56 protein-coding genes and 1 pseudogene (2 of these 57 running past the window's edge) are annotated in these 56,496 nt (G+C 66.2%); 26 read left to right on the forward strand and 31 right to left on the reverse strand.

Annotated elements, in window-relative coordinates:
• The 8 genes from AC1RP5_RS18005 to AC1RP5_RS18040 all read left to right on the forward strand — a co-directional run.
• Positions 1-893 carry the final stretch of an ABC transporter ATP-binding protein gene (locus AC1RP5_RS18005; protein ID WP_493112753.1) on the forward strand. 2,689 nt of this gene lie to the left of the window's left edge, so 893 of the gene's 3,582 nt are visible here — the last part of the coding sequence; the start codon falls outside the window, past its left edge; it ends in the stop codon at positions 891-893.
• A gap of 4 nt (positions 894-897) precedes the next feature.
• Positions 898-2,220, forward strand: a complete 1,323-nt coding sequence (locus tag AC1RP5_RS18010; protein ID WP_493112754.1) for an LLM class flavin-dependent oxidoreductase — start codon at positions 898-900, stop codon at positions 2,218-2,220.
• Positions 2,221-2,335: 115 nt separating this feature from the next.
• Entirely contained in the window at positions 2,336-3,208 is an 873-nt protein-coding gene (locus AC1RP5_RS18015; protein ID WP_493112756.1) for a tripartite tricarboxylate transporter substrate-binding protein, read from the forward strand.
• A gap of 18 nt (positions 3,209-3,226) precedes the next feature.
• A complete protein-coding gene (locus tag AC1RP5_RS18020; RefSeq protein WP_493112758.1) occupies positions 3,227-3,610 on the forward strand; it encodes a VOC family protein in 384 nt (127 codons plus the stop codon).
• Positions 3,611-3,647: 37 nt separating this feature from the next.
• A complete protein-coding gene (locus AC1RP5_RS18025) occupies positions 3,648-4,631 on the forward strand; it encodes a Bug family tripartite tricarboxylate transporter substrate binding protein (RefSeq protein ID WP_493112760.1) in 984 nt (327 codons plus the stop codon).
• A 67-nt stretch (positions 4,632-4,698) separates the two neighbouring features.
• Positions 4,699-5,403: a glutaredoxin family protein gene (locus AC1RP5_RS18030; RefSeq protein ID WP_493113390.1), complete on the forward strand. Its 705-nt coding sequence runs from the start codon at positions 4,699-4,701 to the stop codon at positions 5,401-5,403.
• A gap of 72 nt (positions 5,404-5,475) precedes the next feature.
• The gene (locus tag AC1RP5_RS18035) at positions 5,476-5,808 is read left to right on the forward strand and encodes a hypothetical protein (RefSeq protein ID WP_493112762.1); all 333 of its coding nucleotides are present in this window, start codon (positions 5,476-5,478) and stop codon (positions 5,806-5,808) included.
• Positions 5,809-5,857: 49 nt separating this feature from the next.
• Positions 5,858-6,127, forward strand: coding sequence for a hypothetical protein (locus tag AC1RP5_RS18040; protein WP_493112763.1), 270 nt, complete (start codon positions 5,858-5,860; stop codon positions 6,125-6,127).
• On the opposite strand, the gene AC1RP5_RS18045 is transcribed toward AC1RP5_RS18040, so the two are convergent.
• Positions 6,088-7,287 carry an AI-2E family transporter gene (locus tag AC1RP5_RS18045; RefSeq protein WP_493112764.1) on the reverse strand — a complete coding sequence of 400 codons (1,200 nt, stop codon included), beginning with the start codon at positions 7,285-7,287 and terminating at the stop codon, positions 6,088-6,090. The genes AC1RP5_RS18040 and AC1RP5_RS18045 overlap by 40 nt on opposite strands.
• 141 nt (positions 7,288-7,428) lie before the next feature.
• Here AC1RP5_RS18045 and AC1RP5_RS18050 point away from each other — a divergent pair, with 141 nt between their 5' ends.
• From AC1RP5_RS18050 to AC1RP5_RS18070, 5 genes are all read left to right on the forward strand, one after another.
• Positions 7,429-8,592 carry an OmpA family protein gene (locus AC1RP5_RS18050; protein ID WP_493112765.1) on the forward strand — a complete coding sequence of 388 codons (1,164 nt, stop codon included), beginning with the start codon at positions 7,429-7,431 and terminating at the stop codon, positions 8,590-8,592.
• 68 nt (positions 8,593-8,660) lie between these two features.
• Positions 8,661-9,713 carry a phosphotransferase gene (locus AC1RP5_RS18055; protein ID WP_493112767.1) on the forward strand — a complete coding sequence of 351 codons (1,053 nt, stop codon included), beginning with the start codon at positions 8,661-8,663 and terminating at the stop codon, positions 9,711-9,713.
• Between the two features lie 25 nt (positions 9,714-9,738).
• Positions 9,739-10,734, forward strand: a complete 996-nt coding sequence (locus tag AC1RP5_RS18060; protein ID WP_493112769.1) for a tripartite tricarboxylate transporter substrate-binding protein — start codon at positions 9,739-9,741, stop codon at positions 10,732-10,734.
• An 18-nt stretch (positions 10,735-10,752) separates the two neighbouring features.
• A complete protein-coding gene (locus AC1RP5_RS18065; protein WP_493112771.1) occupies positions 10,753-11,493 on the forward strand; it encodes an alpha/beta fold hydrolase in 741 nt (246 codons plus the stop codon).
• A complete protein-coding gene (locus AC1RP5_RS18070) occupies positions 11,490-11,852 on the forward strand; it encodes a DUF4189 domain-containing protein (protein ID WP_493112773.1) in 363 nt (120 codons plus the stop codon). Before AC1RP5_RS18065 ends, AC1RP5_RS18070 begins: the two co-directional genes overlap by 4 nt.
• Before the next feature lie 2 nt (positions 11,853-11,854).
• Here AC1RP5_RS18070 and AC1RP5_RS18075 read toward each other — a convergent pair whose 3' ends face one another.
• The 3 genes from AC1RP5_RS18075 to AC1RP5_RS18085 all read right to left on the reverse strand — a co-directional run bounded on the left by AC1RP5_RS18075 (position 11,855) and on the right by AC1RP5_RS18085 (position 13,197).
• A complete protein-coding gene (locus AC1RP5_RS18075) occupies positions 11,855-12,232 on the reverse strand; it encodes a hypothetical protein (protein WP_493112775.1) in 378 nt (125 codons plus the stop codon).
• 92 nt (positions 12,233-12,324) lie between these two features.
• The gene (locus tag AC1RP5_RS18080) at positions 12,325-12,714 is read right to left on the reverse strand and encodes a hypothetical protein (RefSeq protein ID WP_493112777.1); all 390 of its coding nucleotides are present in this window, start codon (positions 12,712-12,714) and stop codon (positions 12,325-12,327) included.
• A 108-nt stretch (positions 12,715-12,822) separates the two neighbouring features.
• Positions 12,823-13,197: a DUF7793 family protein gene (locus AC1RP5_RS18085; RefSeq protein ID WP_493112779.1), complete on the reverse strand. Its 375-nt coding sequence runs from the start codon at positions 13,195-13,197 to the stop codon at positions 12,823-12,825.
• Positions 13,198-13,294: 97 nt separating this feature from the next.
• Here AC1RP5_RS18085 and AC1RP5_RS18090 point away from each other — a divergent pair, with 97 nt between their 5' ends.
• Complete coding sequence (locus AC1RP5_RS18090; RefSeq protein WP_493112781.1) at positions 13,295-14,104, forward strand: hypothetical protein; 810 nt, start codon at positions 13,295-13,297, stop codon at positions 14,102-14,104.
• A 13-nt stretch (positions 14,105-14,117) separates the two neighbouring features.
• Here the strand turns inward: AC1RP5_RS18090 and ybaK are convergent, their stop codons facing one another.
• From ybaK to AC1RP5_RS18110, 4 genes are read right to left on the reverse strand one after another with little or no spacing between them, the layout of a single operon-like run.
• On the reverse strand, positions 14,118-14,591 hold the full coding sequence (ybaK, locus tag AC1RP5_RS18095; protein WP_493112782.1) for a Cys-tRNA(Pro) deacylase: 474 nt from the start codon (positions 14,589-14,591) through the stop codon (positions 14,118-14,120).
• Positions 14,592-14,633: 42 nt separating this feature from the next.
• Positions 14,634-15,860 (reverse strand): hydantoinase/carbamoylase family amidase, encoded by a 1,227-nt coding sequence (locus AC1RP5_RS18100; RefSeq protein ID WP_493112784.1) that lies wholly within the window; start codon positions 15,858-15,860, stop codon positions 14,634-14,636.
• Positions 15,861-15,869: 9 nt separating this feature from the next.
• Entirely contained in the window at positions 15,870-17,138 is a 1,269-nt protein-coding gene (locus AC1RP5_RS18105) for an amidase (RefSeq protein WP_493112786.1), read from the reverse strand.
• A complete protein-coding gene (locus AC1RP5_RS18110; RefSeq protein ID WP_493112788.1) occupies positions 17,135-18,442 on the reverse strand; it encodes an amidase in 1,308 nt (435 codons plus the stop codon). The genes AC1RP5_RS18105 and AC1RP5_RS18110 overlap by 4 nt, the downstream gene beginning before the upstream one ends.
• A 67-nt stretch (positions 18,443-18,509) precedes the next feature.
• On the opposite strand from AC1RP5_RS18110, the gene AC1RP5_RS18115 reads away from it, so the two are divergent.
• Entirely contained in the window at positions 18,510-20,114 is a 1,605-nt protein-coding gene (locus AC1RP5_RS18115; RefSeq protein ID WP_493112790.1) for an ABC transporter substrate-binding protein, read from the forward strand.
• Here the strand turns inward: AC1RP5_RS18115 and AC1RP5_RS18120 are convergent.
• Together AC1RP5_RS18120 and AC1RP5_RS18125 are read right to left on the reverse strand one after the other, a co-directional pair.
• Positions 20,111-21,004, reverse strand: coding sequence for a DMT family transporter (locus AC1RP5_RS18120; protein WP_493112792.1), 894 nt, complete (start codon positions 21,002-21,004; stop codon positions 20,111-20,113). The genes AC1RP5_RS18115 and AC1RP5_RS18120 overlap by 4 nt on opposite strands.
• On the reverse strand, positions 21,001-23,310 hold the full coding sequence (locus AC1RP5_RS18125) for a xanthine dehydrogenase family protein molybdopterin-binding subunit (RefSeq protein WP_493112794.1): 2,310 nt from the start codon (positions 23,308-23,310) through the stop codon (positions 21,001-21,003). The genes AC1RP5_RS18120 and AC1RP5_RS18125 overlap by 4 nt, the downstream gene beginning before the upstream one ends.
• A gap of 112 nt (positions 23,311-23,422) precedes the next feature.
• On the opposite strand from AC1RP5_RS18125, the gene AC1RP5_RS18130 reads away from it, so the two are divergent.
• Positions 23,423-24,151: a glutathione S-transferase N-terminal domain-containing protein gene (locus tag AC1RP5_RS18130; protein ID WP_493112795.1), complete on the forward strand. Its 729-nt coding sequence runs from the start codon at positions 23,423-23,425 to the stop codon at positions 24,149-24,151.
• Here AC1RP5_RS18130 and AC1RP5_RS18135 read toward each other — a convergent pair whose 3' ends face one another.
• Entirely contained in the window at positions 24,152-25,573 is a 1,422-nt protein-coding gene (locus tag AC1RP5_RS18135) for an MFS transporter (protein WP_493112796.1), read from the reverse strand.
• Between the two features lie 51 nt (positions 25,574-25,624).
• Complete coding sequence (locus AC1RP5_RS18140; protein WP_493112798.1) at positions 25,625-26,485, reverse strand: MurR/RpiR family transcriptional regulator; 861 nt, start codon at positions 26,483-26,485, stop codon at positions 25,625-25,627.
• Positions 26,486-26,585: 100 nt separating this feature from the next.
• On the opposite strand from AC1RP5_RS18140, the gene AC1RP5_RS18145 reads away from it, so the two are divergent.
• The 7 genes from AC1RP5_RS18145 (at position 26,586) to AC1RP5_RS18175 (ending at position 33,197) form a co-directional block, all read left to right on the forward strand.
• Entirely contained in the window at positions 26,586-27,881 is a 1,296-nt protein-coding gene (locus tag AC1RP5_RS18145) for an ABC transporter substrate-binding protein (RefSeq protein ID WP_493112801.1), read from the forward strand.
• A gap of 25 nt (positions 27,882-27,906) precedes the next feature.
• Positions 27,907-28,833 (forward strand): branched-chain amino acid ABC transporter permease, encoded by a 927-nt coding sequence (locus AC1RP5_RS18150; protein ID WP_493112803.1) that lies wholly within the window; start codon positions 27,907-27,909, stop codon positions 28,831-28,833.
• Entirely contained in the window at positions 28,833-29,804 is a 972-nt protein-coding gene (locus AC1RP5_RS18155) for a branched-chain amino acid ABC transporter permease (RefSeq protein WP_493112805.1), read from the forward strand. Before AC1RP5_RS18150 ends, AC1RP5_RS18155 begins: the two co-directional genes overlap by 1 nt.
• 2 nt (positions 29,805-29,806) lie before the next feature.
• A complete protein-coding gene (locus AC1RP5_RS18160) occupies positions 29,807-30,550 on the forward strand; it encodes an ABC transporter ATP-binding protein (RefSeq protein ID WP_493112807.1) in 744 nt (247 codons plus the stop codon).
• Entirely contained in the window at positions 30,550-31,251 is a 702-nt protein-coding gene (locus AC1RP5_RS18165) for an ABC transporter ATP-binding protein (RefSeq protein ID WP_493112809.1), read from the forward strand. Before AC1RP5_RS18160 ends, AC1RP5_RS18165 begins: the two co-directional genes overlap by 1 nt.
• A complete protein-coding gene (locus tag AC1RP5_RS18170) occupies positions 31,248-31,865 on the forward strand; it encodes an ATP-binding cassette domain-containing protein (RefSeq protein ID WP_493112811.1) in 618 nt (205 codons plus the stop codon). Before AC1RP5_RS18165 ends, AC1RP5_RS18170 begins: the two co-directional genes overlap by 4 nt.
• Before the next feature lie 69 nt (positions 31,866-31,934).
• Entirely contained in the window at positions 31,935-33,197 is a 1,263-nt protein-coding gene (locus AC1RP5_RS18175) for an MFS transporter (protein WP_493112812.1), read from the forward strand.
• A gap of 10 nt (positions 33,198-33,207) precedes the next feature.
• Here AC1RP5_RS18175 and bla read toward each other — a convergent pair.
• Positions 33,208-34,058 (reverse strand): annotated as a pseudogene (bla, locus tag AC1RP5_RS18180) (class A beta-lactamase).
• 151 nt (positions 34,059-34,209) lie between these two features.
• Between bla and AC1RP5_RS18185 the strand changes: the two are divergent.
• A complete protein-coding gene (locus AC1RP5_RS18185) occupies positions 34,210-34,695 on the forward strand; it encodes a hypothetical protein (RefSeq protein ID WP_493112814.1) in 486 nt (161 codons plus the stop codon).
• A gap of 24 nt (positions 34,696-34,719) precedes the next feature.
• Positions 34,720-35,694: an SDR family oxidoreductase gene (locus tag AC1RP5_RS18190; protein WP_493112815.1), complete on the forward strand. Its 975-nt coding sequence runs from the start codon at positions 34,720-34,722 to the stop codon at positions 35,692-35,694.
• 15 nt (positions 35,695-35,709) lie between these two features.
• Here the strand turns inward: AC1RP5_RS18190 and AC1RP5_RS18195 are convergent, their stop codons facing one another.
• The 4 genes from AC1RP5_RS18195 to AC1RP5_RS18210 form a co-directional block, all read right to left on the reverse strand.
• Positions 35,710-36,855, reverse strand: a complete 1,146-nt coding sequence (locus AC1RP5_RS18195; protein ID WP_493112817.1) for a hypothetical protein — start codon at positions 36,853-36,855, stop codon at positions 35,710-35,712.
• Between the two features lie 495 nt (positions 36,856-37,350).
• Complete coding sequence (locus tag AC1RP5_RS18200; RefSeq protein ID WP_296332022.1) at positions 37,351-37,551, reverse strand: cold-shock protein; 201 nt, start codon at positions 37,549-37,551, stop codon at positions 37,351-37,353.
• Positions 37,552-37,698: 147 nt separating this feature from the next.
• A complete protein-coding gene (locus AC1RP5_RS18205; RefSeq protein WP_493112819.1) occupies positions 37,699-39,921 on the reverse strand; it encodes a hypothetical protein in 2,223 nt (740 codons plus the stop codon).
• A 17-nt stretch (positions 39,922-39,938) separates the two neighbouring features.
• Positions 39,939-40,202 carry a hypothetical protein gene (locus tag AC1RP5_RS18210; protein ID WP_493112821.1) on the reverse strand — a complete coding sequence of 88 codons (264 nt, stop codon included), beginning with the start codon at positions 40,200-40,202 and terminating at the stop codon, positions 39,939-39,941.
• Between the two features lie 182 nt (positions 40,203-40,384).
• Between AC1RP5_RS18210 and AC1RP5_RS18215 the strand changes: the two genes are divergently transcribed.
• Complete coding sequence (locus tag AC1RP5_RS18215) at positions 40,385-41,860, forward strand: aldehyde dehydrogenase (protein WP_493112823.1); 1,476 nt, start codon at positions 40,385-40,387, stop codon at positions 41,858-41,860.
• 60 nt (positions 41,861-41,920) lie between these two features.
• On the opposite strand, the gene AC1RP5_RS18220 is transcribed toward AC1RP5_RS18215, so the two are convergent.
• The 14 genes from AC1RP5_RS18220 to AC1RP5_RS18285 form a co-directional block, all read right to left on the reverse strand.
• On the reverse strand, positions 41,921-43,579 hold the full coding sequence (locus AC1RP5_RS18220; RefSeq protein ID WP_493112825.1) for an OFA family MFS transporter: 1,659 nt from the start codon (positions 43,577-43,579) through the stop codon (positions 41,921-41,923).
• 38 nt (positions 43,580-43,617) lie between these two features.
• Positions 43,618-43,848: a formate dehydrogenase subunit delta gene (locus AC1RP5_RS18225; protein WP_493112828.1), complete on the reverse strand. Its 231-nt coding sequence runs from the start codon at positions 43,846-43,848 to the stop codon at positions 43,618-43,620.
• Positions 43,849-43,853: 5 nt separating this feature from the next.
• A complete protein-coding gene (gene fdhF / locus AC1RP5_RS18230) occupies positions 43,854-46,700 on the reverse strand; it encodes a formate dehydrogenase subunit alpha (protein WP_493112829.1) in 2,847 nt (948 codons plus the stop codon).
• Between the two features lie 10 nt (positions 46,701-46,710).
• A complete protein-coding gene (locus tag AC1RP5_RS18235) occupies positions 46,711-48,252 on the reverse strand; it encodes a formate dehydrogenase beta subunit (RefSeq protein ID WP_493112831.1) in 1,542 nt (513 codons plus the stop codon).
• On the reverse strand, positions 48,249-48,716 hold the full coding sequence (locus tag AC1RP5_RS18240) for a formate dehydrogenase subunit gamma (RefSeq protein WP_493112832.1): 468 nt from the start codon (positions 48,714-48,716) through the stop codon (positions 48,249-48,251). Before AC1RP5_RS18240 ends, AC1RP5_RS18235 begins: the two co-directional genes overlap by 4 nt.
• A 158-nt stretch (positions 48,717-48,874) precedes the next feature.
• Positions 48,875-49,765: a LysR family transcriptional regulator gene (locus AC1RP5_RS18245; protein WP_493112834.1), complete on the reverse strand. Its 891-nt coding sequence runs from the start codon at positions 49,763-49,765 to the stop codon at positions 48,875-48,877.
• 52 nt (positions 49,766-49,817) lie between these two features.
• Complete coding sequence (locus tag AC1RP5_RS18250; protein WP_493112836.1) at positions 49,818-50,720, reverse strand: phytanoyl-CoA dioxygenase family protein; 903 nt, start codon at positions 50,718-50,720, stop codon at positions 49,818-49,820.
• Between the two features lie 36 nt (positions 50,721-50,756).
• Entirely contained in the window at positions 50,757-51,962 is a 1,206-nt protein-coding gene (locus AC1RP5_RS18255) for a hypothetical protein (protein ID WP_493112838.1), read from the reverse strand.
• Positions 51,959-52,579: a tetratricopeptide repeat protein gene (locus tag AC1RP5_RS18260; protein ID WP_493112840.1), complete on the reverse strand. Its 621-nt coding sequence runs from the start codon at positions 52,577-52,579 to the stop codon at positions 51,959-51,961. Before AC1RP5_RS18260 ends, AC1RP5_RS18255 begins: the two co-directional genes overlap by 4 nt.
• Positions 52,576-53,502 (reverse strand): VWA domain-containing protein, encoded by a 927-nt coding sequence (locus tag AC1RP5_RS18265; RefSeq protein ID WP_493112842.1) that lies wholly within the window; start codon positions 53,500-53,502, stop codon positions 52,576-52,578. Before AC1RP5_RS18265 ends, AC1RP5_RS18260 begins: the two co-directional genes overlap by 4 nt.
• A complete protein-coding gene (locus AC1RP5_RS18270; RefSeq protein WP_493112844.1) occupies positions 53,499-54,491 on the reverse strand; it encodes a VWA domain-containing protein in 993 nt (330 codons plus the stop codon). The genes AC1RP5_RS18265 and AC1RP5_RS18270 overlap by 4 nt, the downstream gene beginning before the upstream one ends.
• The gene (locus AC1RP5_RS18275) at positions 54,488-54,931 is read right to left on the reverse strand and encodes a DUF4381 domain-containing protein (protein WP_493112846.1); all 444 of its coding nucleotides are present in this window, start codon (positions 54,929-54,931) and stop codon (positions 54,488-54,490) included. Before AC1RP5_RS18275 ends, AC1RP5_RS18270 begins: the two co-directional genes overlap by 4 nt.
• Positions 54,932-54,940: 9 nt before the next feature.
• On the reverse strand, positions 54,941-55,873 hold the full coding sequence (locus tag AC1RP5_RS18280) for a DUF58 domain-containing protein (RefSeq protein ID WP_493112848.1): 933 nt from the start codon (positions 55,871-55,873) through the stop codon (positions 54,941-54,943).
• A gap of 28 nt (positions 55,874-55,901) precedes the next feature.
• Positions 55,902-56,496: the 3' portion of an AAA family ATPase gene (locus AC1RP5_RS18285; RefSeq protein ID WP_493112850.1), read on the reverse strand. Its footprint extends 380 nt past the window's final position; the window shows 595 of its 975 coding nt (coding positions 381-975); the start codon falls outside the window, past its right edge; the stop codon is at positions 55,902-55,904.

The raw sequence follows: 56,496 nt of genomic DNA on the forward strand, positions 1-56,496 counted from the left end.
CGGCCTTCCTGCCGGTCTCGGAGATCGCGCAGATCGGCCGCCAGCTCGCCGACACGCTGGGTGCGACGCGGCGCGTCTATGCCCTCGCCAACGAGCCGATCCCGGTGCGCGACGGAAAGGGCGTCCCGGCGGCGCGCGGCGCGGCGGCGCTCGCCCTCGAACAGGTTAACTTCACCTATCCTGGCCAGACGCGCCGTGCCCTGTCTGACGTCAGCTTCGCCATCCCTGCCGGCAAGACGGTGGCGTTGGTGGGCACGTCGGGCGCCGGTAAGACCACGACGGCGCAGCTCCTGATGCGCTTCTGGGATCCCGACACCGGCCGCATCACGCTGAACGGCGCGGACCTGCGCGACTACAAGCTCGACGAACTGCGCAGTCTCGTGGCGCTCGTGGCGCAGGACACCTACCTGTTCAACGACACGCTGCGGGCCAACATCCTGATCGCGCGCCCCGAGGCGAGCGAGGCCGAGCTGCTGGCCGCCATCGAGCATGCCTCGCTGGGAGAGCTGGTCGCGGCGCTGCCACAGGGCCTCGACTCGCCCGTCGGCGAGCGCGGCACCAGCCTGAGCGGCGGCCAGCGCCAGAGGGTCGCCATCGCGCGCGCCTTCCTGAAGGACGCGCCCATCCTGATCCTCGACGAGGCGACCTCGCATCTCGATGCGGTGAACGAGCAGGCGGTGCGCCGTGCACTCGATGTGCTGAAGGCCGATCGCACGACCATCGTAATCGCGCACCGCCTGTCGACCGTGCGCGACGCCGACCTGATCGTGGTGCTCGACGAGGGCCGCGTTGCGGAAAGTGGAACGCATGCTTCGCTGGTTTCGCGCGGCGGCCTCTATGCGCGACTCGTGTCGCGCCAGCTTGCGTCGGTCTACGCGCCGGCTGCACAGTGAGGGGATGAAGCGACAGCTCCACCTCAATCTTTTCATCCAGAGTCGGGGCCATCACGAAGCCTCGTGGCGGCACCCCGACTCCTCGCCCCTCGCGCTGACCGACATCGAGTATTTCCGTGATCTCGCGCGTCGTGCCGAGGCCGGTCTTTTCGATTCCATCTTCCTCGCCGACACGCTGGCGCTGGGCGACACCGCGGCGCATGCCGCCAGCACTTGGCTCGAACCGATCACGGCGCTCGCCGCCATCTCCGGATCGACCAGCCGCATCGGCCTGATCGCGACGGCCTCGACCACCTACACCGAGCCCTTCAATCTCGCCCGCCAGTTCGGTTCGCTCGACCACATCACCGGCGGACGCGTCGGCTGGAACATCGTCACGTCCTGGCTTGCGGCGGCAGCGCGCAACTTCAACGGAACGAGCCTGGTCAGTCACGACGAGCGCTACGAACGCGGCGAGGAGTTCGTGCAGGTCGCGAAGGCGCTGTGGGACAGCTGGGCCGACGATGCCGTGCTCGACGATCGCGCGAGCGGCCACTATGCGCGCGCCGATCGCATCAGGCCGATCAACCATGAGGGCAAGTACTATCGGGTCGCCGGCCCGCTCAACATGCCGCGCGGACCGCAGGGACGACCGGTGTTCGTCCAGGCGGGCTCGTCCGAAACCGGCCGCCGCTTCGCCGCGCGTCATGCCGAAGCGGTGTTCACCGCGCAGATGGAAAAGAGCACAGCGCAGGAATTCTATGCCGACCTTAAGAAGCTGGCGGCAGCCGAAGGCCGCCCCTCCGAGCATGTCCTGATCCTGCCCGGCCTCAGTCCGGTCATCGCCTCGACCGAAGCCGAAGCCAAGCGTCTCGCGAAGGACCTCAACGAGCTCACCGATCCCGAAGTCGGGCGCAAGCGCCTGAGCGGACGATTCGGCGGCTATGACTTCTCGCACCTGCCGCTCGACAGGCCACTGACGGCGGAGGACTTCCCCGATCCCGGCACGGTCCAGGCAGCGCGCAGCCGCACCGAAGTGATCGTCGGACTGGTCCGTCGCGAAAAGTTTACCCTGCGCCAACTGCTCGCCTATCTCGCCGGCGCCCGCGGCCACTACACCACCGCCGGCACGCCCGAGCAGATCGCCGATCTGATCGAGGACTGGTTCAACGACGGCGCCGCCGATGGTTTCAACCTGATGCCGCCTTTGCTGCCGTCGATGCTCGACGTGTTCGCGGGCGAGGTCGTGCCGATCCTTCAGAAGCGTGGACTTTTCCGCACCGCCTATGAAGGCTCTACGCTGCGTGATCATTTCGGCTTGCCGCGGCCGGAGACTGCGTCATCCTGATGAGGTGAGCGCCACCCGGTCTCTCCTCCGACGATCTCTCCTCGCTGCGACGATCGCGGCGCCGGTCGTTGCGCGCGCTCAGAACTCACTTCCCGATCGGTCGCTGCGCATCGTCGTGGGCTTCGCAGCCGGCGGCGGTTCGGATGTCATGGCGCGCGCCATCGCCGCCACGCTTGAACAGCGCACGGGCCGCCGCGTCGCGATCGAGAACCGGCCCGGCGGCACCGGCGCCGCCGCGGGCGAGGCACTCAAGAATTCACCGGCTGACGGCACGATGGTCGCGTTCATGCCGACCTCGTCGATGGTCGCCAAGCTCCTCCTCTCGTCCTATCCGTTCGACCCGCTGACCGATCTCGCGCCGGTCACGACCGCCGGCAATTTCATCCAGGCGCTGGCCGTCTCGCCGCGCATCGACGTATCCACGATCGCGGAGTACGTGGCCTGGCTCAAATCCGAGGAGCCGGGCCGCCGGCGCATCGGGGCAACGGCGACAGACGTATCGATGACTTTCTATTCGAAACTGCTGAGCCGCGAACTCGGCGTGCCGCTCGAAGGCGTGCCTTACCGCGGGACGACCGCGCTGGTGAACGACCTTGCCGACGGCAAGGTGCCGGCGGGTGTCGGCGCGTTGACCTCGCTGCTGGTGGCAAGCCGCGGCGGACGTGTCCGACTGCTGGGCGTGTCCGGCGCGAAGCGCGCGACGGTCGCGCCGGACGTGCCGACGGCCGCCGAGGCCGGTTACCCCGCGCTGCACATGGAAGAGTGGTACGGATTTTTTGCCCGTGCCGGCACACCGGCGCCGCTGGTCGAGGCCTGGAACCGCGAGCTCGTCGCCGCGCTCAATTCAGGCGAGCTGGCTACCCAGCTCGCGCAGTACGGCCTCGAGGTACAGACCTCCACGCCCGCCGAGTGCGGCACGCGGCTGGAAACCCACCTCAAGAAGTGGCAAGGCACGATCGAGCAGCTCGGCCTCAAGCCCAGCAACTGACGTTTTCGGGGGAAGACGATGTTCAGCCACGTGACGATCGGCAGCAACGATGTGGGCAAGGCCAAGCCCTTCTACGACGCGCTGCTGCAGCCGCTCGGCCTGGTGCGCCACATGGACTACCCCAACGCCGTCGGCTACGGCCCGGCCGGCGGGCGGCCACAGCTCTGGATCCTCAATCCACTCGACAAGCAGTCGGCCTCGGTCGGCAACGGCATCACCATCGGCCTCGAGGCCCCCGATCGCAGTGCCGTCGATGCCGCCCACAAGGCAGCCCTGGCGGCCGGCGGCAAGGACGAAGGCGCACCGGGCATTCGTGCGCACTACCATCCCAACTATTACGGCGCATATCTGCGCGATCTCGACGGCAACAAGATCTGCGTGGTCTGCCACCGCAAGTCCTAACCGATCCAAACGCCGTCAAACCGCGTAGAGAAAGCGTATGCCCCTTCTTTCCCGCCGCGCCCTGCTGGCGTCCGCCGGCTCAGCGCTCCTGTCGCTGCCGGCCGCCGCACAAACCAGGCTTCCCGACAAGGCGATCCGCATCTGGGTGGGCTTCGCCGCGGGTGGCGGTTCCGACGTCGTGGCGCGTGCCATTGCACCGACCATTCAGCAGCGCCTCGGGCGACCGGTCTCGGTCGAGAACCGGCCCGGTGCGGCTGGCGCCGCGATGGGAGATGCACTGAAAAAGGCCGCGCCCGACGGCACGACCATCGGGCTGCTGCCGTCCACGACGTTGATTGGCCGGCTCACCTCGCCCTCGACCTTCCCGTTCGATCCCCTGCACGATCTCGCGTCGCTGGGCATCGTCGGGACTTTCGAGACGGCCTTCGTCGTGTCGCCGTCGATCGGCGTGCGGACGATGGCCGAGTACGTGCAATGGGTGAAGGACGGGCCACCTGAAAGACGCCGGTTCGGCACCGCCGCCCCCGACACTTTCTCGCAATACTTCGCGCAGTTGCTGGGACGACAGTACGACCTTGCGCTCGATCCCGTCCCCTTCCGCGGCACCGGACCTCTTTCATCGGATCTCGGCCAGGGGCGAATCCCGGCCGGCTGCGGTGGCCTCGCATCCTTTGTGCACCAGCATCGCGGTAATAAGCTCCGGATTCTCGCGACGTCCGGACCTGTCCGCAATCCGGTACTGCCGGACGTGCCGACCGTCGTGGAGCTGGGCTTTCCGAAGCTGCAGCTGATCGACTGGTATGCCTTCTTCGCGCCGGCTGGCCTGCCGCCACCGCTGATCGCCGCCTGGAATCGGGATTTGCGGATTGCCGTTGAAATGCCCGAAGCACGGGATCAGCTCACCCAGTACGGCGTGATTGTCGGCGTCACCAAGCCCGACGAATGCGCGGTGCGTCTTGCCGCAGACTTCGATCGTTGGCGAACGCTGCTTGACATGCTGGGCATCCGGGCTGCCAATTGAGCGACTTCAGGAGAACATCATGACAGAGCCACTGAAAGTCTTCTGGCAGCCTGGTTGAACCAGCTGCCTGAGACTCAAAGAGTTTCTATCGGTCCGTGGGATCGACTTCGTCTCCGTAAATGTTCTTGAAGATCCGGCCGGCCTGGCCGAGCTGCAGGCGCTGGGCGCTCGCTCGGTGCCGGTCCTGTCGCGCGGCAAGAAATTCATCTTCGGCCAGAGCACGCGCGAGATCGTGGCCTTCCTCGGCCTGCAGGAAAAATCCGGACCTGAGCTCTCGCCCGCCGAACTCTACGCGCGCCTCGACAAGTTCATGACCGCGGCCATCGGCCTTCTGCCGCTGATGCCGAACGACAAGCTCCATGTCCACGTGCCGGGACGGCCGCGCAGTTATCGCGCCCTCTCCTTCCATCTCTTCCGGGTGGTCACCGCCTTCCTCGACGCCGAGCAGGGCACGACGTTGATCCAGGCGTTCTTCCGCGAGGAGCCGGCGCCGGACGCCGACATGGCGTCGGTCGCGGCCTATGGCGCGGCCGTGCAGAAGCGCTTCCGCGACTGGTGGGCGCACGGCGATACCGGCGCGACCCGCATGCTCTCGACCTACTATGGCGCCCAGAGCCTGCATGAACTCCTGGAACGGACGACCTGGCATTCCGGCCAGCATGTCCGGCAGTGGATGATGCTGCTGGAACGCGAGGGCGTGGCGCACGACCGGCCGCTCCGCGAGGCCGATTTTGCACGGCTTCCCATGCCCCAGAACGTCTGGGACGGCTGACTCGCAACTTCCGGGCGGTCAGGGCGTTTGGTCTGCAGACACACTGTTTTGCATCTGTCCGGAGGACCAAACATGCGCGCTGCCAGCCACGCCAACGGCAAGGATCTCGCCAAGGAGATCAGCCTTCTCAAGGCCCAGCTCGAGGAACTCACGGAATCGATGAGTGGCACCGGCCATTCGATGGTCGCCCGCGGCGAGGAAGCCGTCGAAGAGACGCTGAAGTCGGCTCGCGAGCTGATCGCCAAGTACGGCGACACGGCCAAGGCCATCGCCCAGGATACGATCAGCCTCAAGAACAAGGCGGCCGATACGCTTGTCGAGCATACCGAGGCGCGGCCGTTGACCACGCTCGCCGCCGTGGTCGGTATCGGCTTCCTCGCAGGTTGGCTTTGTCGTCGGCAGTAGCCGGCCGAAGACAAAGACCGCTCGGCCTGCAAAGGAAGCGAAACCCTCGATGATCGGCCCCCTGCTCCGGGTCGCGGCAAGTGCAGCCGCGGCCCGTTCTCTGCGTAGTGCTGCCAACGACGCGATGAACCGTGCCCTGCTGACGATGGGCGCGGCGCTTTCGGTTGCCGTTGGTGCCGTTTTCCTGACGGCGGCCGCTTGGTCCCTTATCGAAAAGCAGCTCGATGCCGCGAGCGCCTCGGCGATTGTCGGCATCTTCTGGGCCGTCTTGGGCCTCGGCTATTTCGTATTCGCAGCCACGCGGCGTCGCCGCACCTGAAGCGGCGTCACTGAAGCGAGCGGTGGCTTCACGGCCAACCGTTCGCTGACCGGCCGATCCTCCGACAATAGAACTTCCAGCCAGCGCAGCGACGGCAGATGCGCGGCCACCGTGCTGATCAGGATCAACAGCGGCACGGCCACGATTGCGCCCACCGCGCCCCACATCCAGCCGAGGAAAGCGACGCCCGCGAAGACCGCCACGGTATTGAGCGCGCAGCGACGGCTGACGAATGTCGGCGTGATGAGCTGCGACTCGACGAAATGGATGGCTGCGAGAGTCGCCGGCGCCGCCAGCATGTGCAGCCAATCGTCGTAAGTGAGCAACGCCACGAAGGCGACCAGGCCGATGGCGACCGGTGGGCCGACGAACGGCACGAACGATGCCAGTCCCATCAGGATGCCCCACAGGACCGGATTCGGGAAGCCCAGCAGGACGAGCACGATCGTCGAGGCGAGCGCCACCAGTGAATAGATGACAGCAAGCGCGAACAGATAACTGCCGACCCTCTCGTTGATGTCGCGCATGACCCTCGCCATGCGCACCCGCGTGTTGAAGTTGAGGGGCACTCGCAGGATCTGGCGCTTATGGTCGTTGCGATGCGCCAGCAGCATGAAGGCGAGCACCGCGGCGTAGCCGATCTGCAGCAGCAGGGCGGGTGTCGTACTGACCACCTCGGCGATCAGCGACTTGTCGCGCACCACGATCTTCTCCGGCGGCTTCTGCTCGGTGGTCGTCTGCACCGGTTGCGCCTGCGTCGCCTGCTCGACCCGATCGGTGACCTGCTTCACGACAGCTAACGACTTGCGCAATCCCTCGAGCTTGCGCTCGAGCGTATAGGTCAGATACGGCGCCTGCTCCGCCCAACTCGTGAGAGCCGGTGCCGCCACCACCAGCAGGCCAGCGACCACCAGGGCGAGCAACGAGACAGACGCACCCGCGGCCGCCGTCGGCGGCAGATGCAGGCGTTCGAGCTTCTTGGCGACCGGCGTCAGGATGAGAGCGAGGACGACGGCGGCCGCGGTGGGAATGAGGAAGTCGCGGGCAAGGTAGGCGATGACGCCGACGGCGCAGATCGCAAGGACGACCAGCGGACGCCGTATCGCCGATCCTCCACGCAAATGAACGGTCGGCACCCGCAGAACTGATCTTTCCGCCACTCGTGATCCTCGGCTGATCTGTGGCAACGCAACTCCCTTGCTCCAGTTGCCCGCATACGTTGCAAATATTGCGCTTGACCGGCCTCGAACCTACACGGGCCAGTCGCGTTCCCATCGACAAATGACGATGAGGTGAACGTCGTGCGCCGCACCTTCGGGTTCATGGGATTGATGGCCGCCCTTCTCCTGCCGGGCATCGCTGCCCATGCCCAGGTCCCCGAACGGATCGGCATGTTTGGCCATATCGACGGACGCTGGATGTGGCTGGGCGGCGAGCGGATCGAAACCGCCCAGATCAGCGAGCAGCGCGTCACCAACGGTCCGGGCGGCCAGGCGCTGATCGGCTACAAGCTTTCTGCCGAATGGGATGTGGCGCTGGCCGGCGACGTCCAGGGCATGCTCACCCAGATCACGCAGTTGCGCGGCGGCACGTTGTCCACCGACGCCAACCGCCAGCATTTCGACGCCGAGGTCGGCTACAGCGGAGAGTGGTGGCGCATCAACGGCGGCCTGCGCGGCCTGCGCTTCACGCAATATGCCTCGCTCAACATTCCCGGCGTCAATTCAAACGCGCAGCGGCTGATCATGGGAATCGGCCCGAAGGTCGGCTTCGGCGCGCGCGGCGCGCTCTCGGATTCCTGGGCGATCATCGGCGGCTTCGACGCGGCCCTGCTCTACGGCATGATCGAAGACACCGGCAATGGCCTGCCGATCTCGAGCGGCAACTACGCGCGGCTGGTGCCCCAGGCCGGCGCCGAGATCGGTTTGAGCTGGCGCTCGGCCGACACGCCTTCCTTCGCACTCACGGTGGGTGCGCGCGTCGCCGCCTCGTTCAACACCACCATCGTGGCCAACGGCGCCCTGACGGGAACGCTGGTCGAATACGGTCCCTTCCTGCGGCTGGCCTACAATTTCTCCGGACCGGCGCGCGTGAAGCCCGCGCCAGTGCCCGCTACAGCCGAAGGCGCGACGGCGGCGGCACAGAACCTCACCGTGTTCTTCGACTTCGACCGCGCCGACATCTCGCCGGTCGCCGCCGGTGTCATCCGCCAGGCCGCGATCGATGCGCGGCGCGGCCATCCGGCCAACATCCAGGTGACCAGCCACGCCGACCGGACGGGCAACGACCTCTACAACGGTGCGCTGTCGCTGCGCCGCGCCAATGCGGTGAAAGACGAGCTGCTGCGACAGGGTCTCGACGCCACGCAGATCTCGATGATCGGCCGGGACGAGGGCAAGCCGCTGGTGCCGACGGCGGACGGCGTGCAGGAGGCACAAAACCGGCGGGTGCAGATCACTTTCTGATTTCCATTCCTCCCTGCGGCCCGGACCGTTTGCGAAGCAGGAGGCGCGCACCCTAGGCTCGCGGTTGCATGCCGACCTACGCTGACACCGTCCCCGTGATGGAGCGCCACCGTTTCGACGTGGCCTCCCTCGACCGTTATTTCCGCAAGCGCCTCACAGGCTATCGTGGCGGACTTGAAGTCCGGCAGTTCGATTCGGGCCATTCCAACCCGACATTCTTTGTTGCCGCCGACATGGACGATGGCCGCCGCGACTTCGTGCTGCGCAAGAAGCCGCCGGGCCAGCTCGTGGCCTCGGCCCACCAGGTCGATCGCGAATTCCGCGTGATCTCGGCGCTCAGCCAGACCGACGTGCCCGTCGCGCCGGCGCGACTGCTGTGCGACGACGACGCCGTCATCGGCCAGATGTTCTACGTGATGGAAGCGGTGCCGGGCCGCATCCTGGTGAACCCGGCGATGCCCAACCAGACGCCGGCCGAGCGCACGGCAATCTTCGACTCGATGAACGAGGTGCTGGCCCGACTGCACAAGGTCGATCCCGTGAAGGTCGGGCTCGGCGACTATGGCCGCAGCGGCCAGTACATCGCCCGCCAGATCTCGCGCTGGAGCCGGCAATATGCCGAGCTCAAGACCGAGGACATTCCGGCGATGGACAGGCTCTCGTCCTGGCTGCCGGAAAACATTCCCGACGATGGCGATCCGACCACCATCGTCCATGGCGACTATCGCCTCGGCAACCTGATCGTCCATCCGACCGAGCCGCGGGTCGTGGCGGTGCTCGACTGGGAGCTGTCGACCCTCGGCCATCCGCTCTGTGACGTCGCCTACAATTGCCTGGGCTATCACCTGAAGGAGCCGCCGCACGGCTTCGCCACGGTCGACTTCGCAGCCCTCGGCCTGCCGACGGAAAATGACTACGTCGCCGCCTACTGTCGGCGCACCGGTCGCACGTCCATTCCCAACTGGAACTACTACCTCGCCTTCTCGCTGTTCCGTCTCGCCGCCATTGCCCAGGGCGTCTACCGCCGTGGCCTGCAGGGCAATTCGTCCAACCCCGAGTCAATCAAGATGAGCAAGTCCGCGCGTGAACGGGCCGAGCTCGCATGGAGTCTGGTGTCCTAACAAAAACGACAAGGAGGAAACAAAAATGACAATGAAGAAGATCGGCCGGCGCACATCGATCCTGATGACCGGCGCAGTGCTCAGCACGCCGCTCATCCCGAGCGTCCGGGCCCAGCAGACCGGCCTGCCCGACAAGCCACTCAAGATCCTGGTCGGCTTCCCGGCCGGCGGCGGCACCGATGTGATGGCCCGCCTGATTGCCGAGCCGCTGAAGCAGCGCACCGGCCGCAACGTCATCATCGACAACAAGGCCGGCGCTTCGGGCACCATCGCCGTCGGCGACCTGAAGAACGCCCCCACCGATGGCACGACCGTCGCCTATGTGCCCTCCGCCACCATCGTGCAGCGACTCACGATGCCGTCCGTGCCATTCGACCCGATGGTCGACATCGCACCGATCACCATGGCCGGCACGGTTCAGACCGCCTTCTGCGTGTCGCCGACCATCGGCGTCAACGACCTCAAGGAATATGTCGAGTGGCTGAAGAAGAACCCGACGCGCGCCTCGTTCGGCACGACAGCGCTGGGCTCCTTCACGCATTTCTTCGGCGTCATGGCCGGCAAGGCCGTCGGCATCCCACTGGAGCCGGTGCCCTATCGCGGCGCGGCGCCCCTGGTTGCCGATCTACAAGGCGGCCATATCGCGGCCGGCTGCGGCGGCATCACCGACTTCCTGGAGCATCATCGCGCCGGCAAGGTGAAGGTCATCTTCACCTCGGGCGTGAAGCCCACCACCTCGGCGCCCGAAATCCCGACCATCAGCCAGCTCGGCTACCCGCAGCTTTCGATTCTGGGCTGGTACGTCTTCTTCGCCCCGCCGAAGACGCCGTCGCCACTGATCGACGCCTGGGGCAAGGAGCTGAAGGCGGTGCTGGAGATCCCCGAGATCCAGAAGAAGCTGGTCGAACTCGGCCTCGACGTCGAGACCTCGACGCCGCAGCAGTTCAGCGACCGCATGGCCAAGGACCTCGCGCACTGGAAGACGATCATCGATACGATCGGCTATAAACCGCAGGGTTGATCCAACGGAGACGAGTGCATGCCAATCCTGAAACGCCCCGACGCCGAGATCCATTACGAGGTCCACGGCACGGGCTTCCCGCTCCTGCTCTACGCAGCCGGCGGCCTGCGCTCGTCGATCGAATTCTGGGGACCCGGCGCCGACGGCGCGCCGCGTCCCTGGATGGACCCGCGCACGGCGCTGGCCGACAAGTTCACCGTCATCTCCATGGACCAGCGCAATGCCGGCAAGTCGGTCGCCGACGTGAAGCCCGACCATGGCTGGCACACCTTTGCCGCCGACCATCTGGCCCTGATCGATCATCTCGGCTTCAAGCGCTTCGCGGTAATGGGCGGCTGCATCGGCGGCAGCTACTGCTTCGAGGCGATCGAGCAGGCGCCCGACCGGGTCGCCGCCGCCGTGCTGCAGAACCCGATCGGCCTGTGGGAGAATCGCGACACCTGGGACGAGGCCGTGAAGGGTTATGGCGAGACCGTACGGGCGCGCGATCCGTCGATCTCGGAAGCCACCATCAAGAGCTTCGGGCAGAACATGTTCGGCCCCGACTTCGTCTTCTCGGTCACCCGCGACTTCGTGAAGAACTGCAAGACGCCGCTCTTGCTGCAGCCCGGCACCGACAAGCCGCATCCCGCCCACACCAGCGACGAGATCGCGGCGCTGGCGCCGAACATCGAGGTCCAGAAGGACTGGCGAGCGCCGCAGTTCCTGCAGGAATCGATCAAGCGCGTCCGCGCCTTTCTCGAGAAGAACGCCAAATGATGAAAAAGATTACGATCCTTCTCGCAACGCTGCTGGCAACGACGGCCGCTGCCCAGGCCCAGGAAGTCTGGGGCGCCATCGCGACCGACAACGAGCGCCTGTTCGGCGTCTCGGCCGGCATGGCGACGAGGGAAGCCGCGGAGACCTCGGCATTGGCCGAATGCGGCCCGCTGGAATGCATGATCCGGATGTCCGCGCCGCAACGCTGCGTCGCCTACGCCCACAGCGACAACGGCCAGGCCTCCGGCTACGGCGCCGGGCCGACGAAGCGCGACGCCGAACAATCGGCCTGGAACGAATGCAATGCGCGGGTACCCAGCAACTCCTGCACCATTCGCGCCGCGCGCTGCTTCGAGTAGGGCTAGAGCACGACCGTGGAGTTCGCGAGCAGCCACTTGCGCGCTTCGTGGATCGAGCGGAATACCTGAACGGGCCGCTCGTCCGAGGTGAGCGACATGAACAGTCGCCCCAGCTCGCCGCGATTGCTGTCGGCCACGATGGCGAGCGGCCCGCGCGGCTTCAGCACCGGCACCGAGCGCAACCGCTCGGCAATGCTTTCGAGTTCTTCCTTGCCGATCGCCGATGTTGCCGAGGTGATGTCGATGATCTTGCGATAGGGCAGCGTGTTGCTGTCGACCAGCTCCTTCACGAGCGTCATGAGGTCGGTGAGCGAAATCTCACCGCGCGCCACCGCCACGACCATGCGGTCCGGCGGGAAGATGTCGACCTTGAAGGGCATGGAACCTGTCGCGGAAAGCCTTGAGCGGCTGAATTTACTCTGCGTCCCCTCCTCGTGCGATCAGGGACGCTTGCACTTCGACGGCAGAAAGATCAGCCCGGACTCGCCGACTCCGAGATCTCGTCGAGCCACTTCCGCGCTTCGGGCAGGTTGTTGAACACCTTGATCGGCCGTCCTTCCGCGGTGAGCTTGGCATACCTTTCTGCGTTGTCAGCCGCCACGCCCGCGCCCACGACGAAGGCCAGCGGCCCGCGCGGGCCGACATTGGCCTTCGCCAGTATGACCTTGGCGACATCCTCGATGGTGGTGGTGCCCGCGAGCGGCGTGTCCGGCGAATCGATATCGATGATCTTGCGATAGGACCGGGCTTCTGCCGCCATGAACTGAAGCAAGGCGTTGCGCGCATCGTCAGCGCTGACCGAGCCGCGAATGACGGCGACCGCCAAGCGGTCGGCATGGTCGAAATCGATATGGATCGGCATGAACCTGTGATCGCCTCTACCTATTCTCTACAGCATCCATGCATTCAATACTCCTGCGATAATGCGATCGACGTTCGATTGCATCGGCGCGGCAGAAACATCTGCATGTCAATGCTGCGCCTGCTGATCCAGCCACTTCCTGGCCTCATGCAAGCTATGGAAGACCTTCACGGGGCGCTCGGCCTCCGTCAGCTTGACGAAAAGTTCGGCGTTCTCCGCGGCCTGTCCGGGGCTGACGACGAAAGCCAGCGCGCCGCGCGGCTTGGCCGGTCGCTGAGCAAGGACAACACGCGCCAACGCCTCCACATCGGCCTTGCTCAAGGGCGACGTAGGAGAAGCAATGTCGATGATCTTGCGGTAGTGGAGTATGTCGATTGCCAGCACCTGCTGCAGCGCACCGTGAACGTCGTCGGCAGTGAACGTGCCCCGGACGACGACGATGAGCAGCCGGCTTGGGTGGAAGAAATCGACATGGATCGGCATGTATTGCGGTCCAGGCTACCCCTATTCTGCCTCACCTATGCGGCAGTGTTGCGGGCGATTACCACGTCCGGGCTCCCCTGCAAACAGGAGTAGTATAGTGGAGAAGTTCGCCGTCATAGTCGTTGTGGCCCTGGCCGCTGGCGCCGGCCTTTATCTGTTCGGGCGCAGCGCCACCTCGCGGCAACGATTGATACGTTCCGCGGCGGCCACGGTCGCCGGCGCACTCGCCGCCGCCGGCGCGGTCTTCGGGCTCGAAGCGTGGACCGGCGACGCCACCCAGACGGTCGACAATGCGATGACCGAAGCCCGGACCCTGCCGCTGGTCGGCCTGGTTCTGGCAGACGTGCCCGATGCCGAGACTCGGTTACGCGCATCCCTGAAGGAAGAGTTGCGCAATCCGACGACCCAGGGCGCACCGCGGCCGCTCGTTCTGATGACCGAGCTGCGCGCCACCCACATCGTGCCGGCACTGCGCGCGACCGATGCCGCCGACGCCGAAGGCGTGCTGGCGGCGCGCATCGCACTGATGCGCCACCTGCGCGACACCAATGTCGCGGCCTGTCGCGAACTGGCGTTGATCGGCATCCAGCACGCCGACCGTCTCGATGCGCGGGGCCAGGAGCTGATGCGCAACATGCTGACGGCCATGGAGAAGGCCTATCGCTCGGGCCGCGCCGCGATAAAGTCTGGTGCCGCCGCGCCGCCCGCCGTGCCGAACGACACCGAGGCGCGGGACCTGCTCGTCGAGGCGGGTTTGACGCCGGCCGATTTCGACAAGCTGCAGAACCTCGCGAAGCTCTCGGGCGAAGAGGCTTGTGACCTGGGGCTTCGCCTCAATGGTACGCCATCCAAGCTGCCGGCCGACAAAGCCGCCGGCCTGGCCCGCTATCTGGCGGCGGCCCAGTAGCCGGGCGGCACGCCTAGGCCACCAGGGGCGCCACCACCGCCTTCAATACCGTGGAAACATCCTGCGGGGAGATCCGGACCTGCAGGCCGCGCTGGCCGCCGTTCAGGAAGACAAGTTCATGCGTCATCGCGTCGGCCTCGATGGCGGTGCGCACGGGACGCATCTGGCCGAACGGGCTGATGCCACCCACTTTGTAGCCGGTCATGCGCTCGGCATCGGCCGGCTTCATCATCTCCGCCGACTTGCCCTTGAAGGACGCCGCGAGCTTCTTCATCGACACTTCACGATCCGACGGCACGATCACACAGGCGGGTTTGCCGTCGACCAGGGTCATCAGCGTCTTGAGCACGCGCTGCGGCTCCTCGCCGAGCGCTTCCGCGGCCTGGAGGCCGACCTTGTCGGCGTCGGGATCGTAGTCGTACGTGTGAACGGTGAAGGCGACCTTCGCCTGCTCCAGCGCCTTGGTGGCGCGCGTGACCTTCGACATCCCTGCTCCTCGCTCAGAGGAGCAGGATAGCGTCGCTGTCCGTCAATTTCCCTTCAGAATTTTCGCCGTCGCGTCGGCGAAGACCTGGCAACCCAGCACGATATCGGCGTCGTGGGTATTCTCGGTGAAATGATGCGAGATACCGCCGATCGACGGCACGAACATCATCGCCGCCGGCATCTTGAGCCCGATCACCTGCGCGTCGTGACCGGCGCCCGAGGGCATGCGCACATGCTTCTCGGCGGCGTGGACGGCGGCCGACTCCTCAATGGCTTCAAGAAAGCGCTCGTCCATCACCAGTGGCTGGGTGCGCGAAAGGTTCACGCATTCGACCTTGCAGGGGCTGTTCTTCTGGTGATCGGCGACGATCTCCATCAGCTTGGCCTCGAAGGCCTGCAGAACCTTGTAGTCGGCATCGCGGAACTGGAGGATCATCTCGGCGCGACCGGGCACGATCGCCGGTGCGCCGGGCTCCAGCACGATCTTGCCCACCGTCCAGACGCTGCGCGGACCGGAGACGGCTGGAAACTTGTCCATCACGTCGTTGTAAAGTCGCATCATGGCGACGCCGGCATCCTTGCGGATGGGCATCGGCGTCGTGCCGGCATGGTTCTGGATTCCGCTGAAAGTCAGGCGGAACTGCATGATGCCGACGATCGCCGTCACGATGCCGATCCGCTTCTCGTCCGCTTCCAGCAGGCCACCCTGCTCGATATGCGCCTCGAGGTAGCCGCGATACCGCCCCTCTTCCAGATGCTCGCGCGGCACGCCTTCGAGGCCAGCCGCTTTCAGCGCCTCGCGCATCGGCGTGCCCTCGTCGCGGTGCTTGGCCTTGTCGATGTCGGCCTCGGAGAAGATGCCGATGAAGGACCGGCTGCCGGTCATCTGGCCCCAATGGCCTTCCTCGTCGGCCCACGAGGCGACGTCGACGGCGAGGTGCGCCGTCTCAGGATCCTCGGCCAGCGCCCGCGCCACTTCGAGCCCGTAGATCACACCCATCACGCCGTCGAGCCAGCCGCCGCGCGGCTGGGTGTCGGAGTGCGAGCCGATCAGGATGCGCGGCCCGGTCTTCGGGCTCTTGCCGATCACCGTGCCAATGCCGTCGATCACCGGTTCGAGACCGGCTTCCTTCATGCGGGCGGCGAGCCAATGCCGGCTCTCGACATCCTGCGGCGAGAGGTGCGGGCGATGCACGCCGGTCTGGTAACGACCGAAATCGGCAATGCGCCGCAGGTCGCCAAGCAGTCGTTCACCGTTGATCGTGGGCATGTCGTCGCCTCAGTTCAGATGCGCCGCCACCCAGGCGGCAAGGGAAAGCACGTGGTCGTCGGTATGGCGCAGGCCGACGAGCTGAACGCCGAGCGGCAGGCCGTTCGGGCCAGTGCCAGCCGGCAGGGTTACACAGGGCGTGCCGGCGAGCGTCCAGATTGAATTGAAGACCGGATCGCCGGTGGCGGCGATGCCCTTGGGCGCTTCGCCCGGCGCGCTCGGCGTCAGCAGCAGGTCGACCTTGTCGAACAGCGAATCGACATGGGCCTTGAAGGCGGTGGCCTTGCGCTGCGCCGCAACGTAGCGCTCGAAGGAGACGGCAAGGCCGCGCTTCATCGGCCCGTTCATCAGCTCGTCGCTCACCTTGTCGGGATTGCGCAGCCGCTCGTCGGCATAGTTGCGCACGCTCTCGAAGCCGGTGATCGCGGCATGGTCGTCGATGATATCGGTGTAGGGCGCCGCAAAGGCCACGTCGACCACCGACGCGCCCTTGTCGGAGAGCCGGGTCGCGGTCTCCTCCATCAGCGCCCGGGTCTCGGGCTCGGCCTTGTCCCACACGGGCGAACGGCAGAGGCCGATGCGCGGCCGGCCGATGTCACGATCGATCGCAACCGGTGGCAGCTTCAGCACGGCGGCGCGGAACAGCGCGATGTCGTCGAGCGTGCGCGCCATCAGGCCGAGCGTATCGACCGAATGACACTGCATCTTGATGCCGACGCGATTGAAGTCGCCGTAAGTCGGCTTGTAGCCGATGACGCCGCAATAAGCGGCAGGCCGGATCACCGAGCCGCCGGTCTGCGTGCCGAAGGCCAGCGGCACGTGGCCGTCGGCCACAGCCGCGGCCGAACCCGAGGACGAACCGCCCGGCGTATGCGCGGGATTGTGCGGGTTCGTCGTCGCGCCGGCATGGCGATTGGCGAACTCCGTCGTCACCGTCTTGCCCATGATGACCGCATTGGCGGTCCGGCAGAGCGCCACGCAGGCGGCGTCACCGAACGGAACCTTGCCCTCGAAGATCGGCGAGTTGTGGCCGGTCGGCATGTCGTAGGTGTCGATGATGTCCTTCACCCCGACCGGGATGCCGCGCAGCAGGCCGCCGCTTGCCTTGTCAGCCGCCTTGGCCTGCGCGATGGCCTGGTCGGGATCGAGATGGGCCCAGGCCTTCACGACATCGTCGCGCTCGGCAATGCGGTCGAGATAGCCTCGCACCAGCTTTTCGGAGGTGAGCGTGCCGGCCTCGATGGCGGCGACGGCTTCAAGGGCTGTAATCGCCTTCATGACAGCACGCTCCGCGCCCAGGCCGCGATGTCGAGCAGACCCGCATCCTCGTGTTGTCGCCCGACCAGTTGGATGCCGATCGGCAGGCCCGTCGGTCCTTTGGTCAGCGGCAGCGCCACGCAGGGCATCCAGAGGTAGGTCCAGAGCAGGTTGAAGGTGGCGGCGCCCGTGTATTCGAGGCCGAGCGGCGCCTCGCCCTTGGCCGGCGCCGTCAGGATCACGTCTATCTCGCTGAACATCGCATCGACGGCGGCGCGACCGGTCTCGCCGAGTTTTCGTGCCGCAACCCACGTCGCATAGTCGACCTTCGCGCCGCCCACGAGCTTCTCTTCCTTGAGACTCTCGCTCAACAGGCCATAGAAGCGTCGAGCCTCGTCAGCATGGGCGCGGGGTCCGTCGAAGGCGGACAGGTTCTTCTGCCCCTGGGTCATGTCGCGCACCGGCGCGGGCATCTCGATCTCGCTCACTTGCGCGCCGGCCTTGGCGAACGCCGCCGCTGCATCATTCACGGCCTTGGTGCCCTCCGGTGAGAGCTCGTCGCGATGATGGGTGAAGGCGACCGCGATGCGTGGTGGCCGGTCGAGCTTGGCAATCGGCCTATAAGGCATCGCCATCAGCGCCGCGCGGAACAGAGCGATGTCCTCGACGCTGCGCGCATAGGCGCCGATCGTGTCGAGCCATTCGGTGTTGGCCTTCATGCCGGCCGGCGGGAAGTGGCCGTAGCTCGGCTTGTAGCCGACGATCCCGCAGAAGGCAGCGGGACGAATCACCGATCCGCCGGTCTGCGTGCCGGTGCCGAGAACGGCCTGGAAATCCGCGACCGATGCCGCTGAGCCCGAGGACGAGCCGCCCGGCGTATGCGCGGGATTGTGCGGGTTCTTCGTCGGGCCGGGATGACGGCTGGCGAATTCCGTCGTCACCGTCTTGCCCAGCAGGATGGCGCCGGCATCGCGCGCCAAGGCCACGGTGGCGGCATCCGCGAGCGGCTGGTGCGTGCGATAGATCGGCGAGCCGTAGGTCGTCGGCTGGTCGTAGGAATCGATGATGTCCTTCACGCCCATCGGGATGCCGTGCAACAGACCCTTGCGTGGTCCACGATCGAGCAGCTTGGCGGTTTGAAGGGCAGCCTCGCGTGCGAGATGCGACCAGGCGAGCACGTCGGCGTCGCGTTCGTCGATCCGGTCGAGATGGGCGCGCACGATCTCCTCGGCGGTGGCCGCTCCGGAGTCCAGTCGTTGCGCGAGTTCGGTGGCAGTAAGCGTGTTCAGCGCGACCATGTTCGCCAGCAAAACAGCAAGAAGCATGCCGCGTCCAGTGCGGTCCGGGGTGGCTCGCTTCGTGCTTGATGCAATGGAACCCCGGAGGTCATTTATGCTTACCCGTCGCGCCGCCCTTCTCGCCGGCACCGCGCTTTCCCTGATCGGCACGAGCGCCGCAAAAGCTCAACAATCCGCGCCGCTGCGCATCGCCATGACGCTGGCTGACATTCCTGCGACCGACGGCGCACCCGACCAGGGCACCGAAGGCATCCGCTTCATGGGCTACACCATGTACGACACGCTGGTCGCCTGGGACCTGTCGTCCGCGACGGCGCCGGCGAAGCTGGTGCCCGGCCTCGCGACCAAGTGGTACCAGGACCCGGCCGATCCCTCGAAGTGGATCTTCGAGCTGCGCCAGGGCGTGAAGTTCCATGACGGCTCGGACTTCAACGCCGACGCGGTGATCTTCACCCTCGACCGTACCCTGAACGACAAGTCGCCGGCGTTCGATCGCGCCGGCCGCAGCATCCTGATCGCCGCCGTCTGGCCATTGATCGGCTATCGCAAGATCGACGACTACAAGGTCGAGATGCAGACCAAGGGCACCGACACGATCTTCCCCTCGCTGCTCAACCGCTTCCCGATCGCCAGCCCCGCCAACTTCGAGAAGGTCGGGCGCGACTGGCAGGCCTATCGCAAGTCGCCGTCGGGCACCGGTCCGTGGAAGATGAAGGCCTGGACGCCGCGCGAGCGCGCCGAACTCGAACGCAACAACGACTATTGGGACAAGGCACGCCTGCCCAAGAGCGAGCGCATGGTGCTGCTGCCGATCCCCGACGTCTCGACCCGCACCGCCGCACTCCTCTCGGGCCGGGTCGACTGGATCGAGGCGCCGGCGCCGGATTCGCTCGACAAGCTGCGCGCCGGAGGCTGCAAGATCGAGACGAATGCCATTCCGCATATGTGGCCCTATACGCTCAGCATGCTGCCGGGCGCGCCGACCGCCGACATCCGCGTGCGCAAGGCGCTGAACCTCGCGATCGACCGCGACGCCATGGTGAAGCTGCTGAACGGGCTCGCCGCCCCGGCCGTCGGCTGCGTGCCGACCGACCATCCGTGGTTCGGCAATCCGACCTTCAAGATCCGCTACGATCCGGCGGAGGCGAAGAAGCTGCTGGCCGAGGCGGGTTACGGCCCGCAGAAGAAGCTCAAGCTAAAAGTCGCGATCTCGACCTCCGGCTCTGGCCAGATGTATCCGCTGATCATGAACGAGTTCATCCAGCAGCAGTTCGCCGAAGTGGGCGTCGAGCTCGAGTTCCAGGTGATGGACTGGAACGCGCTGCTCAACTTCATGCGCCAAGGCGCCAAGGCCCCGGAAGCCGCTGCGTTCAGCGCGATCAACGTGAGCTGGAACACGATGGATCCGCACAATGCCTTCATGCGCTTCATCGACAGCCAGCAGATCCCGCCCAAGGGCTCGAACTGGGGCTACATCAACGATCCCGAGTTCGACAAGCTCGCCGCCGAGGCGCGCAGCACCTCCGATCCGGCGGAACTCGACAAGGTGCTGGCGAAAATCAACACGCGCATGGTCGACGAGGCGGTGTTCGTCTGGTTCGTCCACGACGTCTGGCCGAACGCGATCTCGTCCAAGGTGAAGGGCTACGTCCATCCCAAGAGCTGGTACGTCGACTTCTCACCGATCACGGCGGGTTAAGTCCGCTTGCGCTGCGACCAGCCGATGTAGAGACCGGCGCCGACGATGATGGCGGCGCCGATCCAGCCCAGGAAATCCGGGAAATCGCCGAAGAACAGGTAGCCCACGACCACAGAGCCGATGAGCTGCATGTACTGGAACGGCGCCACGATGTTGGCCGGTGCGTAGGTGAGCGCACGGGCCACGAAATAGTGGCCGGTGCCGCCCAGCACGCCGAGGCTGCAGAAATAGAAGATGTCGCGGGCGCTGTGAGGCGTCTTCCACACGAAGGGCAACACCAGGAACATGCCGAAGCCGCCGACGATCGAGCTGTAGATCGCCGAGGTCTCCGGCGTGTCGATGGCGGAGATGAGCCGCGTCAGCACCTGATAGACTGCGTAGCAACACGCGCTCAGTAAAGAGAGCAGCGCTGCCCACTGGAAGACCGCGCTGCCCGGCTGGATCAGGATCAGCACACCCACGAAGCCCACGCCGAGCGCCACGATGTGGGTGCGCGCTGCCCGCTCGCCCAGCACCGCCCAGGCGAGCGGCAGGACCAGCAGCGGCGCCATCATGGTGATCGCCGCCGCCTTGCCGAGCGGGATGTAGACGATGGCGAGGAAGCTCGCGGCGTTCGACGTGAAGAGCATCAGCGAGCGCATGAGCTGCGTGCCGAACCGCCGGGTGCGCAGCATGCCGAGCCCGAACTTCGGCACGAAGAAGATCAGCATGTAGACGATGTGCCCGAAGGCGCGCGCCCACGAGATCTGCAGCGTGCTGTAGTCGGCGCCTAAAAACTTCGCGAAGCCGCTCATGATCGGGAACAGCAGGCCCGCGCCGCACATGAAGAGGATGCCGGCCAGGATGCGCTGGCCGGTCGGTGCGGGCAGCGGCGCGCGCTCTGCCGTCAAGGCCCCGGCTTCGCGCGCTGCAGCGCCTCCCAGACGCGCGACGGCGTGGCCGGCATTTCGAGACGCTCGACGCCCGCAGGCCGCAGCGCGTCAAGAACCGCCGCCATGATCGTTTGCGGCGCGCCAATGCACCCCGCCTGCCCCGACCCTTTGACGCCCAGCGGATTGGCGGCCGTCGGCCGCTCGACCAGCTCGATATCGAAGAACGGCAGGTCGGTCGCGCGCGGCAGCGTGTAATCCATCAGCGAACCGCTGAGGAGCTGACCCGATTGCGGATCGTAGACCGTGTGCTCCAGCAAGGCCTGGCCGATGCCCTGCGCCAGACCGCCCTGAACCTGGCCCTCGGTCAGCATGGGGTTGATCAGGCGGCCGTAATCGTCGACCGCGACGTAGCTCAACAGGTCGGTGGCCCCGGTTTCGGGATCGATCTCGACCTCGGCGACATGGCAGCCGCTCGGGAAGGTGAAGATGTCGGTGACGTTCAAGACATGCTCGCTGAGTCCAGGCGACATGCCCTCGGGCAGGTTCGCCGTATCCTGTGCGCTGGCCGCGAGTGCGGCGAGATCGATGGCGCGATCGCTGCCGTGCACCGCGAAGCGCCCTCGGTCGTAGTCGAGTTCATGCTCGGCGGCCTGCAAGAGATGTGCCGCCAGTTTGCGCGCTTTTGCCAAAGCAGCATCCATCGCCTTGACCAGTGCCGCCCCGCCCATGTGCATCGAACGCGCGCCACCATGGCCGGCGCCGCTCCTCACCGCACGCGTATCGGCCTGGACGTAGCGGAACACCTCGATCGGGAGGCCGAGATGCCGGGCTGCGATCTGCGCGAAAGAAGTCTCGTGGCCCTGGCCGTTCGATTCGGTACCGACGGCGATGGTCACGCTGCCGTCCGGCTCGAAGCGCGTCTCCGCCCACTCGTTCGGCGCACCACGCGAGGTTTCGAGGAAGCAGGCAACGCCGAGGCCGCGCAGACGGCCCCGCGCGCGGGCAGTGGTGCGCCGCGACTCGAAGTCCGGTACGCGCGCCACGGCGGCATCGAGGTTGGCGACGAAGTCGCCCGAGTCGATCGCCATGCCCATCGCGGTTTTGTGCGGGAAGGACGCGATCAGGTTCTGCCGCCGCAAATCCGCCGGATCGCGTCCGAGCGCCCGCGCGGCCGCCTCGATGGCGCGCTCTATAATGTAATTGGCTTCGGGCTTGCCGGCGCCGCGATAGGCGTCGACCGGCGTCGTGTTGGTGAATGCACCACGCACGTCGACGGCAATCGCGGGAATGTCGTAGACGCCGCCCTGCGCCGTCGAAGCCGCGACCACCGAGGCGCCCGGCCCGTTACCCGACAGATAGGCGCCGAGATTGGCGACCATCGCCACGTCGAGCGCCAGGATGTGCCCGGTCTCGTCGAGTGCAATCCGCGCCGTGGCCTCGATGTCGCGTCCCTGTGCGCCCATCACGAAATCCTCGGCGCGATCGGCAAGCCAACGCACAGGCTGCTTCAAGCGCCGCGCCGCCCACAGCAAAAGTATCCATTCGGGATAGAGGAAGTTCTTCATCCCGAAGCCGCCGCCCACATCCGGCGCATGAAGCTGGATGCGCTCTGGCGCCACCTTGAAGATGAACTCGGCGAGTTGGCGACGGATGCCGTGCAGCCCCTGCCCCGTCAGTTCGAGGTCCATCGTATCGGTCGCCGCATCGTAGCGCGCGATGCCGGCACGCGGCTCCAGCGGCACGACGATGACCCGGTTGTTCATCACGTCGACATCGACGACGTGTGCAGCGCCCTTCATCGCTTCGGCAACGGCAGCATGGTCGCCGCGCTGCACGTGATAGACGAGGTTGCCCGGCGCCTCGTCCCACAGGGTGGGTGCGCCCTCGACCAGCGCCGCGCGACCGTCGACGACGGACGGCAGCGGCTCGTAATCGATCTCGATTCGCTCCGCCGCCTCGCGCGCGATCTCCGCGCTGTCGGCAACGACGAAGCAGACCGGATCGCCGACATGGCGCACGCGGCCCGCCGCCAAAGCCGGGCGCGGCGGCACGATCATCGGTTTCACGGCCGCGAGGCAAGGCATGAAGCCCAGGCCGTCCGCGGCGAGATCGTCCGCCGTCGCGACAAGATGCACGCCCGCCATCGAGGCCGCGGCCGACACGTCGAGGGAACGGATCAGCGCATGGGCGTGCGGCGACCGCAGGACATGGCCGTAAAGGGCGGCGGGTTCGACAATGTCTTCGACATAGCGGCCATGGCCGGTGAGGAAGCGTCCATCCTCGAGCCGGCGAACCGATCGCACATCCTGACTTCCATCCGCCACCTGGTCTTCTCCCCGCCAGTCTTTGTGCAACGAGCATACACCATTGACGGGCCGCAACGACGGGCGGAGGCTCCCGTCCCCTGACTCACATCCAGTCTTTCGGAGGAAGCGAATGATCGATCTGCATTACTGGCCGACACCCAACGGCAAGAAGGTCACGATCCTGCTCGAGGAATGCGGCCTGCCCTACAAGGTCGTGCCGGTGAACATCGGACAGGGCGACCAGTTCACGGACGCGTTCCTGGAGATGAATCCCAATCACCGCATGCCGGTGATGGTCGACAATGCCCCCGCCGACGGCGGCAAGCCGCTGGTCGTCTTCGAGTCCGGCGCGATCATGCTCTACATCGCCGAGAAGGCCGGGAAGTTCTATCCGCAGGACCTTCGCACCAAGCACGAAGTGAACGAGTGGCTGATCTGGCAGATGGCCAACCAGGGGCCGAAGAGCGGCGAGTGCGGACACTTCCGCCGCGTCGACCAGGCCAAGGAAGGCGACCAGAAATACGCCATCACGCGCTTCACCGACGAGGTGAACCGTCTCTACGGCGTACTGAACAACCGGCTCTACAAGCACAAGTACCTGGCGGGCGACCAGTACACGATCGCCGACATGATCTGCTATCCGTGGACGGTGAACTGGAAGTTCCAGGGCCAGGACATCGAGGAGTTCCCCTACTTCAAGCGCTGGTTCGAGGAGCTGGGCGCCCGTCCCGCCGTCCAAAAGGGCATGGCGGTCGGCGCCGACTTCTCGGTCGATCGAGAGAAGCTGCCGCCCGAGGAACAGGAACGCATCCGCAAGATGCTCTACAATCAGCGCGCCCGGCCGGTGCGCGCGGCATAACTACAGACGCCGTTCGCTGGAGAGAGGTGGCGCCACCTCCTCCAGCGACTTGCCTTCCGCCGCGACACCGAGTTTCAGGGTGACCAGCGCGGCCGCCAGCATCAGCACGGCGCCCAGCATGTAGCCCCACAGGATCTCACCCGAGCTGCCGCCGGCGATCAGTACACCGAACAGCCACGGACCGCCCACGCCGCCGAACAGGGTGCCGAAGGCATAGAACAGCGCGATGGTGAGGGCGCGGATCTCCAGCGGGAAGCATTCGCCAACGGTCAGATAGGCAGCACTCGCCGCCGCCGAAGCGAAGAAAAAGACGACGCTCCACATCGCCGTCTGCGTCGTGGCATCGAGATGGCCGGCATGGAACATCCAGCCCGTCACCGCCAGCAGCACACCCGAAATCGCATAGGTGGCGGTGATCATCTTCCGGCGGCCAAGACTGTCAAACAACGGTCCGAGCAAAAGCGGCCCCAGGAAATTGCCGACCGCGAAGGGCAGGATGTAGAGGCCGACCTTGTCGGCTGCCACGTTGTAGAACTTGGTCAGGATCAGCGCGTAGGTGAAGAAGATCGCGTTGTAGACGAAAGCCTGCGAGGCCATCAGCACGACGCCAAGCACCGTGCGGCTGCGGTAATGCTTCAGCAGCGTCTGCGCGACGGAGAGCATCGTGGTCTTGTGCGGGTCGCCGAGTTCCAGCGTCTTGGTCACCGGCTCGAGCTTCTGGCCCGTATCAGCCGCGACCCTCGCCTCGATCTCTTCGACGACACCCTCCGCCTCACGCGGCTTGCCATGGATCATCAGCCAGCGCGGGCTCTCGGGCAGGAAGCGCCGCAGGAAGAGGATCACGAGGCCCAGCACCGCGCCGCTGCCGAAGGCCAGGCGCCAGCCCATGTCGGGATCGAGGACGTTGGGATCGAGCAGCCACACCGACAGGATCGCACCGCCGGCCGCACCGATCCAGAAACTGCCATTGATGGCGAGGTCGATGCGGCCACGCAGGCGTGCGGGGATCAGTTCCTGGATCGCGGAGTTGATGGCGGAATATTCGCCGCCGATGCCCGCGCCGGTCAGGAAGCGGAACAGCAGGAAACTGTAGAAATCCCAGGAGAAGGCCGTCGCCGCCGTCGCGACGAGATAGAGGCCGAGGGTCACGTTGAAGAGCTTCTTGCGGCCCAGCCGATCTGTAAGATGGCCGAAGAACAGCGAACCCAGCACGGCGCCGGCGAGATAGGCGCTGCCGGTCAGGCCGACCTGTTCCGCCGTGAGCTGCAGGCGCGGACTGGTCTGAAGTGCGGCAGCTACCGAGCCTGCCAGCGTGACTTCCAGCCCGTCGAGGATCCAGGTGATGCCGAGCGCAACGACCACCAGCCGGTGGAAACGGCTCCACGGCAGACGGTCGAGACGGGCGGGAACATCGGTGCGCACGGGCGATGCAACGCACCGGCCGCCGGAAGGTTCACGGCCCGGAAACCGCGGTCAGGTCTGCGACAGGCTCAATCCCACCGCCAACGCCTGCGCCAGAGACATCGGCGCCACCAGGGTTCGCAGGGCGGGTTCGGCCATGTCGTGCAGTTCGAACACCACATCGGCGCCGCGCGCGATCGGGCTTAAAAGATTGTCGGTGATCGACACCGCGCGCACGCCGCGCGCTATAAGTTCGGCGAACAGGCGCACCGTGTCGGCATTGTATTGCTTGAAGCTGATGGCGAGGACGGCATCGGCGCGCGTCGCAGCGACCGCCTGCTCGCGCAGGCCGCCACCGATTGCGTCGAGCAACACGGTGCGGCGACCGAGCTTGCGCAGCACATAGGCGAGATGCGCGGCCACCGGATAGGAGCCGCCCAGCCCCAGCAGGTAGATCGTATCAGCCGAGCCCAAAAGCTCGATGGCGCGCTGCAGCTCGGACTCGCGGGCCGCCGTGTTCAGCGTCTCGAGCGAGGCAATGCCTTCGGTGACGAAGCGGGTCAGGACCGATCGCGCATCGTTGCGTCCGCTCCACGGCCCATCCTCCTTCAGCCGCTCGATGCGATCCTTGTAGGAGGGCGCGAGGCTCGCGACGAGGCGCAGGCGGAAGACCTGCTGCATCTCGGTGAAGCCGCTGTAGCCCAGTGCGCTGGCGAAGCGGACGATGGCCGAGGGCTGCGCGCCGGCGCGCTTGGCCACTTCGGCCACGGTGCCCAGCGCCATCTCCGTCGGGTTCTCCAGCGCGAACTCGGCGATATGCTGCAGGCGATCGGACAGGGTCGCGTGGCGCGCGGCGATATCGGACCGCAGCTTCTCGTAAGCGTCGGCTTCGTTCCGATTGCCCTTGCCGCCGCGCGACTTGCCTTTTGCCATCTAATGAATCGTCCATTCCACTTTACAGAGGTTCGTAGAATGTCCATTCTACGACTCAAGAGCAATGAAAATTGCCAACAAAGCCACTGGAGGAGATCCCATGACGAAGTCCCGCATCACGCGCCGTGGCGCGCTCAAGGCCAGCCTGATGACCGCCACGCTTGCCGGCACGGCGAGCTTCTTCGGTCCGTGGAAGCACAATCGCGTCTGGGCGCAGGGCTCCAAGAAGCCGATCAAGCTCGGCCTCACCTGCGATGCCAGCGGCCAGTACGGCAACAGCGGCCAGGACGATCTGCGCGGCATGCGGCTCGCCATCGACGAGTTCAACGCCAAGGGCGGCGTGCTCGGCCGCAAGATCGAGTGGATCACTGCCGACACCGAGACCAATCCCGCGACCGGCACCCGCGTCGCCGAGCGTTTCATCGCCCAGGAACAGTGCGGCTTCCTGATCGGCGCGCTGCATTCGGGTGTCGCCAACGCCATCACGCAGGTCGCCAACAAGTACGGCACGATCTACATGAACACCAATTCCTCGGCGCCCAGCGAGGCCGGCGAGAATTGCAGCCGCATCAAGTTCGTGTGGGACGGCAACGGCACCAACTTCTCCAAGGCCGCGGTCGCCAGCGCCGTCCAGAAGATCGGCAAGAAATGGCTGCTGCTCACCAACGACTATGTGTGGGGCCACACCACGGCGGCCGCGACCAAGGCCGAGGTCGAGAAGGCCGGTGGCCGCATCGTCGACAACCTGCTGGTGCCGCAGAACACGCGCGACTTCACCGCCTATCTGCTGAAGGTCCAGCAGATCAAGCCAGACGTGATCGCCATGGCGATCGGTGGCGACGACATCAAGGCGCTGCGCCAGCAGATCGCCGAACTGAAGCTCGAGGACAAGGCTGCCTGGATCAACAACCAGCAGGACTGGCCCGACATCTGGGGCGTGCCCGAGACGCTGTTCGGCGTGTTCGGCACCAACTGGTATCACAAGCTGCCGCTGCCGGGCGTGCCGGAGTTCGTGAAGCGCTGGCAGACGACCTATCCGCAGTCGCCGATCCCCGTGCCGGGCAACGTTTCCTACAACGGCTACATGGCGACGCGCGAGCTGCTGCGCGTCATCGAGCAGACCGGCTCGACCAACAACATCGCGCTCATCAAGGCACTCGAAGGCCGCAAGATGACCGCGGTCGACCGCATGCAGAACTACGATGCCTACATCGATCCGGTGACGCATCAGATCCAGCAGACGATCTATCTGGCGCGGCGCAATCCCAAGCCGGTCGACAATACCGACCTGTTCGAGATCCTGAGCGACGCTACGCCCGAGCAGGCGCTCGACACGGCTTCGCTCACGACCTGCAAGCTGAAGCCCTACGCCGACGTCCCGACCTACGAGCAATAAGCCAAGCAAGCGTAGAGCGCGTCGCGTGTCCATCGTCGGGCTCCTGCCCCATCTCGTGAACGGCCTGGCACTCGGCCTGCTGTTCGCCCTTCTGGCCCTGGGATTCATGCTGATCCTGGGGTTGATGGAGCAGATCAACCTGGCGCACGGCTCGCTGTTCGCGCTGGGCGCCTACTTCGCCTATGCGATCGCCACGCCGCGCCTGCCCTTGCCGCCGGACATGCTGGCGGCCTGGGCTGCCGTGCCATTGGGCTGGCGGTTCACGGCGGCGATGTTCCTCGCGCCCGTGCTGGTCGCGCCGTTCGGGGTCGTGCTCGAACGCATGATGCGGCGCACCTACGGCCGTGATCCGCTCTACGGGCTGCTGCTCACCTTCGGCATGGCCATGGTGCTGGAAGAGTTGATCCGCACGGTCTGGGGCACGCGCGACTACATGCTGCCGGTGCCGCGCGGCATCTCGGGCGGCTTCCTGATGATGGACCTGATCTGGTCGACCTACCGCTTCTGGGCGGCGGGCTTCGCGATCGTCGCCATGGCGGTGGTGTGGGTCGTGATCGAGCGCACCCGCTTCGGTGCGCTGGTGAAGGCCGGCGCCCATGACAGCGAGATGGTCCGCGCGCTGGGCCATGATCTCGAGAAACTGCGCGTCTGGGTGTTCGTGCTGGGCACCATGATGGCGGCCGTGGCCGGCGTGATCCTGGCGCCGGTCTGGGGCATCCGCCCGCACATGGGCGTCGATGCGGTCGTGCCCTCCTTCCTGATCATCGTGCTGGGCGGCGTCGGCAGCTTCTGGGGCGCCGTGCTGGGCGGGATTCTCGTCGGCATGGTCGTGGGGCTCAGCGGCGCCTACGCCTCGGAATGGTCGATGATGTCGATGTACCTGCTGCTGATTGCCGTGGTGACGTTCCGCGCCCGCGGCCTGTTCGGCAAGAAGAGCGTGCTGGAAGCGTGATGCAGAAAGGTCGTTCCGTTCCGACGCTGACACCGTCGATGATCGCCATCTGGCTGGCCTTCGCCACGGTCCCGCTCTGGATCGAGAAGGTCGGCCTCTACCAGTATCTCGGCGTCGAGATCCTGATCTTCGCGACCTACGCCATGGCTTACAATCTGGTGCTGGGCCATAGCGGCCTGCCGTCGTTCGGCCATGGCGCCTTCTTCGGCCTAGGCGCCTACGCGTTCGGCCTGGCGCAGCAGAACATCGCGCCTGATCTCTGGCTCTGCCTCGGCGTTGCTGTCGGAGCGGCAGCCCTGGGCGGTGCGCTGGTCGCGGCCTTCATCTCGCATCGGCGTGGCATCTACTACTCGCTCCTCACCATCGCCTTCGGCCAGGTCTTCTGGTTCATCGCCATCAAGTCGCACGCCATCACCGGCGGCGAGGATGGGCTTCTCAAGATCGAGCGCCTGCCGGTGCGGCTGGGCATCGCCACGCTGGAGCTGCGCGACAACATCGCCCTCTTCTATTTCGTGCTCGCCGTCTTCGTCGTCGTCACCCTGCTGCTATGGCGGCTGATCCATTCGCCCTTCGGCCGCATCCTGAAGGCGATCAAGCAGAACGAGACCCGCGCGCGCTTCGTGGGCTATGACGTGTGGCGCTACAAGGCGGCGGTGCTGGTTCTCTCGGCCGGTCTCTCCGGGCTCGCGGGCGGGCTGTTCGCCATGGCGCAGAGCTCGGCCTTCCCCGACGTGATGAGCCTTCATTACTCTGGTTACGTCGTGATGATGGCGCTGATCGGCGGCGGCCTCGTCACCTTCTGGGGCCCCGTGCTGGGCGCCATCGTCTTCCTGCTGGCGCGCGACGTGATCGGTGCCTTCACGACCGGCTGGATGCTGTGGTTCGGCCTGCTGTTCGTGGTGCTGGTCATGTACAAGCCGGAAGGTCTCGGCGGCCTCTTCCTGCGGCCCGCGCCCGCGAAGGCGAAGTAGCCATGGCGCTGTTCGAAGCCCGCGACCTTCACCTGCGCTTCGGCGACCGGGTTGTGCTGGAAGACATCTCGCTGTCGTTCGAGGCGGGCAAGCTGTCGGGCATCATGGGCCCGAACGGCGCGGGCAAGACGACCTGCTTCAACGTGCTGACCGGACGCTACAAGCCCGATCGCGGCCGTGTGCTGTTCGACGGCGCCGACATCACCGGCCGGTCGCCGCAGGCCATCGCGCGGCTGGGCATCGCGCGCTCGTTCCAGCTCATGAACCTGTTCGACGAATTCACGGTGTTCGAGAACGTGGCGATCGCGCTGCCGCAGACCCGCCACCGCGGCCGCGATCTCTTAGGGCAAGCCTATGCCGATCCCGCACTGGTCGCCGAAGCGCACGAGATCCTCGACACAGTCGGTCTCGCGGCGCGGGCCGACGACAGCGCCAAGGCCCTGCCCTATGGCGAACGCCGGGCGCTGGAAATTGCCGTGGCACTCGCCTCGCGGCCGAAGCTGCTGTTCCTCGACGAGCCGACCGCGGGTCTCGGCAGCGATGGCCGCGACCGGCTGGCCGAGCTGGTGCGCCGGTTGAAGGGCCAGGTCACCATCGTGGTGATCGAGCACGACATGGAATTCCTGTTCGGCTTGGCCGACGACATTTCGGTGATCCACTGGGGTCAGGTGATCGCGCACGGCAGCCCCGCCGAGCTGCGCGCCAATCCCTGGGTGAAGAACTCCAACCTCGGAAAGCTCGCCTGATGCTCGAGGTCCGCGCCATCGACACCTTCTACGGCGAGACGCAGGCGCTGTTCGACGTCTCCTTCGACGTCGGCACGGCCGAGGTGCTGGCGCTGCTGGGTGCCAACGGTGCGGGCAAGACCACGGCGCTGCGCTCCATTCTCGGCCTCACCCGGCCACGTGAGGGCGACATCCTGCTCGATGGCCAGTCGCTCAGGGCTCGCGAGACGCACGAGATCGCCCGCGCCGGCATCGGCTGGGTGCCCGACGACCGGCGCATCTGCCCGACGCTCAGCGTCGCCAAGAACCTGTCGCTTGGGATCAAGCGCACACGTTATCGCGCCTGGTCGGTGTCCGAGATCACCGAGATTTTCTCGCCGCTGAAATACCTGATGGCGCGCGAGGCCGAGACCCTGTCGGGCGGCGAGATGCAGATGGTGGCGATCGGCCGCGCGCTGCTGGGCTCGCCGGGCCTCGTCCTGTTCGACGAGCCGAGCCAGGGGCTGGCGCCGAAGATCGTCGACGACGTGCTGTCGGTGATCCGCAGGCTGAAGCGCGAGGGCATCGCCTCCATCGTGGTCGAGCAGAATGCCGAGATCGCGCTCTCCGTCGCCGACCGCGTGGTCGTGCTGAGCCACGGGACCGTGGCCTGGAAAGGCGCGGCCGAGGAACTCAAGGCCGACGCCGCGCTGAAACGCAGGCTGCTGGGAGGCGCGCAATGACCGGCGCTCCGCTGCTGGCCATCGAAGGCGTCAGCAAGATCTACCGCCGCGGCCTGTTCGACCGCACGCCGGCCTTTCGCCTCGACGTCGACTGCCGCTTCGAGCGACCGGAGATCGTCGGTGTGATGGGGCCCAACGGGGCAGGCAAAACGACCCTGTTCGAGATGATCGCCGGCTCCAACGTGCCGAGCGAGGGCCGCGTGCTGGTGGCCGGCCGCGACATGCACCGCGTGCGCTATCGCGAGCGCGACCGGCTGGCCATCCACTATCACCAGTCCTACCAAGTGCGTCGCTTCTCGCGCACCCGCCCCAACTTCATGCTGGAGCCGGCCGGCAGCGACTATCCGGTCGTGCATCTGTTCGACGAGCCGCAGTTCAACACGCAGGACGGCTATATCGGCTTCATGCTCGACTTCTTCCGCAAGCTGCGGAGCGAGGGGCGGCTGGTCTTCATCTGCCTGCACCCGACGGCGCCGATGCACCTCGAGTTGCTGAAGGAGATCTGCGAGCGCTTCTTCTTCGTGGGCGGCGGCACGGTCCGGCCCTTCGCCGACTTCGAGAGCATCGTCTCGGCGCCCGACGTCAGGGCCTATCTCGGCGAACTCGCCCCCTAGCTTTCGGCGCAGGGCTGGTCTGCCGGGCTGGCGCTGGCGACCAGCGGAACTGCCGCTTAAAGTGGCAACATGACCGACAACACGATGGCAGCCGGCGCCGCGCCCGTTTCTGCCCCCGCGGCCCCGGCGATTGCCGCCTCCGCCGACAGCACGACCTTCGCCGTCATTCTCTCCTTGAGCTTCTGCCACCTGCTCAACGACATGATGCAGTCGCTGGTGCCCGCGCTGTATCCGATCCTCAAGGATTCATACGCACTGTCATTCGGTCAGATCGGCTTCATCACCCTGGCCTTCCAGTGCACGGCGTCGATGCTGCAGCCGGTGGTCGGCATGTACACCGACAAGAAGCCCCAGCCTTATTCCCTGATGGTCGGCATGGGCTTCACCCTGGTCGGCCTCCTGCTGATGTCGCAGGCAAATTCATACCCACTGATTCTGTTCGCTGCCGCACTGATCGGCATGGGCTCCTCGGTGTTCCATCCGGAAGCCTCGCGGGTCGCGCGCATGGCGGCGGGCGGCCGCTACGGTCTCGCGCAGTCGCTGTTCCAGGTCGGCGGCAACATGGGCTCCGCCGCGGGTCCGCTGCTCGCCGCCTTCATCGTCGTGCCGGCCGGCCAGCAGAGCATCGTCTGGTTCTCGGCCGCCGCCCTGCTCGCGATGATCGTGCTGTTCCAGGTCGGCCACTGGTACAAGGCGCGCCGCGCCACTCAGAAGCCTGCCGCCCGCAAGGCGGCCGCAGCCACCGGTCATGTGATCCTGTCGAAGCGCCGTGTCGGCATCTCCGTGGCGATCCTGGTCGCGCTGCTCTTCTCCAAGAATGTCTACAGCGCCAGCCTCGGCTCCTACTTCACCTTCTACCTGATCCAGAAGTTCGGCATGGAGGTGCAGACCGCGCAGCTCTACCTGTTCGCCTTCCTGGTCGGCATCGTGGTGGGCACGATCCTGGGTGGCCTGGTCGGCGACAAGGTCGGCCGCATTCCAGTGATGTGGTTCTCGATCCTGGGCGCCCTGCCCTTCGCACTGCTGCTGCCCTACGCCAACCTGTTCTGGACGGGCGTTCTGGCGGTCACCGTGGCGATCATCATGGCCTCGGCCTTCTCCGCGATCCTGGTCTACGCGCAGGAGCTCCTGCCCGGACGGGTCGGCCTGGTGGCCGGCATGTTCTTCGGCGTGTCGTTCGGCCTGGGCGGCCTCGGCGCCGCGGCACTCGGCGAGATCGCCGACCATGCCGGCATCGAAGCCGTCTACAAGGTGACGCCGTTCCTGCTGGTGCTCGGCCTGCTCACGGCCTTCCTGCCCAAGCACCCGAGCGCGCCGAAGTTGCCGGCCTGATCGAGCCCGATCAGGCGAAGCCGGCCGTGACGATGCGGCCGGCTTCGGCGATCACCGCACTGCGCGCCTCGTCGGAAATCGTCGACCCCGTGTAACAGGCCGCGATGAAAACCGGTGCGCGGCCGGCCGGCCAGGCGACGGCAATGTCGTTGGCGCTGCCGTTGCCGCCGGTCCCCGTCTTGTCACCGACACGCCATGCGGCCGGCACACCGGCCCTCAGCCGCTTGTCGCCGGTCTTGTTGGCGACCAACCAGCCGATCAGGCGTTCGCGTGAGCCGGCGGACAGGACGTCGCCCGTGGTCAGCTTCTGCATCGTGCCCAGCATGGCGAGCGGCGAAGTCGTGTCGCGCGGATCGCCCGGCGTGCCTTCATTGAGATCGGTCTCGATCCGGTCGAGGCGCGTCACTGGATCGCCCAACTCACGCACGAAGCCGGTCAGTCCCGCAGGAAGCTCGCGAGCATCAGGTTGCCCGCCGTGTTGTCGCTGAGGGTCATCGCCGCCGCACAAATCGCCTCGACGGTCATGCCTGCCGGTCCAACGTGCTCCTTCGTAACCGGTGAGTAAGGCACGAGATCGCCTGCCGCGAAGACGATGCGGCGATCGAGCTTCTCCTCGCCGCGATCGACACGGGCCAGCACGAGGGCTGCGGCCAGGAACTTGAAGGTGCTACACATCGGGAAGCGCTCCTCACCGCGATAGGCGACGCGACGGCCGCTCGCGGTGTCGAGCAAGGCCACGCCGAGACGGCCGCCATTGCGGCGCTCGAGTTCGCGAAGCGACGACACGGCATCGTCTGCGAAGGCCGGCAGGGACAGCAGCGGCGCGAAAAGCAGCGCGCGGCGGGCGATCGAAACGGACACGGTTTTCTCCTCCTGGGATCGGCCGTGTGCCTAAGGGTCGAATATGGCAGCACCCCGACCTGTCGCCGGCCCGACCATGCGTTAAAGTGGTGACTGGATCCGTCAGGGAAACGCTCACTGCGCAACGCCGCCGCAAGCCCAGGAGACTGATATGGTTCTCGGAATGTCCATCGCGACCTTCACGGTCGTGCACGTCGTCATCAGCCTGATCGCCATTGCCGCCGGCGCAGTCGCCTGTGCGCGCATGCTCGAGGGACGCCGGCTCGATACATGGAACTCGGTGTTCCTGCTGTTCACCGTGCTGACGACGCTCACCGGCTTCCTCTTTCCGATCACCGTGTTCACGCCGGCGCTCGGCGTCGGGATCGTATCGTCGGTCGCTCTCGCGATTGCGCTGCTGGCGCTCTATGTCGGCCGTGTCACCGGCGCGTGGCGGTGGATCTATGTCGCGACCGCCCTGTTCGCCTTCTATCTCAACGTCTTCGTCCTGGTCGTGCAGTCCTTCCAGAAGATCGGCTTCCTGAACAGGTTCGTCCCCACCGGGGCCGAGCCGACGTTCGCCGTGACGCAGGGTATCGTGCTGCTGGGCTTCGTCCTGCTGGGCTACCTGGTCCTGAAGCGCTTTCGTCCGGCTTGAAGAAAAGAAAACAGAGGAAACGACATGAAGGATTTCGCGGGCAGGATTGCCGTCATCACCGGCGGCGGCACGGGCATGGGCCGGGAACTGGCGCGGCAGCTTGCGGCCGAGGGCTGCAGCATCGCACTGGGTGACGTGTCGGCTGGCGCGATGGCCGAGACGAAGCGACTTTGCGAGGCGGCGGGCCTCAGCCAGGGCCAGCGCATCACCACGCATATCGCCGACGTCGCGGACGAGCCGCAGGTCGTGCGCTTCCGCGATGCCGTTGCCGAACAGCACGAGACCGACCGCATCCATCTCCTGTTCAACAATGCGGGGATCGGCGGCGGCGGCAGCTTCCTGGTCAACGAGCGCGACGAATGGGAGCGCACGTTCAACATCTGCTGGGGCGGCGTCTATCTCTGCACGCGCGCCTTCATGCCGATGCTGCGCCGCGCCGATGCCGGCCACATCGTCAACACGTCGAGCGTCAACGGCTTCTGGGCCTTCATCGCGCCCAACATCCCGCAGACCGCCTACGCCGCCGCCAAATTCGCGGTGAAGGGCTTCACCGAGGCGCTGATCACCGACCTGCGCATCAACGCCCCGCACATCAAATGCTCGGTAGTCATGCCCGGCCATATCGGTACGTCGATCGTCGCCAACTCGCGCAAGCTGCAGAGCGGCAACCAGACCGATGAGATCACGGCGCACGAGGTCGGGCTGGCGCGAGCCCGCATCGCGTCGATGGGGATCGACGCCGCAAAACTGTCCGACGACGACGTCCGCAAGATCATGGCCGAACGGGCGCGCCGCTTCCTCGAGGAGGCGCCGACGACGGCGGCCGAAGCCGCGACGATCATCCTCGACGGTGTGCGCAACGAGCGCTGGCGCATCCTGGTCGGACACGATGCCGAACGGATCGATAGTCTCGTGCGGGAGACGCCCGAGCGGGCCTATGAGACGGAGTTCTTCGAAGCCTTCGCGAAGGAAACTGGCTGGGTGGTCGGCGGACGCTAAGCCGACCGCCGGTCGCTACTTCCGGGCGTTCTCGCCGCGCGGTGGCACGCGGCCCGAGCTGAGGGGCGCGGCCTGCTCTTCGACCTCGCGCGTATCCGGCGTGACCAGATTGCGGTCGATCGACGACGGGCGCTGGTTGGCGATATCGCGCCGGTCGTACAGGAACAGGCGACGGGCATTGGCAGGCGGCACGCGTGTCGCCTCGGCAAGATTCCGCGGTCCCTGAAGCACGACGTCGTACCTGTCCGGATCGGTCACCGACAGGCTGACATAGCAGGCGGCACGGGTTCGTCCGCCCTGGCTGATGGCGACCTCGAAGGTCGGTCCGACGATCTCGGGAAGGGCAACGCCTGCCGCGCGCAGATCGTCGTAGAGCTTGTCGACCTCTTCCTTCGTACGCATCACCGACCAGGTGGCGAGCTGGTCCGCGAGCTTGCCCTTCGCCTTGGCCGCGTTCAGGCCATCCTGCACGCGCTCCAGCATGTACTGGCGCACCTGCGGCGGGGCGATGGGCCCGACGACAACGGACGACAGCGGCACCGGCGTGGCCAGCGAGTTGTTGCAGATGTTGGCGGCCTGGTGGGCCATCGGCAGCGCCGGCCGCTCGAGCCCGATCGGGCACAGCTTCAACTCGAGAAACTCGCCGATCGTCTCGATGTACTGGAACTCCTCGACCGGACGCGCCATCAACCGGGCGACGAAAGTCGGCGGCAGGCCCATCTCCGCGGCATACCGGATCAGCATAGCCGCGCCACCGCGCGCATCGGCAAAGCCCTGCAGGCGACTGGCCACTGGATCGTCGTGGGTCAGCTCACGCAGGTCGGTGCGATCGAGGAAGAAATTGTGGAACGCGACCTTGCCACCGACCTCGATATTGCAATCGTGCGGATAGGAAGCCTCGGCGCGGACCGCGGTGCCCCCCAGAAGGGCCAAGGCGCAGGCCGACAGGCAGAGGTCCTGCTTGCGAACGACCGCGACGACCTTGAAGCTCTTGAGCAGTTCACCGATCTTGACGCCTTCCGACAGGCTGCCGCCGAGGCTGCTCAGCTCGATCGTGGCCAGCGGCAGGCCCGTCTTCGACGAGGCCGTGGCCTGGAGCCTGGTCAGGATGTCGCGCAACTTTTCCGAGTCACCCGCCTCGATCATACCCGTAAGGCGCAATCTCGGGCTTTCGGCGGTATCGGCTCGCGAGAAAAGGGTTGGGGGTGTCAGGGGAGCGACGGGGACGATGGTCGCGGCGCGAAGCTCGGCAGCACCCACAATCGAGACGATCGAAGTGACCGCCAAAACCACAAGCGCCGATAAGATCCGCATACTCGCCCCGCCTACCGCGATGCCGACTTATAGTCGAGCATCACATGCACTGTTCGCGCCACTGTGAACGCGTGCCACGTCTACAGAGGGAAGATCATAAATTTTATGGCAATCACTCGAATTCAAATAAAGAATCGAAACAAAGCCACTTTTTAATCTCTACTCCTGCAACGTGCGAACAATTCTAAAGTTCCACCAAAAAGCCACATTTACGAAAAAGGCCCCGAACACCGCGATGGACGGCGATCGAGGCCTTCACCGATAGCATCCCGCCCGTTCAACCGGCGAGCGCACAATCGTTTCGTTCGTTTCCCGTCGGCCTGCGTCGAGGCCGACGCGGGACTACGCCTTCAGGTTGACGGCAGCTTCCTTGCCGCGCTCGACCTGAACTTCGTAGCTGATCTTCTGACCTTCATTCAGGCCGTTGAGCCCGGCACGCTCGACCGCGCTGATATGGACGAAAACATCCTTGCCGCCCGTATCGGGCTGGATGAATCCGAATCCTTTGGTGGCGTTGAACCACTTAACGGTACCTGAAGCCATTTGGTTAGTGTCCTTCATTTCCGGCGCGAGAACCGTGCCGTCCCTATGATAGCAATATTTCACCACCTCTGGCCATCGCCTGTCCACGGTCAACAATTGGTGATTGAAGGGAACCTTCGAGGTGGCATCCCTAGCGCTGTGTCGCGATCAGACCCACACGATGCGGGGATACGGCGTTCCTTGCCCCGACCAAGCCAACACATTCCACCCCGGCGCAATGATGCAGGGAAATGTGTGAATCTCGTTCACTGGATCGGCGCGCAGCACATAAGGATAGGACCCGTCCGGATTCTGCGCCTTCACGAGCTTGCCCAGAAGATCGGTCGCGCGTGAAGAGTCCTGATCGCGCCAGGCAATCACGACGCCGAAGCTGCCCTCATACCAGGGCGAGGGAATCGTGTCCGGCGGATAGCCGTCGAGGGTGATGAACGTCGTATAGCCCTGCAGTCCGGTCAGCGCGTCGGTCACGACATAATGTTCGTCGGCGCGCGCCAGCGAAGCGGCGGCCTTCGCTTTGAGTCCCCATTTGTCGAGCAGTGCCGCGCCCCAACTGTGAGTGTCGAGCGCGCGCATGCCGTCGGGCTTGTTGACGCCGTTGCTGACGATGCCGCCCTGCCAGAAAAGGCCCGTCGCGTCGTCCCAGCCCAGGCCGTTCTGCAGGAGTGCCGCCTTGAGCGAATCAGCGCGAGCCGCGTAGTTGACGGACTTGCTGCCGTAGAGGCGATTCGCAAGGTCGAGCGCCCACCAGAGATCGATATTGTGCTCGGTACTCCACCACGGGACGATGTAGTCCGGCTCGAGTACGCCCTCGACGATACGGCCGCGGCCGCCGTCGATCAGTCCCTTGGCGTTGGTGTAGTCGAGAGCATAGTCGAGACCGGCCAGCGCCGCGGCCAGGGTCCGCTCAGGGAACCAGTCGCGGAACTGCGGTTGATCGGCGATCAGCAAGGCATAACAGACCCAGGCCTGCGCGCCGTTGCGGATGACGCCCGCCTCGTGCGCGGAGAGCGTCGCCTGCTGATTGGCGAAAGGGAAGCTGCCGTCGGGATTCTGCACGGTCAGCAGCGCATTGACCAATTGGCGCGCCGCCGCCCGCTCGCCGAGTTGCAGCAGGGCGATCAGCGCGACCGCCTGGTCATAGAGGAAGCAGGTGTCGTTGAAAGCGTCGTAGTAAACGTCCTTGATCGGTCGCTGACCCGAATCTTCGGCCGGCACGATGAACGAGCGTATGAGACCCGAGGGCATCGTGTATTCGCCACAGATGCGCTTGGTGTTGAGATCCACCAGCGAGACGCGGCCCACGCCTCTCGGCACGAGCGTCACCGACCATGTGCCGTCGCGTCGCGCCGGAACGGTACTGTCGGGCGACGCAGCGAAGCCCGTGGTGAGGGAGCGGTATTCGATCCGCAGGTCGGGGAAACAGGCCGCCCCGACGGCAGCATTCTCCTCCGCCCAGACCTGACCCAGGACGCGTACCGCGCAGCCGTTCAGCAATTCGACCAGCCGCAACTTGATCTTGCCGCCGAAGGGAAAGTCGCGACTGATCGTGAAGGCACCCGGAACCGCATCGGCCAGCGCCCAGGCATATTCGCCGTCGGCCTCGTTAGTGACGAGGATCTTGTACGTCCGGCCTTGCGTCGTGGCGAAAGCCTCGAGCGTTCCGCGCACGACGAAGGGGCCTACGGCATCGAGCGACACGTTACTGAATTGTGGCGGCGCATCCGTGTAGGACACCGTCCAGTATCGGCGAACGTCGCCGGGCCGGTCGGCTTGCCGCCACGCCGCGCCCACCGTGATCCGGTCGGCATCGCGGGCGGCCGCCGCGGCATTGGCATAGGTCACGAGCTGGAACGACCAGCTCCCCGGGAGCACGTTCGCGATCTCGGCCTTCCAGCTGCGGTTGCCCGCGACCCTCGTGACGAACTGCGTGACGCCATCGACGCTGCCGACCACGAAATAGGAGCCCCAGTTGGCGCCACCATCGCCGAACAGACTTGCCGGATTCTCGGCCGCCGCGGCGCCGGCCACCGCGTCCTTGTTGCGACGCCCGACCCAGCCATCCATGGAGGCGAACGGCGCATCGACCAGACCGTTGAAGGTCGCCGACCGCCCTGCGATGAGCGGAAAATACAGCGGCGCGGTGATCATCACCGGCGTGTAGACCGGCCCCTCCTTGGGCGGCGGCGCCGGCATCGTGAAAGCGCCGGTCCAGGTCCCGGCCGAGAAGCGATCGATGGCTGGATCGTTCGGCGCCAGCACCGACGATTTCCACGGCGTGCGGGTTTTCTGCTGCGCCAGCAGGAAGGAGAGCGAGCGGCGGACACTCTCACCCACCTGCTCGTCGCCCGGCCCTTTCTGCGGATCGCTCATGTCGGGAGTATCCGCCCTCAGCGTGCCGGGGGCGTGAACCCCTTGCTGCGGATCTTCTTCTCCAGCGCCGCGATGCCCGCCGCCGTGTTGCCCTTGTTGCACTGACCGACGGCCTCGACGATATCGAAGTCGGGCCGCGTCCCGCCATTCCCGCCGCCGTCGCCAAGATACCGCGTCGCGTAATCGCCGAGGGTCTTGCAGTAGGCTGCATCGTCAGCCTGGGCGACAGCTTCGCCGGCAAGAAACGCCAGGAGCAGGATCGGAAGAATTGTTCTCGTCATTGGATCAACTTGCCCTCTGATTTCTGTCGACGCACGCGCCGCAAGGTCGCGTGGAGCATATATCAGCCAGACCGAAAGCATTAGCTAGCCGCAGCGATCCTCGTTGTATGCTGCCCGCCATAACGGGTGGGCCTTTCGGCCCCGCCCCGCGAAAGGCCGTTCGTCCGGCGGAGGAGGATCGTTTGAAAACCTATCAGCATTTCATCGGCGGCGAGTATGTGGACCCGCTCGGCGGCAAGTGGCTCGACAGCATGGATCCCTATCGCGGCGAAGTCTGGGCGAAGATTCCGCAGGGCTGCGCACGAGACGTCGATCGCGCGGTCGCGGCGGCCGCGGTTGCCTTGCACGACGGCCCCTGGGCGAAGATGTCGCCCTCGAATCGCGGCAAGCTGATGCTGAAGCTCGCCGATCTGATCGCGGCCAATGCAGAGCGCCTGGCCGAGGTCGAGGTACGCGACAACGGCAAGCTGATGTCGGAGATGCGCGGCCAGGTTAACTATAATCCCGAGTGGTGGCGCTATTTCGGTGGCCTCGCGGACAAGGTCCAGGGCTCCGTCGTTCCAATCGACAAGCCCGACACCTTCGCCTTCACGCGGCACGAGCCGGTGGGTGTGGTAGCAGCGCTGACCGCCTGGAACTCGCCGCTTCTGTTCATCGCCTGGAAGTGCGCCGCTGCCATCGCCGCCGGCTGCACCGTCATCGTGAAGCCGTCGGAGTTCGCCTCCGCCTCGACCCTTGAGTTTGCCGGCCTGACCAAGGAAGCCGGCTTCCCCGACGGCGTGTTCAACGTGGTGACAGGCTACGGCCAGGAAGCAGGCTCGGCCCTCGTCGATCATCCGGGCATCTCGAAGATCACCTTCACCGGCTCCGACAGCACCGGCGCGAAGATCTACGCGCAGGCCGCCAAGACGATGAAGCGCGTCTCGCTCGAACTGGGCGGCAAGTCGCCCAACATCGTGTTCGACGATTGCGACCTCGGCGCCGCCGCGTCGGGCGCGATCTCCGGTATCTTCGCCGCCACCGGCCAGACCTGCATTGCGGGCTCACGCCTGCTGGTGCAGAACTCGATCCGCGAGGAATTCAGCAAGCGCGTCGCCGAGCTGGGACGCTCGGCCCGCAAGGGCGACCCGATGCTGCCCGATACCAATATCGGACCGGTCACCACCGCGCCGCAGTACCGCAAGATCCTCGACTATATCGACATCGCCAAGGCCGAGGGCGCGCGTTGCATCCTGGGCGGCGGCCCGGCCAAGGACCTGCCGGGTGGACAGTTCGTGGAACCGACGATCTTCGTCGACGTGCGGCCCGACATGCGTATCGCACGGGAGGAGGTCTTCGGTCCGGTTCTCTCGATCATCGGCTTCGACACCGAAGAGGAAGCCGTGCGCCTGGCCAACGATTCGATCTACGGCCTGGCTGCCGGCGTGTGGACGAAAGACATGAACCGCGCGATCCGCATGACCGCCGCCCTCAAGGCCGGTACCGTCTGGGTCAACACCTATCGCGCCGTCAGCTACATGATGCCGTTCGGCGGCATGAAGCATTCCGGTATCGGCCGCGAAAGCGGCATGGAGGCGATCCACGAATATCTCGAGACGAAGAGCGTCTGGATTTCGACGGCCGAAGGCTCTCCGGCCAATCCCTTCGTGCTGAGATAGAAGAAAAAACCCCGGCGGCGCATGGGCGCCGCCGGGATTTCTGCCGTGATTTTCGCCGTCCTACTGGAACAGGACGAGGGTCTTGGTCAGGGTGATCCAGACACCCCACAGGATCGGCACGCCGACCACCAGCCAGGCGAGCGCGGTGCTGCCATCGAGGCCGCCCTTGCCGATGCCGAACGATCCGCCCTGGACGACCGCCGTGGAGTTCGTCTTGGCCTGCAGGGCCGCAACTTCTTCTTCCTTCATGTACCAGCGTTGATCGACCGGCTTGATGAAGAAGTTGCAGACGAAGCCCAGCACCAGCATGCCGGCCAGGATATACATCGTGAAATCGTAAACCTGCGCGCGCGGCACGCCGGCGGCGATCTGCGCTTCGCGGATGTAGTTCACCACGACAGGCCCGATGATGCCGGCCGTCGACCAGGCCGTCAGCAGACGGCCATGGATGGCGCCGACGAACTGCGTGCCGAACAGGTCAGCCAGGTAAGCCGGCACGGTGGCGAAGCCGCCGCCGTACATCGACAGGATCACGCAGAAGAAGGCGACGAACAGCGCCTTGCTGCCGACATGGGCAGCCCACGGCGAGGCCGCATAGAGCGCGATGCCGAGCGCAAAGAACGTGTAGTACGTCATCTTGCGACCGATCTTGTCGGACAGCGACGCCCAGAAGAACCGGCCGCCGATGTTGAACAGCGACAGCAGGCCCGTGAAGCCCGCCGCGATGGCGGCCACGAGCTGGCGCTGCTGGTCGTTCATCTGGCCGAACTTCACGTCGGGCTGGCCGAACAGCGAGCCCGCGAAGATCTCCTGCAGCATTGGCGACGCCATGCCGATCACGCCGATTCCGGCGCTGACGTTGAGGCAGAGCACCGCCCACACCAGCCAGAATTGCGGCGTCTTGTGCGCGTCCTTGAGATGCACCTGATGCTTGGTGATCATCGACTTGGTGTTCTCCGGCGGCGGGGTCCAGCCGTCGGGGCGCCAGCCGGCCGGCGGCAACCGATAGCCGAAGGCGCCGCCCATCATGAACACGAAGTAGATGCAGGCCATGACGACGAACGTCTGCCAGACGCCGACCGAAGTGGGCGTCCGGAAGTAATTCATCAGGAAGTCGGCCAACGGCGCGCCGATCATGGCGCCGCCGCCGAAGCCCATGATCGCCATGCCGGTTGCCATGCCGCGCCGGTCGGGGAACCACTTGATCAGGGTCGAGACGGGCGAGATATAGCCGAGACCGAGGCCGATGCCGCCGATCACGCCCGAGCCCAGCCACATCATCCAAAGCTGGTGGGTGTAGACGCCGATCGCCGAGATCAGCAGGCCGCCGCACCAGCAGACCGCCGACACGACGCCGGCCTTACGCGGGCCCGAGCGTTCCAGCCAGCCGCCCCAGATCGCCGCTGCCGAACCCAGCACGACGAAGAAGAGCGTGTACATCCAGCCGAGATCGCTGATCTTCCAGTCGCAATTGGCGATGAACAGCGACTGCATGAGGCTGATGTCGGCCGGGCAGGCCACCGACTTCGAGATGCCGATGGCGCGTGACAGCGGCAGCCAGAACACGCTGAAGCCATAGGCCATGCCGATGCAGAGATGGATGGCGAGCGCGGCCGGCGGCACCAGCCATCGGTTGAAACCCGGCTTGGCGATGATCCGCTCTCGGTCGAGCAGGCCTCCGGCTGGCAGAGAGCCAGCCGTTCCTTGAATGCTTGTCATTTAGTTTCTTCCCCCAATTCTTGATTCTTTGTAGCAACTCAGCGAGGCGTCTGGCTCTCCTTAAGTCGAAGGACAGCCTGGCGGACCGGGTCTTCGAGCCCCTCTCCACCTTCGTCCAGATGCGCGACGATGGCGGCGCGCATGCGTGGATCCCAGAATTTCCGGATGTGCGTGGCGATGGCGGCCGGCGCATCGATGTCGCGCTGCGGCACGAAGAACTTGCCGATCTGGTTGGCCATCATCACGAGCTTGCCGTCATACGAGGACACAGGCCCTACTCCGCCGCGACCTTGGCCGCGATGCGCCGGCTGTGCTGCGCCTGCTCGGCATATTCCTTCTGCCAGTCGCCCGGGCCGTTCGACGGCGACACCTGCACCGCCGTGACCTTGTATTCCGGGCAGTTGGTCGCCCAGTCCGAATAGTCGGTCGTGATCACATTGGCCTGCGTATCGGGATGGTGGAACGTCGTGTAGACGACGCCCGGCGCCACGCGGTCGGTGATCTGCGCCCGCAGGCTGGTACTGCCGGCGCGGCTGTCGAGCTTGACCCAGTCCCCGTCGCGCACGCCGCGCTGTTCTGCATCGTGCGGATGGATCTCGAGCAGATCCTGGTCATGCCACACGACATTGTCGGTGCGTCGCGTCTGGGCGCCGACATTGTACTGGCTGAGGATGCGACCGGTGGTGAGCAGCAGCGGGAAACGCGGCCCCGTGCGCTCGTCGGTCGGCACATATTCGGTGATCAGGAAATTGCCCTTGCCGCGCGCGAAGCCGCCGATATGCATGACCGGTGTGCCGAGCGGCGCCTTCTCGTTGCACGGCCACTGGACCGAGCCGACCTTGTCGAGCAGGTCGTAGGACACGCCGGCGAAGGTCGGCGTCAGCGCCGCGATTTCGTCCATGATCTCCGACGGATGCTTGTAGGGCATCTCGAAGCCCATCGCCTTGGCGATGGCCAGGGTGATCTCCCAGTCGGCCATGCCACTCTTCGGCGTCATCACCCGGCGCACGCGATTGATGCGGCGCTCGGCGTTGGTGAAGGTCCCGTCCTTCTCGAGGAAGGTCGAGCCCGGCAGGAAGACGTGGGCGTAGTTCGCCGTCTCGTTCAGGAACAGGTCCTGCACGACGACACATTCCATCGCCGACAGCGCCTGCACGACATGGGCAGTGTTGGGATCGGACTGGAGGATGTCCTCGCCCTGCACGTAGAGACCCTTGAAGGTGCCTTCGACCGCCGCATCGAACATGTTGGGGATGCGCAGTCCCGGCTCCGAATCGAGCGAGCGGCCCCACATCTTCTCGAACATGTCGCGCGTCGCGTCATCGGAGATGTGGCGGTAACCGGTCAGCTCGTGCGGGAACGAGCCCATGTCGCAGGCGCCCTGGACATTGTTCTGGCCGCGCAGCGGGTTCACGCCGACGCCCGCCCGGCCGAGATTGCCGGTCACCATGGCGAGGTTGGCGATCGCCATCACCGTCGTGGTGCCCTGGCTGTGCTCGGTGACGCCGAGACCGTAGTAGATCGCGGCATTGCCGCCGGTCGCGTAGAGCCGCGCGGCGCCGCGGATCGCCTCGGGATCGACACCCGCCAGCAGGCCGACCGTCTCCGGACTGTTCTGCGGCTCGGCCACGAAGGCGGCCCAATGCTCGAAGGCGTCGCGGTCACAGAATTCGCGCACGAACTTCTCGTTGACCAGGCCCTCGGTGACGATCGTGTGCGCCAGCGCGTTCATCAGCGCGGCGTTGGTGCCGGGCCGCAGCGGCAGGTGATAGTCGGCCTCGATATGCGGCATGCGCACCAGGTCGGTACGGCGCGGATCGACCACGATCAGCTTCGCGCCCCGGCGCAGGCGCTTCTTCATGCGCGAGGCGAAGACGGGATGCGCGTCGGTTGGATTGGCGCCGATCACCAGCACGACGTCGCAATGCTCGACCGAGTCGAAATCCTGCGTGCCGGCCGAGGTGCCGAAGGCCTGACTCAAGCCAAAGCCGGTCGGCGAATGACAGACGCGGGCGCAGGTATCGACGTTGTTGTTGCCGAAGCCGCCACGGATCAGCTTCTGCACCAGATAGGTCTCTTCGTTGGTGCAGCGCGACGAGGTGATGCCGCCGATAGCGAGACGACCATGCTTCTCTTGCAGGCGGCGAAACTCCGACGCTACCCGGCCGATCGCCTCTTCCCAGCTCGTCTCGCGCCACGGCTGGTCGATGCTCTCGCGCACCATCGGCTTCAGGATGCGCTCCTTGTGATGGGCGTAGCCCCAGGCGAAGCGGCCCTTCACGCAGGAATGACCGCGATTGGCCTTGCCGTCCTTCCACGGCACCATGCGCACCAGTTCCTCGCCGCGCATCTCGGCCTTGAAGCTGCAACCGACGCCGCAATAGGCGCAGGTCGTCACGACGGAATGCTCGGGCTGGCCGATCTCGATCAGGCTCTTTTCCGAGAGCGTCGCGGTCGGGCAGGCCTGTACGCAGGCGCCGCACGACACGCATTCGGAGCTCAGGAAATTGTCGAGCGCAGCGCCTGGCGACACCTTCGAGTCGAAGCCGCGCCCCTGGATGGTGAGCGCGAAAGTGCCCTGTACTTCCTCGCAGGCGCGCACGCAGCGCGAACAGACGATGCACTTGGAAGGATCGTAGGTGAAGTACGGATTGCTCTCGTCCTTCTCCTGCTTCGTGTGGTTCTCGCCATCATAGCCGTAGCGCACGTCGCGCAGGCCGACCGCACCGGCCATGTCCTGCAGCTCGCAATCGCCGTTGGCCGCGCAGGTCAGGCAGTCGAGCGGATGATCGGAGATATAGAGCTCCATCACGCCCTTGCGGATCTGCTTCAGCCGCTCGGTCTGGGTCGACACGACCATGCCCGGCGCCACCGGCGTCGTGCAGGAGGCGGGCGTGCCGGCGCGACCTGAAATCTCCACGAGGCACAGCCGGCAGGAACCGAACGCATCGACGGAATCGGTGGCGCAGAGCTTGGGGACCTGGATGCCCGCATCCATCGCCGCGCGCATGATCGACGTGCCCGCCGGCACCGTAACGGTCTGTCCGTCGATGGTGAGCGCGACCTGTTCCTCGGCGCGGCTGGCCGGCGTGCCGTAGTCGGTTTCATGGACGAGCGACATGATAGGCCCTCTATTCCGCGGCCACGCTGACGGCTGCGCGGACAAAATCCTCGGGAAAATGCTTTATGGCGCTCATCACCGGATAGGGCGTGAAGCCGCCCAGGGCGCAGAGCGAGCCGAACTTCATCGTCTGGCAGAGATCTTCGATCAGCTTCAGGTTCGCAGCGCCACGCTCGCCGCGGATGATCTTGTCCATGGTCTCGACGCCGCGCGTCGAACCGATGCGGCAGGGTGTGCACTTGCCGCAGGATTCGATGGCGCAGAACTCCATCGCGAAGCGGGCCTGCCGCGCCATGTCGACCGTGTCGTCGAACACGACGATGCCGCCATGACCGATCAACCCGTCTCGCGCCGTGAAGGCCTCGTAGTCGAACGCCGTATCGAACAGAGCGCGCGGGAAGTAGGCGCCCAATGGTCCGCCGACCTGCACCGCACGCACCGGCCGCCCGCTCAGCGTGCCGCCGCCGATCTCGTCGATCAGCTCGCCCAAGGTCACGCCGAATGCCGTCTCGAACAGACCGCCGTGCTTGATATTGCCCGCGAGCTGGATCGGCGTGGTGCCGCGCGAGCGACCCATGCCGAAGGTGGCATAGGCTTCCGAGCCCTCGGCCAGGATCCACGGCACGGTGGCCAGCGAGATCAGGTTGTTGATGACGGTCGGCCGGCCGAACAGGCCCTTGTGCGCCGGCAACGGCGGTTTGGCGCGGACCTGCCCGCGCTTGCCCTCGATGCTCTCCAGCAGCGAGGTCTCCTCGCCACAGACATAGGCGCCGGCTCCCATACGCACTTCGATATCGAACCGCGCTTCCGCGCCCAAAAGTCCATCGGCCTCGGCCAGGACCACGGCGCGCTCGAAGGTGCGGATGGCGTCGGGATACTCGGAGCGGATGTAGACGTAGCCCTTGGTCGCGCCGACCGCGAGGCCGGCGATCGCCATGCCTTCGATCAGGGCGAAGGGATCGCCTTCCAGGATCATGCGATCGGCAAAGGTGCCTGAATCGCCTTCATCGGCATTGCAGACGATGTATTTCCGGTCGGCCGACACATCGGCGACGGTCTTCCACTTGATGCCAGTCGGGAAGCCCGCGCCGCCGCGGCCACGAAGGCCCGACTTCGTGACCTCTTCCAGCGTCTTTGCCGCCCCGAGGCTACGGGCACGCTCGATCCCGCGGCCGCCGCCATGGGCGCGCCAGTCGGCAAGGGACAGCGGATCGACGATACCGCAGCGCGCGAAAGTGAGCCGCGTCTGGCGCTTCAGGAAGGGAATGTCATCCGGCCGGCCGAGGCAGAGCGGATGGCTGGCGCTGAGCGGCAGGCCGCCGGCCAGCAGGCCCGCCACGTCGCGCGGCAGGACCGGGCCGAAGGCGATGCGGCCGCCCGGCGTCTCGACCTCGACCATTGTCTCCAGCCAGAACAGGCCGCGCGAGCCGGTGCGCACGATTTCGATCTCGATTCCCTGGCGCCCGGCCTCGTCACGTAGCGCGGCCGCCACCTTGTCGGCGCCCACGGCGCGGGCGGCGGCATCGCGCGGCACGAAGAAGCGCGTGGTCATCGCGACACCTCATGGGCGATCTCGTCGATCGAGTCCGCGTTCAGTCGCGCCATGGGTTCGCCATCGAGCATGGCCGAGGGCGCGGAGGCGCAGAGGCCCAGGCAATAGATGGCCTCGACGGTGACCCGGCCGTCGGGCGTGGTGCCGCCCCAGTCGAGATCGAAGCGGTCGAGCACGCGGCGCGCGAAGGCTTCGCCGTCCATCGACTGGCAGGCCTCGGCGCGGCAGAGCTTCAGCACGTGGCGACCCGCCGGCTTGTGGCGGAAGTCGTGATAGAAGGAGACGACGCCGTGAACTTCGGCGCGGGTGATGTTCAGCGTCTGGGCCAGGAAGGCGACAGCCTCGTCCGGCACATAGCCGAAGGCGGCCTGCAGATCGTGCAGGATGGGCAACAAACGTCCCTCCCGCCCCTCATGGCGGCGGACGATCTTCGTGGCCTCGGCCTCGTTCCAGCGCAGCGACACCCGTGACTCCATCCCCAAAACCGGTCGGCTGGTTGTGTTTGCCGACTCTGTTTCGCTGGATGATCTGCGCCTTGGAGCCTGCCCTCAATAAAGCAGTTCCGTGCTGCAATAGAACAAATCTATCAAACCACACCCTTTGGGAGGTGATTCGACGACAATCAAACCAGAGTTGCAGCCAAGTGGGTGGCCTCGGCGACCAAGGCGGTACCCAGCGGTGTCATCGGCTCACGCCGGGGCACGACCAGGCCGATCGAATGGGTCGCGTCCGGCTCGACGATGGGAATGGAGCGCAAATGCTCGGTGAGGCCGAGCGTATCGGCCAGCTTCTGCGGCATGACGCTGGCCCAGCGTCCGGTCCGGACATGGGAGAACAGCACGATCATCGAATTCGATTCGAGCGTCGGATCGGCCTGGCCGCCGGCCTCGTTCAGGAGTTGGTCGATGATGCGCCGGTTCTGCATGTCCGGCGTCAGCAGGCACAGGGGGATCTTGCCGACCTCGGCCCAGGTGACGCTCTCGCGCTCGCCGAGCGGGCTGTTCTCCGAGGTGAGCAGCCGATACTGCTCGGTATAGAGCGGCACGGCGCGCAGCCGGCCGAGCGGCTCGTTGTCGATGTAGGTCAGGCCGGCATCGACCTCGAGATTCTCCAGCATCGACAGGATCTCGATCGAGGTTCGCGAGAAAATGGTGAACTTCACGTTGGGGTGCTTGGCGCGGAACGGCGTGGTGAGCGCCGAGACCATGGCGAGCGCCGTCGGGATCGCGGCGATCCGCAGCCGGCCGCTCAGTCCCTTGCGCAGCGAGGACACCTCCTGCCGCATTGCGCGGGCGTCGGCCACGATCCCGCGTCCCCATTCGAGCACGCGCTCGCCCTCCGCGGTGAAGCCGATGAAGCGCGACGTGCGCTGCACAAGCATCACGCCCAGCATGTCCTCGAGGCTCTTGATGCCGGCGGAGAAAGTGGGCTGCGTGACGCCGCACAGTTCGGCGGCCTTGCTGAAATTCCGCTCCTGGGCGAGCGCGAGCAGGAATTCCAGTTTGTCGATCATGGCGGGAGATTAGCCGAAAACCGCCGCCCTGGCTCCCCCGGCCAAATCCGACCTACATCGCGATCTTCGCCTTCTCGGAATCCTGCTGCAGGCTCCATGGCGCGCGATAGCCGCCGCGCCAGTCGGGCGGGAGTTCGCAGGGGCGCAAGTCGAAGCTCGCATAGTGGGCGGGCTTGCCGCGCACGATATCGCCCATGTACGGGCTCATGATCGGCGATGGCACGTAGCAGAACGAATCGGCCGACGAATAGACCGACAGGAGCAGCGGCCGCGACGCCGCCGAGGTGTTGAGCGTCGAACCGTGGACGGTGCGGCAGTTGAGCAGGAGCGTCGTGCCCGGCCCGCCCGTCGCCCGCGTCACCTGCTTCTCGTCGATCTGCCTCGCGTCGCTGTCGCGCAGGCAGATCGCGTAGCCGCCCTTCTCGTCGTACATGCTGTAAAGCGGTCCTTCGTGGCTTCCTGGCACGAAGGCGAGAGGCCCCTGGTCGTCGGTGCAGCCGTCGATGTAGACGCCGACGGTGACCGGGCTGTAGTCGGTATGGGGCCACGACTGGATGTCCTGGTGCCACTTGAACTCGCGGCTGCCCTTGCCCGCCTTCACGTTGAGCTTGGCGTGATGGAACTTCACGTCGGGACCGACTACGTCCGCCACCAGGTCGGTCATGACCGGGTCGCGCATGAAATCCCAGAACATGGGATGTTGATCCTGCGGCGAGGTCACTCGATGCAGCCGCGGATCGGCCGCCGAATGCCCCTGCTCCAGCACGAACACGTCGCCCGATTGCGTCACCGAGCGGCTGCGGTCGATGACCTGGGTCATCGCGCCCTTGAGCCGGGCCAGCAAGGCCGCCGGCACGTAATTCTCGAGGACGAGGTAGCCGTCGCGGAAGTAGGCGGCGCGCTGCTCTTCTGTGAGGACGAGAGGCTTATGCTTCAGGATCTCTTCGGGTTTCATCGACCGGTCCTTTCTTGCGACTCCGTACCTGAACGACTACGCGGACGTTGCATTGAGCGGCGGGAGCCTCTCGATCGTCGCTGTCTCGCGGTGCTTCCTCCGGGCGGCCAGCCGGGCGCCGAACTCCTGTGATTGCTGGCCCGTCCACGGGCGTGAGGCGAAGATAGCGCCTTCGATCTCCTCGGCAAACGGACCGAGCGAGGCGGCATCGTCGGTCCGCTGTCGCCAGGTCGTGAACGCCCGGTAGACCTCCCTCGCATCGCCGGCGCGACAGACACGCTGGAGATCGTGGAACGCCTTCGTCTCGGACGCCATCCACACTGCCCTGCGCCGGGAAAGAACGGCCCGCAGGCGTGGCAGGCCCCACAGACCCAGGAACATCAGGCCGATGCCAGTCGTCGCCACATAGACGTAAAGCAGCATGTTTGCGTGCGGCATTGCCGGCGGGGCTGCAATCACCGACAGGGTCACGCCCTGCCCTTCGGCCCGCCTCAGTCGGCTGGACGCGAGATCCCACCAGGGCTGCACGACCGCCTCGAGCGGAAACGAGCCCCCGCGCTCGAAGACATAGGTGACGCGGTCGGTGCGCTGGCCCGTCAGGTCGCCACGCTCGATCCGGTCGTCGGCCTGGGGCGGCTCGCGATAGACCCGCACGCCCTGGGGCGCCGGGAAATCAAGGTCGAGCATCGCCATGCCCGGCACATCCGGCGCCCTGCGCACGATCGTGCGCACGATCGCATCGCCTGCCTTGAACATGCCAGTCGGCGCGGGTTGCCAGCTCTGGTCGAGCGTAAAGGACCGTGCGGCCACGACGGGCTTCGAGGGATCGACACCCGCCGGCACCGAGATGCCGAGCATCGCCGGCGTTCCTGCGATGCGGCCCGTCTCCGCGCCCCCGCGATCGAAGGTCACGACCTGCGGCGCCGGCACTTCCAGCTTGCCACCGCGGCGCGGATACAGCGCGAATTCGAAGCGCTGGCCCACACGATCCGTGCCGTCGACCCTTTCGTTCAACGTCGTGGCCTGGCTTTCGTAGCGCAGGATCTGAGCGCCCGGTGTGTCCGGCAAAGTGACCCTCGGTGGCCGTTCCATCTCGCCGGGAAACAGCACATCGACCAGCACGCGCACCGGCTGGCCCAGCACGACGCCGCTGTCGGGCTTCAGCGTCGTGCGCACCAGCACCTGCGCCGTCGCAGGCGTTGCGCCCATCAGCAGCACGAGAAGAACGAGCCACTTCCTCATGGCGTACCGGACTGCAATTGCCAGGCAAAGCGCGACTTCAGGAAATCCGCCGGCCGCGTCTGCACGCGCTTCAGCCACAGGGCACGCACCGCCTCGTCGCTCATGGGGGCGCCAGCAACATCGGTCGACTGGCCGTCCTGCTTCTTGCCGTCGCGGTCGTAGACGATCTCGTCGGCGCCCTCGCGCTGGTCGCCGAGATCGCCGCCCTTCTGGATCATCCGCTCAGCGCGCAGATGGGCGAGCGTACGGTTGGCCTCGGCGTCGACCCAACCCGGCTTCAATGCGAGCGCCCGGTCGTAGCGCGCGACGGCTTCGTCGTACTTGCCCAGCATGACCAATGCGTTGCCCTGGTCATAGGCCGCGACCGCCGTGTCGATACCGCCGAAGATCTGCGCGGCCTCCTTGAAGTCGCCGGCACGGAAGCGCGCCACCGCCTGCCACATCGGATCGGCGAACGCTTTTGCGGCCGCGCCGTATTGCGCCTCAGCCATCAATCGGCGGCCGCGCTGGTCCGGCGTCGACCAGAGGTCTTGCCACCCCCACGACCACGTCGCGGCGCCAAGAGCGGCGGCGGTTGCGACCGCCACGATCGCAAACCAGGTGCGGGACGCGCTCATGCCGACAGCACCCAGCCACGGCGGAACCACAGCAAGGCGATCAGGGCGATCAGCGGCGTGAGCCAATAACCCGCCTCCACCCAGCGTTCGGCCTCACCGGCAACGGGCGCGGCCGGGGCCCGGGCGAGCCGGCGCGCTACGGTCTGCAGGTCCTCTCCGTCGATCGTCGACGGAACGAGGGTCGCGTGAAGCGACGTGGCCGCCGCATTGAGGGCAGTGTCGCGATCGACCGACTGCGGCGGTGCGGCGGCAAGGACCGTGACCGGAATGCCTTGCGCCGCCCGCGTCAGAGCCTCGTCCTGCCCCGGCACCACGGTGTCCGCCACCACGAGGATCGAGCCGCCCCGCCCGCCCTCGCGCAGCACCTCGGCCGCACGGCCCACCGCCACCGCCAAGGCATCGCCCTCGCGCGGCATGATGCCCGGCGACAGCGCACCGGCCATCGTCGTGACGACCTCATGGTCGGCGGTCGGTGGCAGCACGAGATGGGCCGAACCGGAATAGGCGATCAATCCAGCCGGCATGCCGTCGCGCGCCTTCAGGAGATCGCTGATCTTCTGGCGCGCCCGATCGAGCCGGGTCGGCTGCAGGTCGGGCGCCATCATCGTGGGCGCGACCTTCAGGACGATCATCACGGGCGGTGCCTGGTCGGCGAAGGGTGTCGGCACAAGCCGCCAGGTCGGACCGGCGACAGCGCCGATCGTGATGATCCAACCCAGCAGCAGGAGATCGTGCGGCGCCAGCCGTCTCGTGCCACCGCCGCCCACGGTCAGCAGTTTCAGCAATTCAGGATCGACCACCCGACGCCAGCGGCGTGTCGTGTCGGCGGATTGGCGAGCCAGCCACCAGAGCCCAAGCGCCGGAACGATCAGGAGCATCGCCCAGGGCCGCAGCAGATGGAACGCGCCGAGGAAGTCGGTCATGCCGACACCCTTCGTGCCGCGCGCGGCCAACGGACATATGCCAGTGCCTGGCCCAGCATGGAGACCGCGAGGAGCGCCAGCAGCGGCATCCAGAAGAGCTCGCGACGGGGCTGAAAGCTCACCGTGTCGACCCTGCGCGTCTCGACCGCGTCGAGGCGACGGTAGATGTCGGCAAGCTGCGCCCGGTCGAGCGCGCGATAGAAGCCGCCACCCGTCACATCGGCTACGTCTTTCAAGGCCGCCTCGTCGAGCTTGTCCTCGCCGGCCGCCGTGGGATCGCCGACCGCGACGGTATGGATGGTGATCTTGTGATCGCGTGCTACGCGCGCGGCTTCGGCCGGCGGGACCTGGCTGCCGGTATCATTGCCGTCGGTAAGCGCGATGATGGTCCGCGCCGGTACAGTCGAGCGGGCGAACAGGGAGACGCCGAGCCCGATCGCATCGCCCAGCGCGGTGCGCGGTCCTGCCATGCCGACCTGCATCTCCTGCAGCAGGCGGCGCGAGAGATCGAGATCCGTGGTGAAGGGCACGAGGGTGAAAGCCGCGTTGCCAAAGACGACAACGCCCACCCTGTCGCCCTTGCGTTTGGACAGGAAGTCATCGAGCACCTGCTTCGCCGCCGCAAGTCGTGTCACCTTATTGCCCGCGGCGTCGGTGAAGTCCTGCGTGTCCATCGAGCCCGAGAGATCGACCAGCAGCAGCAGGTCGCGCGCCGGCAGGTCGCGATGCAGGGGCGGCTCGATCCACTGAGGCCGCATCAGCGCGCCCAGCGCCAGCAGCCAGCACGCGATGAGCAACGCGGATCGCGCAGCGCCACGACGACCGACGACCACGCCCGCCCGCGCCTGCTGGCCCGTCAGCGACAGGAGCGTCTGGAAGAAAGGCACGCGCACGCCCGGTCGATGCTCGGCATGAGCCGGCAGCAGCCACCAGACCAGCAGCGGCAACGGCAAGAGCAGCGCAAGCCAGGGATAGGCGAAGTCGATCATGGCCGGTGCCGTCGCAGCCAGTCGCGAGCCGCAGCGCGGACGGCTTCAGCATCGGTTGCCGGAACGGCGGCCCCGAAGGTCATCGCCTCGATGGCACGTCCCGGTCCGCTGACGAAGCTCGACATACGGCCGGTGCGATCGAGGAAGGCGAGCCAGGCCGGACCGCTGAGCGGTGCCACCTCGGCGCGCGGCCAGGCCACCAACGCGGCGCGCTTCAGTACGCTCGAAATCTTCGCCGCTTCTATGGTCTCGAGTTGCTGCAATGCCTCCCGCCGGTAGGCGTTGCGACGATGATGGCGCACGGCCATCACGATCAGGATCGCCGTCGATGCGACCGCCGCCGCGCCCAGGATCCACCAGCCCGGTGCGGGCGGCCACAGCGGGATCTCGGCCGGCAACGCCAGGTCTCGAAGGTTGGAGAGGTCGGCCGGATCAGCCATCGCTGCCCCTCACGCCGCCAGCCTTCGGCGCGCCAGCCGGCGGCCAAGAAGCTCGCGGAATTGTTCAGCGACATCGCGATGCGTCGAGAGCGGCAGCACCGGAATGGCATGATGGAGCGAGAAGCCCGCCGCTGCGTCGCGCTGGCTGGCAAAGCCCTCGGCAAACTTCTGCCTGAGCGCCCGCGCCGACAGGTCGATTTCGACCTGTTGCTCGCCTTCGCTCAGCACGGCGCGGCCGATGTCGGGCAGCTCGGCTTCCAGCGGATCCTGGACGAAGACCGTCAGAGCGTCGTTGTGCGCGGTGATCTCCGTCAGGTGACGCTTGCTCGTGGCGTCGGCGCCGGAGACATCGGAGATCAGGCACACCAGCCAGTCGTGGTTGGCCAGCCGCGCGGTGCGGCGCAGGACTTCGTTCAGCAGCTCGGGCTGCGCCGGCGGCCCGTCCGCGCGGAGCAGTCGATTGTGCCGCGCCGTCGCCGCAAGAATGCGACGCACGCCCGCGTCCCGTGCTTCCGGCTTGATCTCGTCGATACCGTGCTCGGAGAAAACCATCGCCCCCACCCTGTCGCCGAGCGAGCTCACCCGGAACGCCGACAGGGCGGCGGCCTCGGCGGCGACCACCGACTTCATCGCGCGGCGGCTGCCGAAGAACATGGATTGGCGCTGGTCCACCAGCAGCAGCACATTGCGGTCGCGCTCCTCGGAATGGACGCGGACATGCGGTTCGCCACGCCGCGCGGTGGCCCGCCAGTCGATGGTGCGCGTGTCGTCGCCTTCGAAATAGCGCCTCAATTCTTCGAACTCGAGGCCGCGGCCCCGCAGGCGAGAGGCATGCCGGCCACTCAGCAGCGAGTGCACCGGCTGACGAGGCAGGAAACTGAAACCACGGGCGCGATGGCGCAGGCGCAGAAGCTCGTCGACGGTGACGTAGGCGCGGCTCATGGCAATCCCGGACCGCGAACCATGTCGCTCACCCCGCCACGGCGACCTGCGCGATGATCTCGTCGATCACCTGGTCCTTAGCCACCCCGTCGGCGGTCGCTTCGTAGCTGAGCGTGATCCTATGGCGAAGGCAATCGTGCGCGATGGCCTTCACGTCCTCGGGCAGCACATGATCCCGCCCCCTCAGCCAGGCATGGACACGGGAGGACTTGTCGAGGGCCAGGGAGCCGCGCGGACTGGCGCCGATGGTGATCCAGTCCTTGAGTTTGGCGCCAAAATCGGCCGGCCGACGCGTCGCAGCGACGAGAGCCACGATGTAGCTCTCGACGGCATCGACGCTCCTCACCGCGTCGATCTCCGCGCGGGCGTCGAACACGGTTTGCTGGGCGATCGGCGCCGGCCGCTCCGCCTTCGCACCCTGCGCCTGCTCGCCGCGCACAAGCTGCAGCACCTTCACCTCGTCGGCGTCGCTGGGATAGTCGATCCGCACATGCATCAGGAACCGGTCCATCTGCGCCTCGGGCAACGGATAGGTGCCTTCCTGCTCGATCGGATTCTGGGTCGCCAGCACCATGAAGAGCGGCGGCAGCCCATAGCGCTTGCCCGAGACCGTGACCTGCCGC

Source organism: Reyranella sp. GW821-FHT12G01 (genome assembly GCF_058806575.1).

What these genes read in the sequence shown, in the direction of transcription:
- AC1RP5_RS18010 (WP_493112754.1), top strand. Translation starts at nt 898, where the DNA reads ATGAAGCGACAGCTCCACCTCAATCTTTTCATCCAGAGTCGGGGCCAT.
- AC1RP5_RS18020 (WP_493112758.1), top strand. Translation starts at nt 3,227, where the DNA reads ATGTTCAGCCACGTGACGATCGGCAGCAACGATGTGGGCAAGGCCAAG.
- AC1RP5_RS18025 (WP_493112760.1), top strand. Translation starts at nt 3,648, where the DNA reads ATGCCCCTTCTTTCCCGCCGCGCCCTGCTGGCGTCCGCCGGCTCAGCG.
- AC1RP5_RS18035 (WP_493112762.1), top strand. Translation starts at nt 5,476, where the DNA reads ATGCGCGCTGCCAGCCACGCCAACGGCAAGGATCTCGCCAAGGAGATC.
- AC1RP5_RS18040 (WP_493112763.1), top strand. Translation starts at nt 5,858, where the DNA reads ATGATCGGCCCCCTGCTCCGGGTCGCGGCAAGTGCAGCCGCGGCCCGT.
- AC1RP5_RS18055 (WP_493112767.1), top strand. Translation starts at nt 8,661, where the DNA reads ATGCCGACCTACGCTGACACCGTCCCCGTGATGGAGCGCCACCGTTTC.
- AC1RP5_RS18060 (WP_493112769.1), top strand. Translation starts at nt 9,739, where the DNA reads ATGACAATGAAGAAGATCGGCCGGCGCACATCGATCCTGATGACCGGC.
- AC1RP5_RS18065 (WP_493112771.1), top strand. Translation starts at nt 10,753, where the DNA reads ATGCCAATCCTGAAACGCCCCGACGCCGAGATCCATTACGAGGTCCAC.
- AC1RP5_RS18070 (WP_493112773.1), top strand. Translation starts at nt 11,490, where the DNA reads ATGATGAAAAAGATTACGATCCTTCTCGCAACGCTGCTGGCAACGACG.
- AC1RP5_RS18075 (WP_493112775.1), bottom strand. Translation starts at nt 12,232, where the DNA reads ATGCCCTTCAAGGTCGACATCTTCCCGCCGGACCGCATGGTCGTGGCG.
- AC1RP5_RS18080 (WP_493112777.1), bottom strand. Translation starts at nt 12,714, where the DNA reads ATGCCGATCCATATCGATTTCGACCATGCCGACCGCTTGGCGGTCGCC.
- AC1RP5_RS18085 (WP_493112779.1), bottom strand. Translation starts at nt 13,197, where the DNA reads ATGCCGATCCATGTCGATTTCTTCCACCCAAGCCGGCTGCTCATCGTC.
- ybaK (WP_493112782.1), bottom strand. Translation starts at nt 14,591, where the DNA reads ATGTCGAAGGTCACGCGCGCCACCAAGGCGCTGGAGCAGGCGAAGGTC.
- AC1RP5_RS18100 (WP_493112784.1), bottom strand. Translation starts at nt 15,860, where the DNA reads ATGCCCACGATCAACGGTGAACGACTGCTTGGCGACCTGCGGCGCATT.
- AC1RP5_RS18105 (WP_493112786.1), bottom strand. Translation starts at nt 17,138, where the DNA reads ATGAAGGCGATTACAGCCCTTGAAGCCGTCGCCGCCATCGAGGCCGGC.
- AC1RP5_RS18110 (WP_493112788.1), bottom strand. Translation starts at nt 18,442, where the DNA reads ATGCTTCTTGCTGTTTTGCTGGCGAACATGGTCGCGCTGAACACGCTT.
- AC1RP5_RS18115 (WP_493112790.1), top strand. Translation starts at nt 18,510, where the DNA reads ATGCTTACCCGTCGCGCCGCCCTTCTCGCCGGCACCGCGCTTTCCCTG.
- AC1RP5_RS18130 (WP_493112795.1), top strand. Translation starts at nt 23,423, where the DNA reads ATGATCGATCTGCATTACTGGCCGACACCCAACGGCAAGAAGGTCACG.
- AC1RP5_RS18140 (WP_493112798.1), bottom strand. Translation starts at nt 26,485, where the DNA reads ATGGCAAAAGGCAAGTCGCGCGGCGGCAAGGGCAATCGGAACGAAGCC.
- AC1RP5_RS18145 (WP_493112801.1), top strand. Translation starts at nt 26,586, where the DNA reads ATGACGAAGTCCCGCATCACGCGCCGTGGCGCGCTCAAGGCCAGCCTG.
- AC1RP5_RS18155 (WP_493112805.1), top strand. Translation starts at nt 28,833, where the DNA reads ATGCAGAAAGGTCGTTCCGTTCCGACGCTGACACCGTCGATGATCGCC.
- AC1RP5_RS18160 (WP_493112807.1), top strand. Translation starts at nt 29,807, where the DNA reads ATGGCGCTGTTCGAAGCCCGCGACCTTCACCTGCGCTTCGGCGACCGG.
- AC1RP5_RS18165 (WP_493112809.1), top strand. Translation starts at nt 30,550, where the DNA reads ATGCTCGAGGTCCGCGCCATCGACACCTTCTACGGCGAGACGCAGGCG.
- AC1RP5_RS18170 (WP_493112811.1), top strand. Translation starts at nt 31,248, where the DNA reads ATGACCGGCGCTCCGCTGCTGGCCATCGAAGGCGTCAGCAAGATCTAC.
- AC1RP5_RS18175 (WP_493112812.1), top strand. Translation starts at nt 31,935, where the DNA reads ATGACCGACAACACGATGGCAGCCGGCGCCGCGCCCGTTTCTGCCCCC.
- AC1RP5_RS18185 (WP_493112814.1), top strand. Translation starts at nt 34,210, where the DNA reads ATGGTTCTCGGAATGTCCATCGCGACCTTCACGGTCGTGCACGTCGTC.
- AC1RP5_RS18190 (WP_493112815.1), top strand. Translation starts at nt 34,720, where the DNA reads ATGAAGGATTTCGCGGGCAGGATTGCCGTCATCACCGGCGGCGGCACG.
- AC1RP5_RS18200 (WP_296332022.1), bottom strand. Translation starts at nt 37,551, where the DNA reads ATGGCTTCAGGTACCGTTAAGTGGTTCAACGCCACCAAAGGATTCGGA.
- AC1RP5_RS18205 (WP_493112819.1), bottom strand. Translation starts at nt 39,921, where the DNA reads ATGAGCGATCCGCAGAAAGGGCCGGGCGACGAGCAGGTGGGTGAGAGT.
- AC1RP5_RS18210 (WP_493112821.1), bottom strand. Translation starts at nt 40,202, where the DNA reads ATGACGAGAACAATTCTTCCGATCCTGCTCCTGGCGTTTCTTGCCGGC.
- AC1RP5_RS18220 (WP_493112825.1), bottom strand. Translation starts at nt 43,579, where the DNA reads ATGACAAGCATTCAAGGAACGGCTGGCTCTCTGCCAGCCGGAGGCCTG.
- fdhF (WP_493112829.1), bottom strand. Translation starts at nt 46,700, where the DNA reads ATGTCGCTCGTCCATGAAACCGACTACGGCACGCCGGCCAGCCGCGCC.
- AC1RP5_RS18235 (WP_493112831.1), bottom strand. Translation starts at nt 48,252, where the DNA reads ATGACCACGCGCTTCTTCGTGCCGCGCGATGCCGCCGCCCGCGCCGTG.
- AC1RP5_RS18245 (WP_493112834.1), bottom strand. Translation starts at nt 49,765, where the DNA reads ATGATCGACAAACTGGAATTCCTGCTCGCGCTCGCCCAGGAGCGGAAT.
- AC1RP5_RS18250 (WP_493112836.1), bottom strand. Translation starts at nt 50,720, where the DNA reads ATGAAACCCGAAGAGATCCTGAAGCATAAGCCTCTCGTCCTCACAGAA.
- AC1RP5_RS18255 (WP_493112838.1), bottom strand. Translation starts at nt 51,962, where the DNA reads ATGAGGAAGTGGCTCGTTCTTCTCGTGCTGCTGATGGGCGCAACGCCT.
- AC1RP5_RS18260 (WP_493112840.1), bottom strand. Translation starts at nt 52,579, where the DNA reads ATGAGCGCGTCCCGCACCTGGTTTGCGATCGTGGCGGTCGCAACCGCC.
- AC1RP5_RS18265 (WP_493112842.1), bottom strand. Translation starts at nt 53,502, where the DNA reads ATGACCGACTTCCTCGGCGCGTTCCATCTGCTGCGGCCCTGGGCGATG.
- AC1RP5_RS18270 (WP_493112844.1), bottom strand. Translation starts at nt 54,491, where the DNA reads ATGATCGACTTCGCCTATCCCTGGCTTGCGCTGCTCTTGCCGTTGCCG.
- AC1RP5_RS18275 (WP_493112846.1), bottom strand. Translation starts at nt 54,931, where the DNA reads ATGGCTGATCCGGCCGACCTCTCCAACCTTCGAGACCTGGCGTTGCCG.
- AC1RP5_RS18280 (WP_493112848.1), bottom strand. Translation starts at nt 55,873, where the DNA reads ATGAGCCGCGCCTACGTCACCGTCGACGAGCTTCTGCGCCTGCGCCAT.